Source organism: Erythrobacter sp. (genome assembly GCF_024305245.1).
Taxonomy (GTDB): Bacteria; Pseudomonadota; Alphaproteobacteria; order Sphingomonadales; family Sphingomonadaceae; genus Erythrobacter.
Map to the genome: position 1 here is coordinate 55,882 of NZ_JAMWYX010000012.1, position 57,167 is coordinate 113,048.

Consider the following 57,167-nt stretch of genomic DNA (forward strand, 5'->3'; position numbering starts at 1 on the left):
GACGCCGAGCCGTTGACCGAGCCGCATGACCACCCTCGCGGCCTGCCCGATCTGCCGCCGCCGGTGACGCCCGCAGAGCTTGGCGCGCCATACGCGCTGCTGCTGCATGACGAGGCGGCGCATCATGCACCGCTCGCCGCACCGCTCGTTCAGGCCGCTGCACCTGCACTGGTGATCGGCGCAAGCCGCCCGCAGGCACGCTCGCCCGGAGCGGTGGGCTTGCCCGCCCGGCGCTTTACCGAAGCGGCAATGACCGGCGGAATGGCGGAGGCAGCGGCGGCGTTCGGTTGTCCCGCCGCCGTGTGGCAGCCGGGCGAACCGATCGAGCCGCTGCTGGCGCAGGCCGGGATCGCGCTTCTGGCGGTGCCTTACCTGCCCGCCGGCTGGACCCGCGACGCGCTCGCGCCCGGTCTAGCCGCGCTGGCAGAGCAGGGCCGCGTCGTCTTTCTGCTCGGCGACCTCGACCGCGCTACCTGGCCGTTAGCCAAGGCGGGTTTCTTCGGGGTCGCCAAGCAGATCGACGCGCTGCTGGGGGAATGCGGGATCGGGGGCGGTTAGGCCCCCCGAAACCCGGTTAGATCGTCTTGTCGGGTGAAGGGTCGTGGCGGTGCCGCTCGGCCTTGCCGAACACGCGCTCCAGCCGTTCGGCCATGGTATTGGCGGCGATCCGCGCCGCGCCATCGACATCGGGCGCCTTGCCGGTCACGCCGATCGGGCGACCGCCACGCGGGCGCGCTTCGATGGTGCAATGCTTGTCGTCGGCGCCGTGCTTGCGCCCGTTGACATCGGTGACATGCACTTCAAGCCGGGTGAGCCGATCCTCGAACCGCGCCAGCTTTTGCCGGACCTGCTGTTCGATCCGCTCAGCGACGTTTTCCGTTCCCATTACCGAACTATCGGTGTTGAACTGGAATTGCATTGTCATGCGCTATCCTCCTGTCCTTGTTTTGGTTTTGTATCGACACAACCAATATGGGACGCGAGGTAGCCGGTTTCCAGAGGAAACCGCGTCGGATGTCAGATGCTTTCGCTTTCGGTCTCGGATTCGTCTTCGGCCTCAAGCTCGGCCTCGGCTTCAGCCGCTTCGGCTTCGGCAGCGCGCTTTTCTGCGCGCACATTATCCGCCTTGGCCCGCTGCACGGCAGTCTTGCGTGCCTGTTCGGCCAGCCCGCGCCAGGTCTTTTCCGAACGCAGCTCACGCTCGCGCACGTTGTCCAGCGTCGCGGCATCGGCGAGAGCGGCTGCCTCGTCTGCGCGTTCGCAGTAGAATTCGTAGGTCTGGGCCATGGGGTGGGTATCCTGCCGGGTTGGAGGGAGAGGCGGGAAAGCGGTGGAGCGGGAGAGCGCCAATGCACCCTCCCGCTCCGGTATTCGGTCAGTCAGCTGCCGAAAGGTTCACAGCGCTTTCCTTGCCATTACGGCCGCGCTCGAGTTCGAAGTTCAGACGCTGGTCCTTTTCGAGGCTGTGCATGCCGGCTGCCTGAACGGCAGTGATATGCACGAAGCTGTCGGACGAGCCATCGTCGGGCTGGATGAAACCATAGCCCTTGTCGGCGTTGAAGAACTTTACGGTTCCGGTCTTGCTCATGCGATGTTCCTTTCAAGAACATTTCGTGACCCGCCACACCATGCAGCGGGGAAGTGCGTCAGTTCGTCCGATGAAAGGAAGTCGTCGTCTGGTTAACGCCGGGGGCCATACGGCCAAGCGGCGGAGCGCAAATTTCGAAGTCCGTCGCAAATTTCGACGTCAGCGAGGGAGCATTTAGCATGGATTGTGTGAAACGCCTAATTTGAGTGGTGAGCACGAAGGTGTCGCCTGTACTCCGCGCGTTTTTTGCTTTGCGTCCGGCCCTCCGGCCGGACGTCCTCGGTGCTGTTTCCTCCGCTTCGCTCCGGAGCACCTGCGGGCGGGCGGTCGCCCTTGCGGTGCCTTTGGCACCGTTTGGCTTGCGTGGTTTGCGAGGTTGGTTGCGGGTCGGGTTGTGCGGGGCGCGACCGTCTGTTCGCCTCCGTGTAGGAGACACATGAGACACTGTCCAGGAACCGAAAACCTGCGCCCGCTATGCGCCTGCGCGATGGGCGTGGGCGCGTGCGATTCGGTGCGGGGTGCGGACTTGGGGTGCATCGGCGCAGGATGGCGCGGATCGGGGGGTGTAGGAAAGAGTCTCGCGCCATTTACCGCGCCCGCCGCGCTGGGTGATCGTGATTGGTCGCGTTTTCCGAGTCGCCGGGTGTTTCCACCCGGCCCCAAAACGCTCTAGGCTGGCACGATGTCACCCGCCCCCATCACCATCCTGATCGACGCCGATGCCTGCCCGGTGAAGGACGAGATCTACCGCGTTGCCGAACGCTTCCGCGCCGAGGTGCGCGTGGTCAGCAACGCGGCCTTCCGCATCCCCGTGTCCCCGCGCATCAAGCGGGTGGTGGTATCGGACAGCTTCGACGCAGCGGATGACTGGATCGCCGAGGCCGCCGAGGCGCTGCCCGCACACACCTGCGTGGTCATCACCGGCGACATCCTGCTGGCCGAACGGTGCCTGAAGGCCGGCGCGCGGGTGCTGAAACACAACGGCGAAGAATTCAGCCCCGCCAGCATCGGCGGCGCCATCGCCACCCGCGCGATCATGGCCGACCTGCGCGCAGGCATGGACGGGGTCGGCGGCGGCCCTGCGCCGTTCAGCAAGGCGGACCGCTCGCGGTTCTTGCAGGCGCTCGACCGGGTGCTGGTGGGGTTGGGGCGTTAGGAGAACAGTGTACGGAACGTGAGGTTCACGCGCGGGCCGCATGGCTTTGTCTGCTTGTTAATGCCATGCTTCCAGAAATGCTGAGTGGCTCCCTTCATCAGCAAAACGGTGCCAGATTCCAGCGGAATTTTGACCGGTGGCAATTCCTTGTTGAACTTGTGCTTGAGAATGAACGTCCGCGTAGCACCGAAGGTGAGGGAGGCAATAACGGGATTTTTTCCAAGCTCCTTCTCGTCGTCGCTATGGAAGCCCATGCTATCGTTATGGTCGCGATAGAGATTCAAAAACACAGCATTGAAGGTGGCGTCCGTGCAATCTTCGATGCGCCGCTTTATTTCGCGAAGCAGGTCAGTCCAAGGGAGCGGATGCATTGTGAGGCATGAGTAGTCGTACCTCTTGCCCTCGTCCGCGTAGAGCGCAACGAGACGTGGTTGCTGATAGACCTTGCCATAAATCTTCACATCTTCCTGCCGCCAGATAGTTTGCTTGCATAGTTTCCCGAGCATCTGATCATAGGGCAGAGGCATCTCAATCTCATGCAAAATTGAGACATCAGCATCGGGCACATCAAGCGCCTCAAACTGACGATCAAGAGAGAAAAGATCTTTCATCTTCAGGTAATAACTGCCTTTTCAAAGTTTTTGGCATTCTTTTTTGGCCGATGATCCAGCTCGGCTTCAAGATCAAGAATGCACCCTTTCGAGTCAGGGCAAGACATACCAACTTCCGAATGCGAGAGCACCTCGGATGCGTCCGGGGGTATCATCCCTTCGATATACTGCCATCCTTGGCCGGCATTGTCAGCAAAATCGAGCACAAGGAATATCTTTCCAGCTCCCATGGAGCGGAACATATGCACCCAAAAACCTTTGGAGGCCTGGACTATGCCAGCCTTCCGAATCTCAGAGGCAAAAAAGTTTGCCATCACCAAGTGAAAACCGGAAAAATCGATGCTTTTGTAAGATGCTCTATCGGTCGCGTCGAACTGCACAAATTTCAAGGTCACATTCAGCCCTAAAGAGACACAAGCCAGCACTCGCTCGCAAGCGTCCTTCCAACTTGGCTCCTTATCGAAAATTGTGATCTCGACGGGGTTTTTAACGTTCTCTGCCTCCATCTCTCGCAGATAGCGACACAGTTCAACAATTTCGGTACCCGGCCCACCGCCAATACACGCTATTCGAGTTGGATTTCGAGAAAATATTGATGGCTTTATTTTTGGTCTTAACTTTTTAGCGAAGAATAAATATAGTATCCATGTGCAACAGTGTACTTATATAAATAGCAAAATTTTCGAATGTCCGATATGTAGTCTGGATTATCAGTAGCTGAAAAATATTTACCCTGCATGTCGGCAAAATTTGCCGTTGCAACATTGACGAAATTAGCACCAAGTGAATTTCGTGCCATTTGTTCGTAATGACGAATTACGGGTTCGATCCTGTTGAAATCACTCATGACACCTCCGATGAGAATGCGGACAGCAATCTCGCTTTTACCCTAATGTCAACAGCTTATCTGTGATGCGGCATCTGGGACGGCTCACAATTCCCCGTCCCTCCTGCGCTCGGACAGAGCCCAACCCCCACATTGACACCACCCCCCATCAGGCCCACGCCTCGCTCCGGGCATCTCGCCCGTTAGGAACCTCCGATGGCCAAGGGCCAACAGAAGAAGAGCAAGGAAGCGCGCAAGCCCAAGAAGGACACCGGGCCCAAGCTCAACGCCAGCCAGCCCAGCCTCAAGGCAGGCGGGATCAAGGGGCTGGAGAACATGAAGAACTCCTGACGCGGCTTCGCCCGCGTTCGTCGCGGGGCGCGCGTTAAGGGAATGGCGAGAGGTTCGCGCTATCGCCGCTGCGCGATGCCGCATCCGCCCGCCCCTCCCGCCCTCCCGGCGCACAAGCCCTCAGCGCACAGGCCCCCGGCGCCCCGGCCCCGTACATCGCGGGGCGTCCGCGGGCGCCTGATCCGCAACGGCGTGTTCGTGGTCGGCGGCTCGATCCTCGCCTCGACCGGGTTCACCCATCTTGCCTTCACTTTGTCGGGCGACGCGAAATACGGCCTGACCATGGTGTTCGCCGTGCTGATCCCGCTGGTGGTGGCGAGCATCGCCTATGGCTGGATCGCCATCCTGACGCTGGGGCTGGAACAATCGCGCACCAGGCTCAGGCACCTCGCCCATTCCGACGCGCTGACCGGGCTTGCCAACCGCCGTGCGGCGCTGATGGAGCTGGAGCGGTGGGCGGCAGAGGCGGAGGGCGCTCCGGTGGCGCTGGCGATCGCCGATATCGACCGTTTCAAGAGCATCAACGACCGGCTCGGCCATGAGGGCGGTGATGCCAGCCTCGTCCACTTTGCCGCGATGCTGCGGCGGCTCGCGCCCGAAGGCTGGCTGGTCGCCCGGTTCGGCGGCGAGGAATTCCTGATCGCGGCGCGCGGGGCGTTGTTGCTGGGCTTTGCGGGCGTGATCGAGCAGATGCGCCAGACAATCGCGGAAACCCCGCTGATCGTGCCGGCCGGCCCCTATTGCATGACCGCCAGCTTCGGCGTCGCGGCACGGGTCGATGGCGAGCCGGTGGGCAGCCTCATCGCGCGGGCCGACACGGCGCTCTATGCCGCCAAGCAAGCGGGCCGCAACCGGACCGAGCGGGCGGCCTGAGCGCGGGCCTGTGCGGGGGCCTGAGCGGGTGGGCCGCGTTGCCTTTTGCACCGGACTGCGCCACCGCTTGCGAATGAACCACCGATCCTTCGCTCGCCGCGCGGTCCTGCGCACCCTCATGATTGCCGCTCCGGTGCTGGCGCTGTCCGGCTGCGTCACCCCGCAAGCTGCGGACAGCGATCCGCAGGCCGGCTTCATGGCGGCTCTGGCAAGCCACTGCGGCAAGGCCTATGCTGGCCGCCTCGTCTCCTCCGATGCCGCCGATGCCGACATGGTGGGCGCGGACATGGTGGTGCATTTCCGCGAATGTTCGGCGGACCGCATGGCAATCCCGTTCCATGTGCGCAGCGCGGACGGTAGCTGGGACCGCTCGCGCACATGGCTGATCACCCGCACAGATGCGGGGCTGCGGCTGAAACACGACCACCGCCATGAGGACGGCACGGCCGATGCGGTGACGATGTATGGCGGGGACACCGCGGATGCCGGCAGCGCAGGCGCGCAAGCCTTCCCGGTCGACGCTGAGAGCATCGCGATGTTCCGCGCCAATGGCCTGACGGCGTCGGTCACCAATGTGTGGCGGGTCGAGGTGGACGCAGGCACCTATGCATACGAGCTGCGGCGCGAGGGTCGGCTGTTCCGGGTGGAGTTCGATCTGACTGCGCCGGTCACTCCGCCGCCCGCGCCGTGGGGCTGGTGAACCGGATTATTCCCGCACGATATTTTCGACCAGCACCGCCGCCGTCACGCCGAGCTGCTTCACCGTCATCAGATTATCCGCCCGCGTGCCGTCAGCCGACAGGGTGAGTTCCTGCCGCACCGGAAGGCTGCCTTTCATGGTGTATTCGAGCACCAGCAGGTTGCCTGTCGCTCGCCCGCGCACCGGGCTGATCGCGTCGGACAGCGTCCCGGCATAGCGGCCGGGCGCAATTTCCTCAATCCGCCACTGGCGGGTGCGTGCGGGCTTGCCGCCTTCGTGAATGGTCTGGTCGATCACCAGCACACGGCGCGGCGGCGCATCCCAGCTGGCTTCGCGCAGGCGCTCCACCACGATCCGCCCGCGGCTTTCGACCCGGAAAGGGACGGGATCGGAGAGCGTTTTCTTCATCGTCCCCTCCCCGTGACTGCTTCCGGCGAAGAAGGCGAAAGGATCGAACACCGGCGCTTCCGCGCGGGGCGCAGGGGTGTAGCCTTCGGGCACGGACACACAGGCGGCGAGCCCCGACATTGCAAGCGCAAGCGGGACAAGCGCAGTGGTGCGGTGCCAGCGCCGGTTCATTTCGGCGGCTTGTGGGCCAGGCACTCCATCTCCACTCGTGCACCAAGGGCAAGGCCGTTCACCCCCATCGCCGAGCGCGCGGGATAGCGGCCCGCTTCGAAATAGCCGGCATAAATTGTGTTGAACGCGGGTCAGTCGGCCATATCGGCCAGCATGATGGTGCATTTGAATACATCGGAAAACCCGAGCCCATGGCGTGCGAGACGGGCTTCGAGCAGTTGGAAGATACGGCGGGTCTCGGGTTCGATCCCGCCCGGCACCACCGAACGCCCGCCGTCCGCGGCACCAATATCGCCCGACAGGTAGAGCACATCGCCCACCTGCACCGCATCGGAGAAGGGATAGGGCAGACTTGAAGGATAGAAGGCGATGCCGGTGGCGGCATCAGCCCCGTTCGGCTGCGTTTCATCTTCGGCGCTGGCCGGAACCGGCATGATCGCCAATCCCGCCAATGCCAGTCCGGCAAGAATGCGTGTTCTCATATCATCTGCCCTGTTGCCCATCGGCTCAATCGTGTTCACGATCCCCCGCGCCGACATAGAGCTGGTTGCCGGTCTCGCGGTACTTCGCGCTCATCTCGGCCATGCCTTTGATCGCAGCCTGACGGCTCGCCTCGGCGGTGTCGGCGCCCAGCTTTTCGGACGCGAGGAAGCTTTCGGGGCTGCTGTTCTGCTTGGCGGCGAAATCGCGCACCTCCTGGCTGATCTGCATCGAGCAGAACTTCGGCCCGCACATCGAACAGAAATGCGCCGACTTCGCGCCTTCGGCTGGGAGCGTCTGGTCGTGGTATTGCTCGGCGGTTTCGGGGTCGAGGCTGAGGTTGAACTGGTCGCGCCAGCGGAATTCGAACCGGGCCTTGCTCAATGCATCGTCGCGCACCTGCGAGGCCGGGTGGCCCTTCGCCAAATCCGCCGCGTGTGCGGCGAGCTTGTAGGTGATCACGCCGACCTTCACATCGTCGCGGTCGGGCAGGCCCAGATGCTCCTTGGGCGTGACGTAGCAGAGCATGGCGGTGCCATACCACCCGATCTGTGCAGCCCCGATGCCGCTGGTGATGTGGTCGTACCCCGGCGCGATATCGGTGACGAGCGGGCCCAAGGTGTAGAACGGGGCTTCGCCGCAGACCTGCAACTGCTTTTCCATGTTCTCCTTGATCTTGTGCATCGGCACGTGGCCCGGCCCTTCGATCATCACCTGCACATCCTGCGCCCAGGCGCGGTGGGTGAGTTCGCCCAAGGTGTAGAGTTCGGAGAATTGCGCTTCGTCATTCGCATCCGCGATGCTGCCGGGGCGAAGGCCATCGCCGAGGCTGTAGGCGATGTCATACGCCTTCATGATCTCGGTGATCTCGTCGAAGTGTTCGTAGAGGAAGCTTTCCTTGTGGTGGGCAAGGCACCACTTGGCCATGATCGAGCCGCCGCGTGACACGATCCCGGTGACCCGCTTGGCCGCCATCGGGACATAGGCGAGGCGCACGCCGGCGTGGATGGTGAAGTAATCGACGCCTTGCTCCGCCTGCTCGATCAGCGTGTCGCGGAAGATTTCCCACGTGAGTTCCTCGGCCACGCCGCCGACCTTTTCGAGCGCCTGATAGATCGGCACGGTGCCGACCGGCACGGCGGAGTTGCGGATGATCCATTCGCGGGTGTCGTGAATGTTGCGCCCGGTGGAGAGGTCCATGATCGTGTCCGCGCCCCAGCGGGTCGCCCACACCATCTTGTCCACTTCGTTGGCGACATTCGATGCCACGGCAGAGTTGCCGATATTGGCGTTGATCTTGACGAGGAAATTGCGACCGATCGCCATCGGTTCGCTTTCGGGGTGGTTGATGTTGTTGGGGATGATCGCGCGGCCGCGTGCAATTTCATCGCGCACGAATTCCGGCGTGATGATCGTGGGGATTTGCGCGCCCCAGCTTTGCCCGTCGCGCACCATGTCAGCAGCGATTTCGCGGCCCAGATTCTCGCGTTCCGCCACATATTCCATCTCGGGGGTGATGATGCCTTGGCGGGCATAGTGCATCTGGCTGACGTTCATGCCCGCTTTGGCGCGCAAGGGGCGCTTGATAGTGTTCGGGAACTGCGGAACGCCGCCCGAACGGTCGGGGCCGAGTTGGCCGTTATCCTCCGGCTTGATCTCGCGCCCATCATATTCCTCGACATCGCCGCGCGCCATGATCCAGTCGCGGCGCAGCGGGGCGAGCCCGGCATTGATGTCGATCAGCGCACCGGGATCGGTATAGGGGCCGGAGGTGTCGTAGACCCGCACGCTCGGCTCGCCGCCCTCAAGATCAATCTCGCGCATGGCGACGCGGATGCCGGAGCCGGTGCGCGCGCCGACATGGATTTTGCGGCTGCCACGGATCGGTCCGGTGGTGACGCCAATTTCGACGGGTGAGTTGATGTCGGCCATGTCTGCTCTCTCTCCAAGGCGGAGGGCAAGCGGACCTTTGGTGCGATGACCAGCCCACTCCCTCCGCCGATGCTAATCGGTTCAGGTTCGACGGGTCGGACGGTGCTAACCGCCCCTCTCAGCCAAGCGGCTCCCCGGGGATGGGCCATCATTAGCGCGTCACCGCAGACAAATCCAGCGGTTCGGAACAGGCGCGGCGCTTTGGCCGCGCTCAGCGCGTGCGCCCTATTGAGGGTCCGCGCGCTGCGAATGGAAGAAATCGAGCTTCCAGCGCGTGCCGTCATGAACCAGCACGGCGGATTCGAGCCACTGCACGGGCCGCACATCGGGCGGGGTGCCCGCACTGCCGGTATTCTCCCACTGCGACCACGCGACATCGCAGCGCACAGTCGTGTCCATCGGGCCGAGGTTCCAGTTGATCTCGACCCCATTACCGAGCGCTTCGACGACCACGTCGACAAGCGCCGCGCCGGGAAAGCGCTGGCCCACATCGAAAGCGTAGAAGGACGCGGTCGTCACCTGCTCGAACGGGTCTTTGTCCTCCGTGCGCAGGGCAGCGAAGAAATCGTGAATGGTCTGCTCGATCTCTCCGGGCGCGGTAACGGGATCAGGACATTGGGCGGTGCCAGCATGGGCTGGCACGCCGAGCGACAAGGCCGCAGCAAAGGCGGCAAGAAGGGCTGCTGAGTTCATATCCGGGACAATGCGCCGCCTGCCTGCCAAGTCAATCTGCGGCTCGACCATTCTTGCCTTGCGCGCGCGGGATTTCATCGCTCGACTGGCCGGATCGCCCGCGCCCCTATTCGATCACCCGCCCGCGCACCATCACGAAACCGACATCCTCCAGTACGGTGACGTCGGCGAGCGGATTGCCATCCACCGCGATGATGTCTGCCGAATAGCCGGGCGCGAGGCGTCCGATCTGGTTTTCCATGCCCAGCACCTTGGCCGCTTCGGTGGTGGCGCTGGCGAGCGCTTCGCGGTTCGACATGCCCTGCGCTGTCATCAGCGCCAGTTCCTCGGCATTGCGGCCATGCTGGAACACGCCCGCATCGGTGCCGAACGCCACTGTCACGCCATACTCGCGCGCGCGGCTGACCAGCGAAGCCATCAGCGGCTGCACGGCGCGGATTTTCCCTTCGACGACGGGGGTGTAGATGCCCTTGCCCAGCGCTTCGCTGACGCCTTCGAGCGCCATCAGCGTCGGCACCAGCACGGTGCCATTGGCTTTCATCGCGCGTGCCGCAGCTTCATCGAGATAGGTGCCGTGTTCGATCGAATCGATCCCGGCTTCCGCCGCCTGCTGGATACCGCGTGCACCGTGGGCGTGGGCCATGACCTTCAGCCCGAGCGAGTGCGCGGTGTCGGCAATCGCCTTCATTTCTTCAGGCGTGAAGTGCGCCTCGAGCCCGCGGTTCTGCTGGCTCAGCACGCCGCCTGTGGCAGTGATCTTGATGACGTCCGAGCCGCGCTGGCTGGCGAGCCGCACCTTGGCCGCGCATTCAACAACGCCGGTGCAGGTGAAACCGCTGGTCAGCACATCGTTGACCTGGGACCGGAAGCTGTTGATGTCGGCGTGGCCGCCAATGATCGACAAAGCTGGCCCGGCTGCGACGATGCGGGGCCCGGGCACCACGCCCTCGGCTGTGCCGCGCCGCAGGGCGAAGGCGGTGTCGCGCCCGCTGCCCGCTTCGCGAACGGTGGTGAAGCCCGCGCGCGCGGTGACCAGCGCATTCTTCGCGCCCACGACCACGCCCCATTCGTCGGGCTCGGTCGCTTCCTTCCAGAAATCGCCGCCGGGATCGCCGGTCAGGTGGGTGTGCAGATCGATCAGGCCGGGCAGCACGGTCATGGTCGAAAGGTCGATCTCGCGGTCGGCAGTAACCGGTCCGGCGCCCGGCGTGATCGATACGATCTTGCCATCGGTGACGAGAATGGTCGCCGGGCCGGACGGCTCGCTTGCGGCATCGGTCAGCACGGAACCGGCGCGGATCGCCACGGTTTCGGCTGCCAGCGGGGCGGCCAGCACCGCACCCAAAGCGCCCACAAATCCCGCCACACGGCGCACACGTCGCGTCATCAATTCTCTCCCGTCAGGTATCCCAATCCCGCGCCGGTGATGCGCCGGGCGGGGGCGTATTGCAAGACCTGCGGGGCAGGATCACCGGCAGTCCGGCGCGCTGCCGGTGATCAGAACGTGTAGCCCAGACCTAGGCCCAGCAGGAACTGGTTCGGATCGCCGCGCAGCGCGGTGTAGGGGGTGTCCGCCCCGTCGCCGATCATCCGCGAATAGCCCACAAGACCATAGACATTGAGCCCGCCGTTGAGCGCATTGCCGTCCAGATCGACGGAAATAATCGCCAGCGTGCCGAGGCGGTTCAATCCGCCGTCGGCGGTGAACACCGGCAGCCCGCTCGCCGCGCTTTGCGCGGGGCTGACGGAGAAATAGTAATCAGCAAAATTATCGTCGACGATCTCGGCGCTCGCGCCGACCTGCACCAGCATTCCGCGCCCGATCGGGGTGGCATAGGTCACGCCCGGCTCGATCACGCGGCCTTCATGCGCGCCCAGCACATCCCAGCGGGCGTTGGCCGACACGGTGAGCGAATCGAAGCGGTTCAGCACGCCCGGAAAACTCAGACCGGCGTTGATCCCCAGCTCCAGCGCGTTGTCGAGCTGCCCTGCAGCATCCACCACGTCATCCCCGCTGTCGACCGCGCGGTCGTTGCGGAACCGGAATGTCGGGCCGAGCGAGAGAGTCGGCTTCTTGTCGCGCGATACCACCGACGGCTGGGGCGAAAGGAAATCGAGCGAAAGCCCCGCTGCAGCCGGACGGAAGCCGATCCCGCCGACCCGGCCAACGATCAACGGCAGCGGAAACAGCTGGAAATTGTTCGATCCGGCATAGGTCGGCACCAGGCCTGCGCCCAGGCCGACGGTGGCCCAGTTCCCGTCGAACACCGATTTGAACGCGGGCGCGCCTGCGGGCGGAACTGCGGCGACTTCCTGTGCCTCTTCCGGCTGGACAGCCCCGACCTCGTCCCTGACCTCTGTTGTTGCGACAGCCTCGTCAGCCAGCGCGGGCACTGCACCCAATAGCAGCGAAGCCGCACACAGGGCGATCGTAGATACGGCAGCAGCGGGCTTCATGGGGCGATCCTTGGTCGAGTGATGCGGGCTTGATGCGAACCTGTCTCAAAAAAGAGAGCGCGGCGTTTATGTTCCCGAAGCGCATGTTGCAACACGCTTTCGTGCCGCAGGCGGCGGCGCGACATTGCCGTTCGGTTCAGGCTGGCCTAGGGCTGGCAGGGCATGAGCGATTCACCGCACATTGATGTTTCCGATGGCGCAGCCGCGCAGGACATCGTCATCGTCGGCGGCGGGCTGGCGGGCGGGCTGATCGCGCTCGCGCTGCATCGCCATGCGCCGGATTGCCGGTTCCTGCTGATCGAGGCCGGGCGCACGCTGGGCGGACACCACCGCTGGAGCTGGTTCGAAACCGATCTCGCCCCGCAGGCCAAGGAATTGATGGCCGGCTTCGCGCTCAACGGCTGGGACGAAGGCTATGACATCACCTTCCCCGGGCTTGGCCGCACCCTGCCGACATCCTACCGGTCGCTCGCCAGCGCCGAATTCCATGCCAAGCTGATCGCCGAATTACCGGCTGACCGGGTGATGCTGGGCACGAAGGCAGACAGCCTCGATGCAGGCGGCGTCACGCTGGCCGATGGCACCCGGGTTGCTGCCAGCCGCGTGATCGATTGCCGCCCGTTCCGCGCCTCGCCGCACCTTGCGGGCGGATGGCAGGTGTTCCTCGGCCAGCATTTCCGGTGCGAGACGCCCCACGGCCTCATCCGTCCGGTCATCATGGATGCCAGCGTCGACCAGCTGGCGCCGCACGGCAACGGCGCGGCCTACCGCTTCGTCTATGTCCTGCCGCTGTCCCCGACCGAGGTGTTCGTAGAGGACACCTATTACGCCGACCAGCCCAAGATGGACGCCGAGGTGCTGAAAGGCCGGGTCGCTGAATATGCCCACCGCCACGGTTGGAAGGGCGAAGTGATCGATTCCGAAGCGGGCATCCTGCCGGTGATTTCCGGCGGGGACTTTGCCGCTGCCCAGGCGGAAATCGCCATTCCCGGCGTCGCCCGGGCCGGCGCGCGCGGCGGCTTTTCGCACCCGCTCACCAGCTACACCCTGCCGTTTGCAGCCGACAACGCGCTCGCCATCGCGCGGCTGATCGCCGCGCGCCCTGCGCTCACCGGCGCGGAGCTCGCCGCCTTCTGCACCCGCCGGGCCAAACGCCACTGGCGCGCGACCGGCTACTACCGGATGCTCAGCCGGATGCTGTTCGAAGCGGCCGAGCCGGACAAGCGCGTGGTGGTGTTCGAACATTTCTACGCCCTGCGCGGCAATCTGGTCGAACGCTTCTACGCCGGGCGCTCGACATTGCCGGACCGGCTGCGCATCCTGACCGGCAAGCCCCCCGTATCTATCGGGCGTGCCATCCGCGCGCTGTTTTCCCCAGGGAAGCCCTTGGACACCAAGCCACTCAAGATGGAGACCCCGGCATGAACGCCGATGTGAAGCTGAACCTTGGCACCCCGACCGGCGTGAAGGGGGTCAATCCCGCCATGGCCGAACGCTATGCCGGGCGCACCGCCTGCGTGATCGGCGCGGGCTTCGGCGGCATGGCGCTGGCTGTGCGGCTGCAATCGGCAGGCATCGCCACCACCGTGATCGAAGGCCGCGACAAGCCGGGCGGGCGCGCCTATTTCTGGGAGCGTGACGGCTTCACCTTCGATGGCGGGCCGACCGTTATCACCGATCCGCCCTGCCTTGAAGAATTGTGGAAGCTGACCGGCCACGACATCGCCGAAGATGTCGAGCTGATGAAGGTCATGCCGTTTTACCGCCTCAACTGGCCCGACGGCACCAACTTCGAATATTCGAACGACGAGGAACAGCTCAACGCGGAAATCGCCAAGCTGAATCCGGCGGATGTGGCAGGCTATGCCCGGTTCCTCGAATATTCGGCGCGGGTGTACGAGGAAGGCTATCTCAAGCTTGGCACCAAGCCGTTCCTCGATTTCAAGTCGATGCTCAAAGCCGCCCCGGCCCTGATCAAGGAACAGGCGTGGCGCAGCGTCTATTCGATGGTGTCGAGTTACATCGAGCACCCCAAGCTGCGCGAAGCCTTCAGCTTCCATTCGCTGCTGGTGGGCGGCAACCCGATGAACACCTCGTCGATCTACGCCCTGATCCACAAGCTGGAGAAAGACGGCGGCGTATGGTGGGCGCGCGGCGGCACCAACCGGCTGATCGCAGGCATGGTGCGCCATTTCGAACGATTGGGCGGCACGATGCGCGTCGGCGATCCCGTGGTGCAGGTGCACACATTAGGCACCAAGGCGACCGAGGTCGAAACCAAGAGCGGCTTCCGTCAGCGCTTCGATGCGGTCGCCAGCAATGCCGACATCATGCACTCTTACAAAGACCTTCTGTCGGGCAGCGAGCGCGGCAAGAAGGTCGCCAAGAGCCTCAACCGCAAGAGCTTTTCGCCGTCGCTGTTCGTGGTGCATTTCGGGCTGGAGGGCACTTGGCCCGGCATCCCGCATCACATGATTTTGTTCGCCAAGCGTTACAAAGGCCTGCTCGACGACATCTACAAGAACGGCGTGGTGCCCGAAGATTTCGCGATCTACCTCCACCACCCGACTGTGACCGATCCGAGCATGGCGCCCGAAGGCAAGAGCACCTTCTACGCGCTCGTCCCCGTCAGCCACATGGGCAAGATGCCATTGGATTGGGACGAAGTCGGCCCCAAGCTGGAAAAGATGATCCTGGATGAATTGGGCCGCCGCCTGATCCCCGACATTCACAGCCGGATCATCACCAAGTTCAGCTACGCACCCAAGGACTTCAAGCAGGACCTGAACGCCCACATGGGCAGCGCCTTCAGCCTCGAACCGGTGCTGTGGCAGAGCGCCTATCTGCGCGGCCATAACCGCGACGATGTGATCGACAATTACTATCTCGTCGGCGCAGGCACCCATCCCGGCGCGGGCATTCCCGGCGTTGTCGGGAGCGCCAAGGCGACCGCCGGGCTGATGCTGGAGGATCTGGCCAAGGTGGGTGTGTGAGCCTCGTCGAGGCGGTCAATGAAGGCTGGGGCTGGACTGGCCTGACCGCCACACGGGTTGTCGCCCAAAGCCCGATGGGTCACCTGATTGTCGCCAATGCCGACGAAACATTGTTCTACCTCGATCCCGACGGCATGGCGATTATCCCCTTGGGGACAGAGGCCGAAGCGCAAGCACATCTCGCGAGCGACGAAGCAAAGCAGCTGTGGAGCGGCGGCGCACTGGTCGAAGAAGGAAAAAAGCTTTTTGGCGAGCCGCCCGTAGGTTCTGTCTTTACAATCAAGCCCCATGCCATGATCGAGGGCCGATACGAACCGGAGAACCTTTGCGTGATGCCGCTCGATGAACTGATAAGGTTCACCGGCGATGTCGCGCAGCAGATCAAGGAACTTCCGGACGGCTCGCAAATCCAATTTGAAGTGACCGACTGATATGAAACGTCTCGCCGTCTATTGCGGTTCGGCCTCGCCCGAAGATCCGCGTTATATCCAGCTTGCCTATGATGTCGGCGCAGAATTGGCGCAGCGCGGCATTGGCCTTGTCTATGGCGGGGGCAAGCTTGGCCTGATGGGCGCGGTTGCGCGCGGGGCAAAAGACGCGGGCGGCGAGGTCATCGGCATCATTCCCGAAAGCCTCGTCCGCGCAGAAGTCGCCAACCACGATTGCGACGAGCTCATCACCGTCAGCGGGATGCACGAACGCAAGCAGAAATTCACCGACCTCAGCGACGGCTTCGTGACGCTGCCCGGCGGGGTCGGCACGATGGACGAATTGTGGGAAGCGATGAGCTGGTCGCAATTGGGCTATCACTCCGATCCGGTGGGCGTGCTCAATGCCTTCGGGTTCTATGACGATCTGCTCGCTTTCAACGCGAAAATGGCGGCGGTCGGCTTTGTCCGGCCTGCGCATCAGAACATCCTGATCGCGGCCGACACCATCGGCGAACTGCTCGCCAAGATGGAAGCCTACCAGCCGCACACGCCGATCTTCCGCATGAAGGCCGAGGAACTGTAGGCTCGCACGATGGGGGTCGATCCTGCCACCCGCGCCGCGCTTGTCGAACATGCGCGGCTTTCGATCAAGAAGGGCTCGCAGAGCTTTTCCGCCGCTGCGCGCTTGTTCGACCGCGAGACCCGCGAACGGGCATGGCTGCTATACGCCTGGTGCCGCCGGGCAGACGACATCGCCGATAATCAGGACATGGGCGGCGAATTGGGCGACCAGTCCGATCTGGCCGGTCGGCTCGGCCTGATCCGCCGCCTGACCGCGCTAGCGTTCGCAGGCGAGCCGACCGGCGATCCGGCGTTCGACGCTTTGGGCGTGGTCGCGGCCGAAGTGGGCCTGACCCCGGCGATGGCCGAAGACGTGATCGCCGGCTTCCAACTTGACGCCGAAGACTGGCGCCCGCGCACCGAGGCCGACATGCTGCGCTATTGCTACCACGTGGCAGGCGCGGTCGGCGTGATGATGGCGGTGGTAATGGGCGTCGACCCGAAGGATCAGGAAACGCTCGACCGGGCGAATGATCTCGGCCTCGCCTTTCAGCTATCGAACATCGCCCGCGATATCGTGGAAGATGACGCGGTGGGCCGCTGCTATCTGCCCGAAATCTGGCTGGTCGAGCAGGATATCGAGCCCGGCCAGCACACCAAACCGCACCACCGCAAGGAACTGGCCGCGATGGCCGCGCGGCTGGTGGCGCTGGTGGAAAAGCACGAGGCGGCAGCGCGCGTGGGCGCGGCGAAACTCCCCTTCCGCAGGCGCTGGGCGGTATTGTCCGCTGCGCGCATTTACGGCGCAATCGGCCGGAAAGTGCGCAAGCGCGGGCCGGACGCTTGGGCCACCCGCACCTATGTTCCGCGCGGCGAAAAGGCACTGTATGGCGTGCGCGCGTTCCTGTCTGCGGTGCTCAACCGCGAAAAGGTGCCGGAAGGCGGCATCCACTGGGGGATTGCGGATTATAGGCCCAAGCCCCCCAACCCGTCGTCCACCCCGCCCTCGGCCTGACCCGGAGTCCAGCTTCCTTCAGGTGCCAAAAGTAGCGGGGTTCAGGATCAAGCCCGGGACTGGGTGGTTTCTTTTCTGGCAGACTGCGATTAATCCCACCCCCATGATCACCAAACTCCTCATCGCCAATCGCGGCGAGATTGCCTGTCGCATCATCCGTACCGCCCGCGCGATGGGCGTTGCCACAGTCGCGGTCTATTCCGATGCCGATGCCAAGGCGCTGCATGTGCGCTCCGCTGACGAGGCGGTGCACATCGGCCCCTCGCCCGCCGCCGAAAGCTATCTGGTGGGCGCGAAAATCATCGCGGCGGCCAAGCAGACCGGGGCGGATGCGATCCATCCCGGATATGGCTTTCTTTCCGAGAACGCCGATTTCGCGCAAGCCGTGCTGGACGCTGGCCTGATCTGGGTCGGCCCCAAGCCCGCCAGCATCCGCGCGATGGGCCTGAAGGACGCGGCCAAGGCGCGGATGATCGAAGCTGGCGTGCCCGTCACCCCCGGTTACCTCGGCGCGGACCAGTCGCTCGAACGCCTCACCGCTGAGGCCGAGGCCATCGGCTACCCTGTCCTCATCAAGGCGGTCGCGGGCGGCGGCGGCAAGGGGATGCGCAAGGTCGATGACCCGGCAGACTTCGCCGCTGCGCTCGAATCCTGCCGCCGCGAGGCCAAGGCCAGCTTCGGCAATGATGAGGTGCTGCTCGAAAAGTGGATCACCTCGCCCCGCCATATCGAGGTGCAGGTGTTCGGCGACGCGCACGGCAATGTCGTCCACCTGTTCGAGCGCGATTGCTCATTGCAGCGCCGCCACCAGAAGGTGATCGAGGAAGCCCCCGCCCCCGGCATGGACGAAGCCACCCGCGAAGCAATCTGCGCCGCCGCCGTGCGCGCTGCCAAGGCGGTCGATTACGAGGGCGCGGGCACAATCGAATTCATCGCCGACGCCAGCGAAGGCCTGCGCGCCGACCGCATCTTCTTCATGGAGATGAACACCCGCCTGCAGGTGGAGCACCCCGTCACCGAGGAAATAACCGGTGTCGATCTGGTCGAATGGCAGCTGCGCGTGGCGAGCGGCGAGGCGTTGCCGAAGCGGCAGGAGGAACTGTCGATCAACGGCCATGCCATCGAGGCGCGGCTCTATGCGGAAGACCCGGCGAAGGGGTTCTTGCCAAGCATTGGACGGTTGGAAATGTTCTCGATCGACGATGGCACCAGCCGGATCGAAACGGGTGTCGAACAGGGCGACGAGATTTCGCCGCATTATGATCCGATGATCGCCAAGCTGGTTGTTCACGGCAACGACCGTGAGGCGGCGATCTGGCGGATGGAAGATTGCCTGGAAGAACTGCTGGTCTTTCCGGTCAAGACAAACGCGCCCTTTCTGCTGCGTGCGCTGACCTCGGATGAATTTGAAGGCGGTCAGCTCGACACCGGGCTGATCGCGCGGCATCCGGATTGGGCCGAGGCTGTCGCACTTTCGCAAGCCGCAATCGATCAGGCGGCCTTGCCCTTTCTCCGACGAGGCAGTGATGCGTCGGGCCTAGCGCCTACCGGCTTCCGCTTGAATGCCGCCCCGCGTACCGCTGTGGCGATGATGCATGGCAGCGAAGTCGTGACCGGCGATCCTGCGCGCTCGTTCGAGGGCGTGCTTCAATATGATGATGGCGCAACAGTCTGGGTCAACGAATCGGCTGAGACATTCGCCTTGCGGCCCTTCGCGGCACGCGGCACCGGACAAGCCTCCGCCGCCGATGGCGCGATTATCGCGCCGATGCCGGGCAAGGTCATCGCGGTCGACGTCAGCGAAGGCCAGACCGTCACCGCCGGGCAGCGGCTCTTGGTGCTCGAGGCGATGAAGATGGAACACGCCCTCACCGCGCCCTTCGACGGGGTGATCGAGGGGCTGACCGTGAGCACAGGCGCGCAAGTGCAGGTCGAGGCGGTGTTGGTGACGGTGGTGCCGGCAGAGGACTGATCCCTCTTTTCGTCATTGCGAGCGTCAGCGAAGCAATCCATCACCTGACCTCGCCAATCGGCGCAACGCCGGTTCATGGATTGCCGCGTCGCCTGCGGCTCCTCGCAATGACGAGGGAGAGGGAGAGCCGATGACCTGGGCCAAAGAACTCGAAGAACTGCACGCGCGCGAGGCGCTGGCCGAGCAGATGGGCGGCGCGGACAAGGTTGCGCGTCAGCATGGGCGCGGCAAGATGGATGCCCGCGCGCGGCTGGCGGCACTCTGCGACGAAGGCTCCTTGCGCGAAATCGGCAAGATCGCGGGCAGCGCGAAATATGACGCCAATGGCGACCTCGCTTCAGTCACCCCCGCCCCCTTCCTGTTCGGCAAGGCGCTGATCAATGGTCGCCCGGTGGTCGCGACCGCGGACGACTTCACCATTCGCGGCGGCGCGGCGGACGCGGGGATTGCGCGCAAGATGGTGCAGGCCGAGATGATGGCGCACCAGATGAAGCTCCCGATCATTCGCATGATCGACGGCACGGGCGGCGGCGGCAGCGTCAAGACGCTCGAACAGATCGGCGCGACCTATATCCCGGCGGTGCCCGGCTGGGGCGATGTGGTGACGAACCTCGACACCGTGCCGGTGGTAGCGCTGGCGCTCGGGCCGACGGCGGGCCTCGGCGCGGCGCGGACGGTGGCGAGCCATTACTCGATCATGGTCAAGGGCCTCAGCCAAATTTTCGCCGCTGGCCCCGCCGTGGTCGATGGCCTTGGCGAGGCTTACAAAGGCGGCGCGGCCAACCACGAGGAAGCCAAGGAAGCCCTCGGCGGCAGCGCGATCCACACCCGCAACGGGGTGGTGGATGATGAAGTCGCTAGCGAGGCCGAAGCCTTCGCCCGCGCGCGGCATTTCCTCAGCTTCATGCCCGAATATGTCGGCCAGCCTGCGCGGCGCTCGGCCTGCGATGATCCGACAGACCGGCGCGAGGAGGCGCTGCTCAGCCTCGTGCCGCGTGACGCGAAGCAGGTCTATTCGATGCGCCGCTGTATGGAGATGCTGTTCGATACCGGCACCGTGTTCGAAATCGGCAGGCACTGGGGCCGCGCCGCGATCACTGCGTTCGCGCGGCTGGATGGCTGGCCAGTCTGCGTGGTGGCGAGCGATCCGAGCTATCTCGGCGGGTCATGGGAGGCGAAGACCTCCGACAAGGTCGAGCGTTTCGTGCGCCTTGCCGACCAGTTCCGGCTCCCCATCGTCCACTTGGTCGACAATCCCGGCTTCATGATCGGGCGCGAGGCGGAAATGGCGGGGACGATCCGTTACGGCGTCAATGCGATGAACGCGATCTACCGCGCCACCGTGCCGCTCGCCAGCATCGTCATGCGCCGTGCCTACGGGATTGCAGGCAGCGCGATGAGCAATGCCGACCGCTACCAGTACCGCTATTGCTGGCCGAGCGGCGACTGGGGCAGCCTGCCCATCGCGGGCGGGCTGGAAGTCGCCTACAAGGCGGAACTGGAAGCGGCGGATGATCCTGCCGCCCTGCTCGATGAAATCCGCGAACGCCTCGGCAAAGTCACCTCGCCGTTCCGGTCAGCCGAACGCTTCAATGTCGAGGACATCATCGACCCGCGCGATACGCGGCCCTTGCTGTGCGAATTTGCCGGGCTGGCGTGGAGAAAGCTGGAAAGCGAGCGCTGATCCGGTCCGGAGGGCCGCAAGGGCGACCGCCTGCCCGCAGCGGGGGCGGCTATCCTGCCCGTCTAGCGAGGACCGCGCGCCCGGAGGGGCGTGCGGAAATCAAGAAGCGCCCAGCCCAGCCTCGGCATCGGACGGCCCGAACAGCTTGCCCTTCTCGCTCAGCAGCACCAGCACCAGACACGTGAGCCCGCTCGCCAGCAGTGCCAGCGCCAACGGCCTCGCCGTGCCATCGAACGCATAACCGATCGCCCCGCCCAGCAGCGCTGCCGTGGTCATGCGGACAAATCCGTGCGCCGAACTCGCTGCACCGGCGATGTTGAAAAACGGGTTCATCGCAATCGCGCCGAAATTGCTGCCGATGAAGCCGAGCAGCGCCATGTTGATCGCCATCAACGGCACGAACACCCACAGGCTTTCGTCCGGCTGAAAGGCGAAGAACACCTGCACCCCGGCCACCGCGATGAACACAAACAGCGCGGTGTGGCTTACCCGGCGCGCGCCGAAGCGTTCGACGATGCGCGAATTCGACCAGCTCGCAACCGCCATCGATCCCGCGCAGATACCGAAGATATAGGGAAAGATGTCGCCCGCGCCGAAGGTTTCGCTAATCAACTGCTGCGAGGAATTGATGAAGCCGAACAGCGCACCGAACACCAGCGCGCTGCCAATCACGTATCCGGCGACGCTCGGCAAGGCGAGCGCGCGGGTCATGTTGACCGCGATGGAGCGCGGGCGGATCGGCTGGCGGTTTTCTTCGGTCAGGCTTTCGGGCAGGCGGATGTAGACCCACGCTGCCATGCCTGCACCCAGCACCGCCATCGCGCCGAAGATTGCGCGCCAGCTGCCGAATTGCAGAATGATCTCGCCGATGGTCGGGGCGATTGCGGGCACCATCAGGAAGATCACGAAGATCAGGCTCATCATGCGTGCCATCTTGTCCCCGCCCACCCTGTCGCGAATGATCGCAGGGGGCAGAGCGATGACTCCGGCGGCGAAGAAGCCCTGCACCGCTCGTACCGCGATCAGCGCGTCATAGGTGGGGGCCAGCGCGCACAGCATCGACAGCACGATATAGACCGCAATTGCGCCCAGCAGGATCGGCCGCCGCCCGAACCGGTCGGCCAACGCGCCGGGCACCAGCGAACCAATCCCGCCGGCTAGCAGGAACACGCCGATCACGAATTGCCGGTCGTTGCCCTGAACCGAAAGGTCCGCCGCCAGCGCATCCAGCGCAGGCAGAATCGCGTCGATCCCGAAAGCGTTGAGCGCCATCAACAGCGCCATCATCCACAACAGCTCGCGTTCACCGAGAGCCTTGCGTAGCGGCACAGCAGGGGCGGACGAGGTGGCCATGCCTGGGCCTTTGCCCACTGGTTCGCCGGAAGACCACTGTTCTTTTCGCATCTGCACAAAATCGTGGGCGACGCGGAAAGTTCCAGCAATGGTTCCTTCGCAGGCCCGAAGGTTCTATTTGCGGCGCATGGCTGCCCATCCGCCTGAATCCGACGACGACGAGGCGCGCCAGGATCAACTGGGCCTGCGCAAGATCATCCATGTCGACATGGATGCCTTCTTCGCCAGCGTCGAACAGCGCGACAATCCGGAGCTGAAGGGTAAGCCGGTGGCGGTCGGCGGCGCGGGCGGGCGCGGTGTGGTGGCGGCGGCGAGTTACGAAGCGCGGGTGTTCGGGGTGCGCAGCGCCATGCCATCGGTCACCGCCAGCCGGCTATGCCCCGATCTGGTGTTCGTGCGCCCGCGCTTCGATGCCTACAAGGAAGCAAGCCGACAGATCCGCCGGGTGTTTGAACATTATACCGATCTGATCGAACCGCTGAGCCTCGACGAGGCCTATCTCGATGTCACCGATGACAGGCTCGGGATCGGCAGCGCGACCCGCATCGCCACGCTGATCCGGCAGGAAATCCGCGCCAAGACCCGGCTGACTGCAAGCGCGGGGGTGAGTTACAACAAGTTCCTCGCCAAGCTCGCGAGCGATCAGAACAAGCCCGACGGGTTGTGCGTGATCCGTCCCGGTCAGGGCGCGGCTTTCGTCGCCGGGCTGCCGATCCGGCGGTTCCACGGAGTCGGGCCTAAAGCGGAGGAGCGGATGCAGCGCCTCGGCATAGCGACCGGCGCCGATCTGACGGCGAAGAACATCGCCTTTCTGCGCCAGCACTTCGGCAGCATGGCCGATTACCTCTACCGCGCGGCGCGGGGGATCGACCTGAGGCCGGTGCGCGCCCACCGCATCCGCAAATCGGTCGGCGGAGAACGCACTTTCTCAGAGGATATCGGCAGCGGGGCAGCACTGCGCGACACGCTGGAAAATATCATCGCCATCGTGTGGGACCGGATCGAAGCCGCGGGCAGCGATGGCCAGCCGGTACGCGGACGCACGGTGACGCTGAAGCTCAAATTCACCGATTTCCGGATCATGACCCGCGCCACCTCGCTGCCGCACTGGGTTGCAGGCCGCGACGAGTTCGCGACGGTGGCGCGCGCATTGCTGGAAGCGGAATTGCCACTGCGCGGGCCGATCCGGTTGATGGGACTGACGCTCGGCAATCTCGAAGGCGCCGAAGAACCCTGGCAACGGCCCGATACGGCGCAACTCTCGCTGCTATAGCGTCCTGCTATGTCCCCCGCGCCTTCCATGCCGTGATCCGCGCGCGGGTCGAGCGGCCCAGCGGCTCGGGCAGCGAATGCGACGGGAAGAACCGCGCTTCCACCACTTCGCGCCGGTCGGGCCGGGGGCGTTGGTCACAAGTGGCGGTGAACAGGTGCGCGGTGTGCGGTGAGCCCGACAGCACCTCCTCCAGCGTGGCGAATTGTTCGATCCGCGCCAGTGCGATGCCCAGTTCTTCGTGCACCTCGCGCCGCGCCGCCTCCAGCGGGTCTTCGCCCGATTTCAGCCCCCCGCCCGGCAAAGCCCAGACATCGGGACCGTAGGAATGCCGCAGCAAAAGCACATCGCCGCCGAGGTTGGTGATGATGACGCTGACCCCGGCAATCGGCGCCTTGCGCCAGCGCCGCCAGTAATGGCGCGCGATATGTGCGATCGGCAGCAAAGTGCGGTGGAGCCGGGCAGGAAGCAAGGCAGGCATCAGGTGAACACGGTGACTGGAATGCTGTTGGCCGCTGCGAGCCGCAGCAAACGTGCAACAGGCAAATCGTGCTCCCCGCGCAGCGCCGCCTCGAAAACCGCGCGCTTGTCCGCCGCGCCGCCCAGCGTGAACAGGATCACGTCAGTATTCGCCAGCGCCGGCAATGTCAGCGTGATGCGGTCGAACGGCGCGTGGGCGGGCAGCGGATCGGGCGTCAGGCGGCGGATTTTCTGCGGATCGCCGGATTGCGGGTCGGTGTTGGGGAACAGCGAAGCGATATGACCGTCAGGCCCCATGCCGAGCCAGGTCAGCGCGAAATGCGGCGGGTTTGCGCCCTCCGCCAGCGCCATGATCTGCGCGCCTGCCGGTTCCAGCAACGCGCGGATCTTGCCGGTGTTGGAGGCTTCGTGATCTTCGGGCACGATGCGGTCATCATTGGGCCACACGTCGATCCCTGCCCAATCGAGCCCTGCGGCGCGGCGATCGATCAACGCAGCAAGGATCGGAAACGGGGTCGAGCCGCCGGGAATGGTGATCGCACCCGCGCCCGCCAGTTGCTGTGCCAACCAGTCGGCAATCGCTTCCGGCCCCGTATTCTCGATGGTGGTGACGTCCTTCATGGACGCACCCTAGCAAAAGGGCTGCTCCCGCATACCGGAAACAGCCCCTTTTTTGATCTTGCGTAAAATTATCAGCCCAGAAACGAGGACAGGAACCACACGCGCTCTTCGGCCATGTCGGTCCAGTCGTCCAGCAGCCCGTCAGTGGCATTGTCGCCCGCCTGCTCGGCAAGGCCCTTCATCTTCTTCAACCGGTCGACCACCTTCTGGTTGTCGTCGCGCAATTCGGCGATCATGTCCTCGGCGCCGAGCGAGGTGCTGTCCTGATCCTTGATCTGGGTGTGTTGCGCAACCGACCCGATCGAAGTCAGGGTGTCACCGCCCTGCTTGCGCACACGCTCGCCAATGACGTCGATCTGGTCGCGGATTTCGATGGCCTGCTCGTCGAACAGCAGGTGCAGGTCGCGGAAGCGCGGGCCCTTCACGTGCCAGTGGAAGTTCTTGGTCTTGGTGAACAGCGCGAAGTGATCGGCCAGAAGACCGTTGAGTTCGGCAATCAGGGCGCCTTTGGAATTGGTGTTGGCATCAGCCATGGACTTCTCCTTTATTGTGCAGAATGCGGCAAAATCGTGCCGCTGAGATGGTTATTGTTACAACGGACGAACAGGGATCTGGTTTCACCATTATTCAATTCGCAATAATCGAACAAAGCGATCAGAATGCGTCGTAGCGGGCGTTCAATCCGATGAAGAGTGCCGCAAGAATAAGGCATAAGGCCAGTCCGCGCCGGAGTACCGGCAGCGGCAGCCGCTCCAGCCCGGCTGAACCCAGCGACCAGCCCATCGCGACCGCCGCTGCGCCCCCCAGCGCGCCCCCCAGCGCGGCGGTTGCGGGCAGACTCGCTTGCGCAGCAAAGGCGAACACCGCGAACCGCGCCCCGTCACCGATCTGCCGCGCGGCAAGCACGATGGCGACTGCGCCGAGCGAGCGGGTCGGCTCGCGCGGTGGCTTGAACTTGACCTGCCAGCCGAGTTCGAACCCGGCGAGGGCCAGCGCGAAGGCGACCAGCATCTGCGCCGCACGCGGCGGCAGCATGGCGGCAAATTCGCTCCCCAACCATGCCATCACGCCAGCGCTGGCGCAGGCCGAGACAATGCCGATCAGCAACAGCGGCACACTGCGCCCGAGCGCATCGGCCCAGCGCGCAACCAGCCACTGATCGCGCCCGCCCAGCGCCAGCGCAAACACCAGCAGCAGCGAAAAGATAAAGCTGTCCACGTCCCTGCCCTAAAGCCCTGGCGGACCTGCGCAAATCAAGCGGCTCAGGCCGCCCACGGTCCGGTAATCGCCAGCGTCGCGGTAGGGGAATAGGCGTTGACGAACATCACCTTGCCATCGGGCGAGAAACACCCGCCGGCCAGCTCCGTCTGCGCATTCAGCCGCGCAAAGGTATAGGCGCGGCCTTCCGGCGTGATCCCGCGAATGTGGTTGTCGACCACGTCGGTATATTGATCCTCGCACACGATCAGGTGGCCGTTCGGCGCGACGGCGAGGTTGTCGCCGTAGTTGAACTGCGCTTCGCTTTCGCTTTCGAAAAACAGCTCGACCATGTCGGGCGCGCCTGCGAGGCCGGGGGTCAGCTTCATGATCTGGCCAAGCTGCTTTGCCCCGCCATTGGTGCAGCAGGCGAAGACTTCGCTCTTGCCGCGGTTCACACCCATGTGCAGCCCCTCGCCGCGCGCGATCAGCGTTGCGCCCTGCGCAGCGGCGCGGATGCGCAGGTCATCTTGGGGAGCCTCGGGGTTGTCGAGATTGATCCAGCTGACGCGATACGGCTTGCACAGCGCCATTGTGCCGTTTGTCCAGTTACGCGAATCCGGCAGACCCTCGATCACGATCGCCTGCAACCGCCCGCCTTCGGCCAGCTTGCCCGGCACCTTTGGGACGAAGCGGTACAGCACCCCGTCATTGCGGTCTTCGGTCATGTAGACGATGCCGGTTGCCGGATCCACGGCGGCAGCCTCGTGATTGAAGCGGCCCATCGCGGTCAACGGCACGGCATCCACCAGCCCGCGCGCCGAGGCGGGGACTTCAAACACCCAGCCATGATTGCGCTCCAGCCCGTCGCCGTAACGCTGGCCCGGCCCGGTCGGCGCTTCCTCGCAGGTCAGCCAGGTGCCCCACGGCGTCACCCCGCCCGAACAATTGCGGATGGTGCCGCCAAGACTGCGGAACTGGCGTTTGACCGCCAGTGTCGCGGCGTCGAGCACGATATTGGTCGTCCCGCCCGGCACGAACACGCCGTCGCGCTTGCCGAAGCCCCTGGCGATGCTCCCGCCCGCATCATGCTGCGGCTGCAATTCGTGGTTGCGCACCAGCGCGATTTCCCCGCCTCCGATGTCGAAACAGCCCATCCCGTCGGCGCGGTCCGGCACGGTGCCGCCGTCGCCCATCGCATCGCCGAGGCTTGAGATGACACGGTACGAAAAGCCCTGCGGCAGATCGAGCAAGCCCGCCGGATCGGGCACCAGCGCGCCATATCCGGCGAAACCGCCGCCCGCCGCCGCAGCGCGGGTCGTGGCAGGCGCGCCGCGGGTCATGCAGCCGCTGGCGGCAAGCGCGGCAAAGGCAGTGGCGGTCGCGCCGAGGAAAAGGCGGCGGTCAGGTGCTATGATGGGTGCGGTCATACCGCTCACTTAGGGCCGAGCCTCCAGCGCGGCAAGGATCGCGTCCCAGCGAGCATATTTGAAGTTCTGCGCAAAGGGCGGGTTGATCCCGTCCTGCGCGATGAAGATGCCGCCGGGAAAATCGGGGCCGAAATCGCGGTTATCGACTTCGATCCCGTCGGTTTCCTCGGTGCTGCCGAATGTATCCGCCGCGATCCGGAACCGGCCCAGCGGGGTCATGTCGGGCAGACGCCACACCGCATAGGCATTGTCGCCCTGTGACGATCCGATCAGATAGCCGCCATCCTCGCCTTCGGGCGCGATGGCGAGCCCTTCGAGATCGGCGACCAGCAGCTTGTTGTCGATCGGGGCGACCATCCGCTTGGCACCGGTGGCGGTGTCGATCGCCCAAAGCCCCGCGACTTCCTCACCAATATACAGCGTGCCGGTGCGCGGGTCTGCGATGCAGCCTTCAGGCTGGCTCGGCACGGCGGCAATCGTGGTGGTGGTTCCTGCGAAATCAGCGTCCCGGCGGCTGATCACGGTGCTGTAAATCACCCCGTTCTTGGGAGCGCTGAAGACGCGAAAGCTGTCACCCGGCACCGTTCCCGCATTCGGCTTGTCGATGCAGATGCCGTATCCTTCGCCCGGCCCAACCGCGACCTTGCCTGCCGGGATCAGTTTGCCGGTCGCCGTATCGAGCAGCGCCAGTGTGATCTGCGCCGTGGCCAGATCGCTGCGATCGCTCGCCGCGACCACCACCGTGCCATCGCCCAGTTCAACCACATCGACATTGTTCAGCCCCGGCGCGGCAAGGAAGCCCTTTTCCGTGCCCTTCAGGTCGTAAACGTACAGCCCGCCCTTCTTGTCGGTGCCGACGATCAGGCTGGCCGCCGGGCTCGCCGGATTGCGCCAGATCGCCGGATCATCGGCCGCGTCTTCGTTGGTGGTGCCGACCGGCGGAGTCTGCGCCGTCGCGGTGACGGTGACGGCCGGATCGCCGGTGATCGCAGGGATTGTGGCGCAAGCACCGGTGATCCCCAGCGATAGCAGCGCGAAAGCGTGAAAGGGTCGGATCATCATCGCATCCTATCAGAAGGTGAGGCGCAAGCCGCCCTTCATCGTCCAGTTGTACTTTTCGAACTGCAGCACGTTCTGCCGTCCGCCCTGCCGGTTGAAGGCGAAGTATTCGGCGTCGTTGATGTTGATCCATTCGAAATAGACCTGCAGGTTCTTGCTCACCGAATAGCGACCGGTGAAATCGAGCTGGAACAGGCTGTCGACGATGCGGTCCTCGTCTGCGCTCGAGTCCGTTTCATCGAGGTAGCCATCACGATAGGTGCCGGCGAGCCGCAGCGAGAGCGGGCCCTTTTCGTATCCGAGCACGCCGTTGAAAGTGTGCTTGCTGGCGCTGGGCAGCGTGATCTCGCGGAAGGTCGGCGTATCGGTCACCGCCCCGAGATCGCTGTCGGGAATCAGGCCCTTGGCATCGGTGAAGGTGTAATTGGCCTGCACCAGAAAGCCCGACAGCGCACCGGGCAGGAAGTCGAGCTGCTGCGAAAATCCAAGTTCGATCCCGAAGATTTCGGCGGTCGAACCGTTGATGTTGGTTTCCGCTTCCTCGAAATCGATACCCTGGAAGCTGCCCGGCTCTTCGACCACGACGCCGACGATGAAATTGTCGATTTCCTTGTAGAACAATCCGGCGGTCAGCGCGCCGTTGCTCGACATGTAATATTCGACGGTCGCGTCGAAATTCCATGCTTCGTAGGGGACCAGATCGGGGTTGCCGATGGCCGCCTCGTTGTCCTCGTTGATTTCGAACCGCGGTGCGAGCTGCGCGATGTTGGGGCGCACCAGGCTGCGATAGCCTGCCAGCCGCATGATGAGGTTTGGCTGGGCTGCGTAACGAATGTTGAGGCTGGGCAGCCAGTGATCGTAACTGCGGTCAATCTCGCGCTGCGTGACGATTACGGTGTCATCAGCTGCCACGCCGCCACCCGGCAAATCCTGCCCTTCGTCGATCAGCCGAACCACGTTGCCGCGCATCCGGTTGTCGGTGCGTTCGTAACGCACCCCGCCGATCACCAACAGCTGATCGCTTTCCCAACGGCCAAGCAAGTAACTGGCGAAGATGTCCTCTTCGACCGTGTAGGTTTCGTTGTTGCTGGCGATCGTGGAATCAATTGCGTTCAGTTCGAAATCGCTGCGGTTGGCATTGAAGAAGTCGGTTGCCTCGGTGAAGCCCGGCAGAGGAGAGATATCGGTGAGGCGGTAGGTCTGCCCCGCTCCCAGCGCATCGGCGAGGGTGTAATTGTCGTTTTCGTAGAATTCGACCCGTCCAGCGAAGCCCTTCTCGCGCCAGCGCGCCTTGGCGCCGCCCTGAATGGTCAGCGTTCCGGCATCGCTGTAGATTTCGTAGCCGAGATCGAGCCGGACGGCGAATTCCTCGTCCTCGCCAAGCGAGGCTGCGGTGAATTCGACTTCATCGAGGCCGTAATTCAGCGGATCGAGGAAGCCTGCACTGTTACCCGTCACCGAATACAGCGGAATGCGCGGGTTGCTGTAATCGAACCCGATTTCCAGCCCGGAATCCTCGAAATTGGCGTCGAACCGGGTCGGATCGACCGAACCGTCCTTGGTTTCGGAGGATTTCGCCCAGCTCACCGCGTAATCCGCCTTGAACGCGCCGAACCGGCTTTCGCCGCCAAACACCACAGTGCGGATGCGGCTGATCTCCAGACGATCCTTCACACGGCGACGGATTTCGATTTCGGCGTCTGTATCATCGAACACCGCATTGGTGCCGCTGCCAGAAACATTGGCATCTTCAAGAATGAAGATCACGTCGCGGCGGAATTCCTGGTCGCTGAACTCGCTGTAGACGCCCTTGAGGTAAAGCTCGGTATGCTCGCCCACTCGGGCATCGAAGCCCAGCGTGGCGCTGATGCGTTCGCGTTCGACATCGTAATCGCGGTACTGGATTTCCTCGGCATAGACGAGCCCGCCGTCCTCCTGCCAATCCGCACCTTCGACGTTGTCGCTTTCGAATTCACGCTTGTAATAGGAAAGACCGCCGGTGACGCCGAAATTGTCGCTCAGCCTGTTGGCGAAATCGAACCCGACGTCGGGCGTCAGCTGGCCCGAATAGTCGTTGTAACTGCCCCCCAGTTTGACCACGTAGAGATCGTTCTTGCGGTCGAATGCGCTGGTGGTCTTGATCTCGATCGACGCGCCGATGGTATCGCCGTCCATATCAGGCGTGAGCGACTTCTTCACTTCGATCGATTCGATGATCTCGGACGAAATCACGTCCAGCGCAACGCCGCGTTCGTCGATCCCGGGTGCGGGAACGCGCACACCGTTGAGCGAGGTCGCGTTGAGGTTCGGGTCGAGCCCGCGCACCGTCACAAACCGGCCTTCGCCCTGATCGTTGAGCACGTTGATGCCGGGCAGACGGCGCAGCGATTCGGCGACGTTCTGATCCGGGAACTGACCGATGGAATCGCGGGTCAGCACATCGGACACGCCATCCGCTGTGCGCTTGCGCGACAGCGCCGAGGCGAGGTTGGCGCTCTGCCCCAGCACCAGAATATCCGATCCGGTGTCACCGAGCACGAAGTTCTGGCGCACCAGCCCTTCCGCCGGGACGTTGATCGTGAACCTGACCGCTTCCGCACCGACATAACGGGCGGTGATGGTGTAGGTGCCTTCCGGGACGTCGTTGAACACGTAGGTGCCGTCCCTGCCGGTGACGGTGCGGCGCCCCAGATCCTCGATCACCACTTCGGCGGCCCCGAGGCCGGCTGTGTCACTGGCATCTGCGACCGTGCCGATCACTTCCCCGGCATATGCGGGCGCAGCCAGACTGACGGCGAGCGCAAGCGCGGCGCTGCCGGTGGCAAGACGAATGCGAATCATCGATTTTCCCCTGTTGGTGCCCCCGTTGCGGGCCAACTTGTGGTCGCCTCTAGTCGCCGTTGGTGACGCAAGGGTGACCTCCCGGTTACGCTTGCATGACACCCGAAATAAACGCCCGATTGCCGCAATCGCAGAGATGGCGCACGCGCTCCGAAGCGGTTAGCGAAAGGGAAAACACTCACAGGAGAGCGAGACAATGAAGATCGAAGCGGGCATGGCCGCCGTGGTCACCGGCGGGGCGAGCGGACTTGGCAAGGCGAGCGCAAAGGCCTTTGCCGATGCGGGCATGAAGGTCGCCATTTTCGACATCAACGACGAAGCTGGCGAGGCCCATGCAGCCGAGATCGGCGGCACGTTCCACCATGTCGACATCATGGACGAAGCATCGGTCGAAGCGGGCTTCGCCGCCGCGCGCGCCGCGCATGGGCAGGAACGCGTGACGCTGCACTGCGCAATGGCGAGCAAACGCGGCAAGACGCTAGGCTGGGACAAGGAAGCCGGCGCCTACAAACGGCTTTCGACCGAGGATTATGCCTTCGGGGTGCAAGGAATCCTTGTCGCCAGTTACCGCATCGCCAGCATTTCGGCGCTGGGCATGGCCAATGCCGATCCCGTCAATGACGACGGCGAGCGCGGCTGCGTGATCCTGACCGCCAGCGTCGCCGCGCAGGACGGGCAGATCGGGCAGGTCATCTATGGCAGTTGCAAGGCCGGGGTGAACGGGCTCGTCCTGCCGATGGCGCGCGATTTGATGGACATGGGGATCCGGGTCAATTCGGTGATGCCCGGCATTTTCGCCACGCCATTGATGCTCGGCATGAAGGATCGCAACCCGCCGATGTGGGCGCAATTGAACGCATCCGTGCCCTTCCCCAAGCGCCTCGGCGAACCGGAGGAATTCGCGTCACTGGTGCTGGAGATCGCGCGCAACAGCTACATCAACGGCCACCAGTTCCGGCTCGACGGCGCGATCCGGATGCCGCCGCGATAGACTGTTAGCCCCGGCAACGAGGCCCTGGCGAGACCTTGGCGAGACCCCCGTGCAGCGCGCGCGGAATGCGAAGCTGTGCGGGCTGCCGCGTTTCTCGCTGAGACGCAGCGAACCGTCCCATTTCTGCAAATCTTTGCGAATTCATAGGTTCATACAATAACAGCTATAGTAATTCTAATTTGTTTCTTCACTGCAACACAAGAGTGACAATTCAATCTCCGATAAGCGAGAATAATTGCACACCGATGTGGCGATGATATTTGCTTTGCTTGCCGATAACGAAGCCCGTTCATAAGAAAAGAAGGCTCAGACTCGGCACGCAGGCGGAACGATCCCCTCTCTCAACAGGAGCGTTCCTCATGATTACCCGTTTTGCTTCCGCTGCATCGGCGCTGGCCGTGGCCGGTGCCTTGGCCGCCCCCGTTCAGGCGCAAGCGCCGTCCGCCCCGTTCGAAGCCGCCGCGCCGGTGCTGCTGACCGAAGCGGCTGCGGCCAAGCTTGCCGCTGCTGCCGCAACACCGATCGCGGATAGCGCTACCGTCGAAGGCCTGTCGGGCGTGACGATCGCCGAATCGGGTGAAGCCACACCGGTGATCCTGACCGCAACCAGCGCGGCTCCGGGCCTTGCCACTGGCAATGGCGAAGTCGTCATCACCAGCGCCGCGATCGCTGCTGCGGCTGCGCAAACCGGCACCACCGGCGGACGCGAGGAGACCTTCAGCGTCACCCTCAATCAGGATTCCTTCTTCGGCTTCTATCCGGCGTTCAACGGCCTGATCCCGGTCAGCGAGAATGTCGATTTCAGCTTTTACGGTATCATCTGGACCACCGACGCCTTCGGCACCAGCCTCGGTTCCGACCTGTGGACCGAATTCGGCGTCGGCGCGGCGATCTACTCCGGCAATCTCGTCATCAAGCCGCAGATCGGCCTCACCAACGGCGCGCTGCTGTCGGGCGGGGCGCGCGATCCCAACGGCGTGCCGGCCGGAACCGGGGGCAATTTCGCCGACGGTATCGTGCCCAGCCTGACCATGAACTATTCGGACGAGACGTTGGAAGCCGAATTCTACGGCGGCTATTACGCCGCGCTGCGCAACCGCAACGACGATGCCGCACTCGACTTCCTGCACACCTGGATCAATGCGGGCTACAAGTTCAGCGACAACGTCTCGGCCGGCGCGCATTACGAACTGCTCAGCAACACCCGCAACACCTTCCCCGGCGGGTCGACGGCGGTCGTTTACCAGTGGCTTGGCCCCTATGTGCAGTTCAGGACCAGCAATGGCTTCTTCGCCCGCTTCACCGCTGGCGCCGATATCGAGGGCGGCAATGACGGCGATTTCTACAAGCTGACTGCCGGCTTCTCGTTCTGACACTTTCGCGACGTGAGGCGACACCGGGGCGTCCGGCACCATGCCGGGCGCCCCTCCTTTTTGTCGCGCCAATCGGCACTGCCCGCTTTGCTTTGCACCGCGCTTTCCCATAGCTTCGCCCGACAATAAGGGATTCGGGTTCGGGAGAGGTTTGGATGATGCGGATTTCACTTCTGGCGGGCAGTCTGGCCGCGCTGATTCTGGCACCGCAGGCGCAGGCGCAGGCGCGCAGCGGGCTGGAGGCGACGATCACCCGCACCACCTTCGGCATCCCGCATATCACCGCCGATACGTGGCGAGGCGTCGGCTACGGGGTCGCCTATGCCTATGCCCAGGACAACCTGTGCCTGCTGGCCGAGGAATTCGCCACGGTGGCGGGCGAACGCTCGCGCCATTTCGGGCCGGAAGCCAAGGCGGTGCTGGGATTTCAGGAGGTCGACAATCTTTCTTCCGACGTGTTCTTTCGCGGTGTGATCGACTTGCCGATGCTGCGGGCCGGGTTTGCCGATCAAGGACGCGAGGCGCGCGGTCTGGCTGAAGGCTATGTCGCGGGGTACAACCGCTTCTTGAAGGATGCCGGTGCCGACGGCATTCCCGCAGAGTGCCGGGGCAAGGCATGGGTGCGCCCGATCAGTCTGGATGATGTGCTGCGCCTGACCGAAAAGCAGATGCTGCTGGCCAGTTCGCTGGTGCTGGCACCCGGCATCGCCAATGCGACCCCGCCCGGCACGCCGCTGGCGGCGGCCAGTGTGCCCGTCAATCAGGCGCTGCCCCGCCCCGGCGAAGTCGGACTCGGCAGCAATGGCTGGGCATTCGGCGGCGAAGCGACTGCGAACGGGCGCGGGCTTGTGATCGGCAATCCGCACTTCCCGTGGAACGGGCCGAGCCGGTTCTGGCAACTCCACGTCACCGGGCCCGAAGGGTATGACGTGATGGGCGTGGGCATTGCCGGAACGCCGATCCCGACACTGGGTTTCAACCGCGATGTCGCCTGGACGCACACCGTCACCGCCGCGCGCCACTTCACGTTGCACGCGCTGACGCTCGATCCCGCCGATCCGACCCGCTACATGCTCGACGGGGAAAGCGTGGCGATGGAGCCGCGCACCGTCAGCGTGCCGATGCCCGACGGCACGCCTGAAGTCACCCGCACGCTCTACACCACCCGTTTCGGCCCGGTGTTCGTCGCGCCGCAATCGGGCGTGAACTGGAGCGCCGGGATGGCATTCGCGCTCAATGATGCCAATCGCGGCAACCAGCGCGCCATCGACACCTGGCTGCGCATCGGCCAGGCGCGCAATGTCGGCGAGATCGAGGCTGCGGTGAGCGAGACGCTCGGCATTCCGTGGGTCAATACCATCGCCGCCGACCGGAACGGCGACGCGCTGCACGCCGACGTGACGGCGGTGCCGAATGTCTCGGCGCAGCTGATCGCGGCATGTTCCACCCCGCTGTCGCCGCTGTTCGCATCATTGGCGACGCTGCTCGATGGATCGCGTTCGGAATGCGATTGGGAAGCGGCGCCCGGCACGTCCGAGCCCGGCCTGATGCCTGCCAGCGATCAGGCGGCGACGGTGGTGCGCAGCTACCTGACCAACAGCAATGACAGCTACTGGCTCAGTAACCCGCGCCTGCCCCACCCTGCGCTCTCGCCGATCCTCGGCAAGCATGAAAGCGCGTTGTCGCTGCGCACGCGGTCAAACTTCACCGAGACCGAGGCGCTACTTGCGGCGGGCACAATCGATCATGAACGCGCCAAGGCGATGGCCTTCGCCAACAAGAGCCTTGCCGCCGACATGGTCATGGAGCCGCTGCTGGCGCTGTGCGCGGACGCGGCAGAGCCTGCCGAAACCACGGCGCGTGGCTGCGCGGCGCTGGCCGGTTGGGATCGCCGTTACGAAGCCGACAGCCGGGGCGCGGCGCTGTTCCGGGCGTTCTGGTCCAAGGTCGGCCAGCGCAATGACCTGTGGGCCGTGCCGTTCGATCCGGCCGATCCGGTCAGCACACCGCGCGATCTGGCGACCGCAAAGGTCGGCGACAAACTGCTCGCAGCGCTCGGCGAAGCGGCGGCGGAACTGGACGCCGCCGGTATCGCGCTCGACGCGCCATGGGGCGAGGTGCAGCGCTGGACCGCTAACGGAGAGGCGATCCCGATCCACGGCGGCCCCGGCACTGCGGGCGTGCTGAACTACCAGGATGCGCGCCCCGCGCCCGGCGGCGGATTGGTTCCGGTGCATGGAACCAGCTACATCCAGATCGTCGGCTTCGACGCGGATGGCCCGGTGGCCGACGCAATTCTCAGCTATTCGCAATCGACCGATCCGGCCTCGCCCCACTACGCCGATCAGACCCGCGCCTACGCGGCCAAGCAGTGGCACCGCCTGCCGTTCGACGCGGAGGAAATCGCCGCCCAGACGATCGGCGAGACCCGGCGCATCACTGAATAGGCAGCCAACCGGGCTGAAATCCTGCAAATGTCGCGCATCGCCGCCAAGCAATCGCTTGGCGATACGACCGAAACCGATGTAACATCGCCCCATGGTGGAAATGAGCGGAGCGATGGCGACAGGTAGCGGTGATGCTCCGAAAGCGGGCGGTGCTTCAGTCTTTTTCAGCTATGCACGCAGCGACCTCGATCGCGCCCGCCCCGTCATCGCCTTGCTCGAAAGCGCGGGCTTCGATGTGTGGTGGGACGGGCGGCTGGAAGGCGGCGAAAACTACCTCGCCACCACCGAAACCGCGCTTGAATCCGCCGATTGCGTGGTTGTGCTGTGGTCGCAGACTTCGGTCGCCTCTTCGTGGGTGCGCGACGAGGCGCAGCGCGGGCGCGAACGCGGGTGTCTGGTGCCGCTCTCGCTCGACGGGACCATTGCCCCGCTCGGCTTCCGCCAGTTCCAGCTGCTCGACATTTCGGGCTGGCAGGGTGCACCGGGCACGCCGGTGGCAGAACGCATCATTGCCGCAGTCAGGACAAAGGCCGGCGCGCCAGCCGCAGCGCCGATTGCGTCCGCGTCTGCGCCGCCCACTCCTGCCCAAGCCGCCGCTTTTGCGGTCGGACGCTCCGGGCTTACCCTGTCACGCCGCACGCTGATGATCGGCGGCGCGAGCCTCGCCGGTGGAGCGGCGGTGCTGGGCGTGTGGCAATCGGGCCTGCTGGGCAGCGCGCGGGCGGGCGATGCCATTTCGATGGTGGTGCTGCCCTTCGCCAACCTGACCGGCGACGTCGCCAAGGCGTGGTTTTCCAACGGCCTGTCCAATGAACTGCGTTCGGTGCTGGTCCGCAATCCGCGGTTGAGGGTCGCCGCGCCCACATCTTCGGGCGCAATCGGAGGGGAGGACGACTTCGCCATCGGCCGCACGCTCGGGGTCGATCACATCCTGCGCGGCAGCGTGATGCGCGACGAGGCGCGGCTGCGGGTTTCGGCCGAACTGATCGAGATCGAAGGCGGTCTGGTGCGCTGGGCCGAAAGCTATGACCGCGCGCTGGAAGACGTGTTCGCGCTGCAGTCCGAAATTGCGGAAACCGTCGCCCTGTCGCTGGTTGCGCAGACCGTGGGCGAGACTGAGGCCCGCAGCAGCGTCGCTGCCCAGCAGGACATCGGCGGAACAAAGAACATCGCCGCTTACGAAGCCTTCCTGCGCGGTCATGCGCTTTATGATCTGTCCTCCGGGACAGATTCCGACCGGGCGGCATTGGCGCAGTTCGAGGCGGCGATTGCCGAAGATCCGGGCTATGCAGCGGCTCACGCCATGCGATCGACCATGCTGGCGGCGATTGCCAATAATGCAGCCAGCGATGCCATCGAATCGCGCAAGCTGTTTGCCGAAGCCATTGCCGCCGCCGAGCGGTCGCTCGCACTCGAACAGCGCCTTGCGCGGGGCCACCTTGCGCTGGGCTTTGCGCTCAATAACGGTCAGCTCAAACGCGGCGCGGCGATGCCCCATTACGAGGCTGCGGAACGTCTGGCGCCCGGCGACGCGGACGTGCTGCGCGCTGCCGCCAGCTTCTATGCCTATGGTGAGGAACAGGCGCTTGCCGCACAGATGATGGCGCGGGTGCTCGAACTCGATCCGCTCAATGCGCGAGCCTATCGTTCGGCGGCCTATAACGCGCTGTTCGCGCGCGATTATGCCGCTGTGCTCAAGCACATGGAGCGCGCGCTCGAACTCAATCCCAGCCTTGCCAGTGCGCAGTTCGGCATTGCGATAGCTCGCCTGATGCAAAACGATGCGGCAGGCGCGCTGTCGGCTGCCAAGGCAGAACAGGGGCGCGCCTATTCGCTCACAGCGTCGGCCATTGCTGCGCACCGGCTTGGCGATACGGCAGCCGCCGACACGGCGCTTGCAGCGCTTGAGGCAGAATACGGCGATAGCCGCTATCAGCGGGCGCAGGTTCACGCCCAGCGCGGTGAAGTGGATGAAGCGATGGCGCTGCTCGGCACGGCCTTGAACGCGCTCGATCCGGGCGTTCTGTGGGCACCCAACGACCCCCTGCTCGATCCGCTGCGCGGCGAACCCGCGTTCACCGATTTGCTTTTGCGCCTTTCCTCGTGATAGCTCCTCGGTCGCCCACTTCCGGGCGATAAACGGGGGTACCCACATGAAGAAGATTGCATCTGTCGTACTGTGCACCGGCGCAGCGCTGGCGCTGGCCGCTTGTGGAGGCGAGGCTCCGGCTGAAGAAGCCACGCCTGAAACCACCGAAATGGCACCCGCCGAACCCGAGACCATGTCCGAAGAAGACGCTGCGGCGCTCGAAGCGGCAGCCGCCGCTGCGGAAGGCACCGACACCAACAGCAATCCGATCGGCCCCGCCGCCTCGGCTGATGCAGCCGTTGCCGAGTAAATGAATTTCGCAGACCGGCCCGGCTATGCTGCCGGGCCGGTCTTGCAACCGCGCCGGATTTGTCAGCGCGGGCGTATGGGAGTGACGCTTCCGGCGAGAACCCTGTCGATCCAGTCCCGCACGCGTGAAACCGACACCCGGGTAAAGCGGGTCGGCACGCCGGTTTGCCCACAATCTGTGCCTGCGCTCACCACCCCGATCAAGGTCGGCCCTCTGCCTGCATAGCTGATCAGCGGACCGCCGCTGTCGCCGTCGCAAACCTGCGACTTGTCCTCTGCGCTGGCGCATAGCAGCGAGCCGAGCAGGAACGCCCGATCGGTCGCTGTCTTCCGCTGGCACTCCGGAATATCCTGAAGCTGCAACAGAGCGCCTTTCAGCACCTGACTGTTTTGCCCCCGAAACGCGGTATTGCCCCAGCCGAAGGCGTAAACCGGCATCCCGCCGCTGAGCGACAGCGGAATATTGCGGCGCCCGTCGAGTTTGATCGTCTTCGCGTCTTTCGGCGGCCACCTGCCCCCGCTGCGATGATCGAACTGGATCAGGGCGATATCGAACAGGCTGCCCTTTACGATGTAGGATTCGTGCGGAAACACGTTCAGGATCGGGTAGCTGACGCCTTGCGTGCTATAGGCGTCGGTGACCCCGAGCCGGATGGTATAATCGCGGGTGATGATCGGCTTCTTGTTCTCGTCGAGCACGCAGTGCGCAGCGGTGACGATCCAGCCGCTGCCGATCAGCGCGCCGCCGCATTCGAGACGTTCCGAAGGAGCCAGAGGCTGTCTGCGCCCGGGAACCCGTTCGGGACGCCACAACAGCGCCTGCCACGGAGCCGCTCCGGGCGGCACCAGAAAGCCGCGGATGACCTTGCGCGCGGTGGCAGTGCAGACCCGGTCTTCGTACGTGACGCCGCGAAAAACGACGGTCGAACTGAAGCAAACCACATTCGCCTTGGCGGAGGCAGCGCGCTCCTGTTCGATTTGGCGATCGATTTCGGCCCTTTCCTCTTCGCTCAGCGGCGGAATGAAACGGCTGTCCGCCGCTAACAGCGGGCCGTCCGGATCCTTTTGCGCGATCTCATCGAGGTCGTCGCAAGCATACATGTCACCGGTCTCGCAGACCCGGGTGAGCAGTGCATAGCCGTGGTCACGGTTTTCGCGGTCGGAATAGCTGGCGAGCAGGTGCTTGCCGAGGCTAACGCAATCGCGCTCCGAGCCGGCATAGCAAGCCGTGTCGTGCCACAAAGCGATCCGGGCATTGCCTTCCGGGCCCTGAGGAATATCGCCGCCGCGCAGCACGCCGACAGCTTCGGCGCAGACATCGATCATGCCCGCCTCGCACGCAGAGCCCAGCAGCGTCGCGGCCTCTGCGGGGGAATGCAACAGCGAGTCCGGTGTCTGGCTGTAGATCCGCGCGAGCGCGACGCAATCGGCCTGGTCCCCCCTCCCGCAGCTCTCGGCCAGAACCGGCCGGATGCGGATCTGCTCGGGCAGGAGGCAGCGGGCTTCATCAAGCATGCAGGCGCGGTCGAACTGCGCCAGCGCCGCCTCGCGGCGTTCGGGCGGGCCGCTGTCAGCCGCGAACAGGATTTCTCCGTAGGCGAAGCACGATGCGGCACTGTCTGCGCGGCAGCCGAGATCGGCCATATTCTGCGCCAACGCGGCGTTCTGCGCGATCAGCGGCATGATCTGCTCGCAGCCGCGCGCATCGCCCTTGCGGCACTGGCGTTCGAGCAGGTCGATCGCCTCTTTGCCCGCGGCTTCTTCCCCGCTCCTTGCGAGGCTGGCGGCCAGTTCGCGGCAGGCGCGATCACTGCCGCTGGCGCAGGCCTGCCGGCGCAGCGCCACCGCCGCCGCAAGATCGCCCATCGCCGCTTTGAACCCGAATTCGACTGCATTGGCCTGTTCGGAGCAGGCGCCCAAGTCGCCGAGCCCGCAGGCACGCCCGAGCATCGCGATGCCGTAAGCATATGCCTCTGCCTGCCAGCTCTCAACGATCACGCGATCTGGCTCGACCAGCCACTTGCCCAGCACGAGGCACCCCTCGACATCGGCACCGTCGCAGGCCTGACGCAGCAGCAATTCAGCGACCGGGCGGTTCAACGGACGGCCGACGCCTTCCAGAAACGCGCGCCCGAGCGCGGTGCAACCCTGAAGATCGCCCGCATCGCAAGACGCCTCCGCAGTGTCGGCAATCCGCTGTTCGGCCTCGCGCTGCTCTGCCGGGACGTTGCTTTCGGGATTCTCGACAAGATTGTGGGGGCCCCGGATCTCGATCCCCTGGATGTACGGAAACGGGATCGGCTGCTGCGCCGACGCCGGAACGGCCAGCGCAAGCCCCAACCCCGCCAACAGTGCTGCCAACCTGCCCATCGCGCTTGTCCTCCCCGGCAATGCGCCCACGCACGGATAATGCTCCTTCGCTTCATCCCCGTCAAACCGGCACTGCTCCCCCTTGTAAGCAGCCGCACCAAGGGGTTAGAGACAAGGCCAAGCGCGCCGCACCGGCAAGGAGACGATCTGCCAATGCCCTCCCTGCCAATCCCAGCCCGCTGGCAAGCGCATCTTGCGCTGGGCGTTACCGGTCATCGCGCCACCAATCCCGCGTTCTCCGCCCATGCAGGCGCGATCTCCTCCGCGCTGGAGAGCCTGCTGGCACAGATCGAACAGATCGCCGCAGCAAGCCTTCCGGACGCGCAGAGTGCATTGCGGCTGCACAGCCTGCTGGTCGATGGCACCGATCAGATCGCCGCCGAACTGGCGCTGGCGCGCGGGTGGGAACTGGTGGTGCCACTTCCGTTCGGCGCGGATCTCAATCTGGCGATCAACGCCCATCCGGTTAACCCAGAGGATGCCGCCGCCTTGTGCCGCGGCAACTCCGCCGCCGATCATGCGGTCGAAACCCGCGCCGCCGCGATCCGCGCGATCACCGCCAGAGCGCACCTGTTCGAGCTGGCCGACCGCGACACCGAGGTCGAAGCGCTGTGGCTGGCAAGCCTGACCGATCCGGAAAACCGCGTCGCGGCGCGCGCCTTCGAAGCGCTCGTTTCCGATAATGTCGCGCTCGCCGGGCGGGTCATGATCGAGCGTACCGATCTCGTCGTCGCGGTGTGGGACGGCAGAATCGCGAACCTGCCGGGGGGAACCGGGCACACCGTCACGACCGCATTGACGCTGGGCACGCCGGTGCTGCTGATCGATCCGGCCACACCGCAGGACTGGTCGATCCTCACCCGCCCGGAGGAGTTGGGGCAGCCGCGCGCCGCATCGCCCGGCACCGGGCCGGATGTTGCGCGTCTCGAAGCGATCATCCGCGCCGCTGTCGTGGCCGAAGGCTGGGCGCCTGCGCTGCTCGAACGCGAAGCATGGCGCGGGCGCAGTTCGCGCGCCTTCGGCCTCTATCGCCGGATCGAACGCGTGTTCGGCGGCGGTCCGGGCGCGTGGGGCGCGCTCAGGGTCGATTACGAGGCACCGGCGGAGATTGCAGCCGGTAGCGGGGCCGGGTTGGCAGCGGCGGCCAGCACGCTGCCGGGCGGCGATGAAGCCGTGGCGGGGCGCCTGCGCAACGAAGTGCTGCCGATGTTCGCCTGGTCCGATGGCATCGCCAGCCGCCTTGCCGATGCCTATCGCAGCGGCATGTGCGTCAATTTCGTGCTCGCGGCGCTGGCGGTGATTATCGGCATTGCCTATCTTCCCGCAGGGCTGACCGAGATCAAATGGATCTTCGCGACGATCGAATTGCTGTTGCTGACAGGCATTCTGGTGCTGACCGCCGCCGGTTCGCGGCTCGGCTGGCACCGGCGCTGGTTCGAACTGCGCCGCGTGGCGGAATATCTGCGCCATGCGCCGGGCTTGCTGCTGCTCGGCGTATCGCGTCCCACCGGACGCTGGCCCCGCAAGGGAGGGGGCGCGACGGGCGCGGAGTGGCCCGAGCATTTCGTCCGCCACACACTGCGCGCCGTCGGCCTTCCGCGCGCCCGACTGACCCGCGATTATCTGCGCGCCGGGCTTGCACAGGTGGTGCTGCCGCACGTGGTCGCCCAGCGCGCCTATCACGAAGCCAAATCGCACCGGCTTGAACGGGTTCATCACCGGCTCGACCGGGCGGCGGGCATCTGCTTCCGGCTCGCGGTGGTATCGGTGCTGGCCTATCTCCTGTTCAAACTGGGCGGCGCGGCAGGCGTCATTCCCAAGTCATGGGCGGCTGAAACCTCGCTTGTCTTCACGTTCCTGGGCGTCGCGTTCCCGACGCTCGGCGCGAACCTTGCCGGGATACGCTATTTTGGCGATTTCGAGCGGTTCGGCGCAATTTCGCAGGTCGCCGCGGAAAAGCTGGGCGAGATCGAAACCCGGATCGGCCTGCTGCTGTCGGGCGCAGAGGCCAGCATCACCTATGCCGCCGCCGCCGACCTGATGCATGCCCTGGACGAAGCGGTGGTGGATGAGATCGAAAGCTGGCAATCAGTGTTCGGTGCCAAGCACCTCGCCCTGCCCGCCTGACGCAGGTGAGCGAGGGAAGCCGCACGCCGGATCAGGCGGCGACCGGCTCGAACACGGCGGTGGCCGGATTGGCGGTGAAATGGCGGGCAAGGCTGTCGCTCTCCCCGGCGACCTGTTCGACGCAGGCGATCAGGGTCTCAAGCTCGGCATCATCCATCAGCGGCGAGAAGTTGACCCGCACGAAGCCCGGCTTGTCGAGCTCCGCGCCCAGCCGGATCGCCTGATGGATCGCCTGCGATTCCGCCTCGTCGATCCCCAGCAGGCGGTGCACGTAAGGCCCGGCACAAGCACAGCCGCCGCGCGCCTGAATGCCGAAGCAATCGCTTAATATACGGGTGACAAGCTGGTGGTGGACCAGTTCGCCGCGTGCACCGCGCATCCGGAACGACACGATCGGCAGGTGCGTGTCCATGGCCCGCCCTAGCACTTCGATCCGGGGGTTCGCACGCCACCGCGCCAATGCCGCGCGGCACATCGCTGCGGCGCGGCTGTCCAGACCGGCTTCGGTCATCGCGGTGCGCACGATGCCTGCAAGCGCGGTGCGGATATCGCCGATGACATTGGGCGTGCCCGATTCCTCGCGCGCGGCGAGATCGGCGAGGTAATCCTGCCCGCCCGGCGATACGAAGCTGACCGTGCCGCCGCCCGGTGCCGAGGGCTTGTTGAGCGCCACCGCATCGCGCCGCACGACCAGCACGCCCGATGACGCCGGGCCGCCGACGAACTTGTGCGGCGAGAACACCAGCGCATCGATCTGCACGTCGGGCGCCGGACGCATCTGCATCGCGATATAGGGGGCTGCCCCGGCAAAATCCCAGATCACCTTGCCGCCCGCCGCCTGCACCATGCGCGAGACTGCGGCGATATCGGTCAGCGCGCCGGTGACGTTCGATCCGGCGGAAAAGGCAGCAACAATCCGTCGCCCTGCTGCGCGATCGAGCTGCGCGCTCAAAGCCGCGCGATCCGGCCCGCCCGCCGCATCCTCGGGCAGTTCGATCACTTCGGCCCCGCTTTCGCGCCACGGCAGCAGGTTCGAATGATGCTCGTAGGGGCCGAGCAGCACCAGCGCGCGTTCCCCCGCAGCATCGCGCTGATCGACCCCGAACAGCCGCACCAGCTTCTGCAGGCCCGCCGTCGCGCCAGACCCGGCGAAGATCACCGCATTGCCCGCCCCTGCCCCGCAGAACCGCGCCACCTCGGACCGCGCTACCCGGCGCAGTGCGTTGATCGACCGACCGCACCATGACGCCTGCGTGTGCGGATTGGCATAGACGGGCAGCACGTGCTCGAGCACGAAGTCCTCGATTTCGCGCAAGCCCCGGCCCGATGCGGCGTAATCGGCATAGAGCAGCGGCTGCGGCCCCAGCGGACCATCGATCAGCCTGCCCTTGCCGATGACCGACTGCGCCAGCGTGCCTTGTATTACCTTGGTGCGGATATCGGCGCGGAAGGTATCGAACAGGGCTTGGGCCTCGTCGGCATCGGAGCAGGGGTGCGCATTGGTCATGCGCACTGTTTCGCCTAGTCTGCGCGAGATTTCATTACCGATTTCGCGGCAATTAGGCTAATGTATCGTTCATATGACCACTGAAGCGTTCGAAATCGACAGAATTGATCGCAAGATCCTGATGGCGCTACAGACCGAAGCGTCCCTCAGCCAGCGCGCACTGGCCGAGGAGGTCGGCCTGTCGCAGAACGCCTGCTGGCGCAGGCTCCAGCGGCTCCAGTCCGAAGGCGTGCTGCGCGGGCAGCGGGCGCAGGTCGATCTGGCGCGGCTCGGGCTCGATCTGGTGGTGATCGTGATGATCAAGACCCCGCACCATTCCAAGGACTGGGCCGTGGCCTTCAAGGACCATCTCAATCGCATCCCCGGCGTGGTCGATCTCTACCGCATCGGCGGCGAATGGGATTACCTCGTCAAGGTCGTGACGCAAGGGATCAGGGGCTATGACCGGTTCTACCAGCAGCTGGTCGACGGGTTCGATCTGTCGGTGGTGACCGGACATTTCGTGATGGAGGAAATGATCGCCGGGCGGCCAGTGCAATTGGTGTAGACAGCTGGCTCGCCCTACCGGCTCTGCGGGATCTGCTCCAACCCGCCGGCGCGCAGCCAATGATAGCCATAGGGTTCCAAGACAATCGGATATCGACCGTCTTCTCCGACATCGAAACTCGTGTCGCTTAGGACGCCCCGTAAACGGGTGCATTCGGGAGCGACGCCAATATCGAGCGCGATTTCGCAACACCGATCCTCGAAATTGTGCACGAATACTGATAGGTGATCCTTCCAGTCGAAGCGAAGCGCCAGAATGTGCGCCGGCGTTTCGAGCACACAGAATTCGCCTTCGCCGATTTCCGGCATCTCCTTTCGGCTGCGAATGATCCGCTCCATCCAGTTGAGCAGCGAATCTTCTGCGGCGCGTTGGCGGGCGACATTGACGATCTCGAAGCTGTAAGGGCCGCTGTCGATCGGCGGGCGGACGGGATCCTTGCTGGGGCTGAACCCGCCATTGGGCCCGTCCGACCACTGCATGGGCGTGCGCACCGGTTCGCGTTCGGGCAGTGACAGGTCGTCGCCCATGCCGATCTCGTCACCATAGCGGATGACCGGTGTGCCGGGCAGGGTCATCATCACGCTGTTGGCCAGTTCGACCCGGCGGCGGTCACCCCCGAGCATCGGTGACAGGCGCCGCCGGATTCCGCGCCCGTAAATCTGCATGTTGTCGTCAGGTCCGAAGGCCGCGAACACCGCTTCGCGCTGATCCTCGGGCAAGCGACCGATGTCGAGTTCGTCGTGGTTGCGCAGGAAATTGGCCCATTGCGCCGATCCCGGAATGCATTGCGATGCTTCGAGTGCCTTGCGCAGCGGGACGGTGTCGGCCGAAGCCAGAGCGTAGAACAGCGCCTGATTGACCGGGAAGTTGAGGATCATGTGCAGCCGTTCGCCATCGTCCCCGAAATATTGCAGAGCCTTTTCCGCCGGAATATTCGCCTCCGCCAGCAGCACCGCGTCACCCTTGCGCCACTGTGCGAGCGCACGGATATCGCGCAGCAATCCATAGGCGGGCTGCGGATCCTTGAGGTTGATCCCTTCTTCGGCGATCAGGAACGGAACGGCATCGATGCGAAAGCCCGACACGCCCAGCTCGAGCCAGAAGCCCACGATCTTCAGCATTTCACGCTGGACCTCGGGGTTCGCCATGTTGAGATCCGGCTGAAATTCGTAGAACCTGTGGAAGTAATACTTCCCGACCGTCTCGTTATAGGTCCAGGTGGTTTCCTGAACCCCCGGAAAAATCACGCCCTCTTCGTCATCCTCCGGCCTTTCATCCGCCCAGATGAAATAGTCGAAATACTTGCTGCCGGGATCCGCGATCGCTTTCTGGAACCATGCGTTCTGGTCGGAACAGTGATTGACGACCAGATCCATGATCAGGCGCAGACCGCGCTGCTTGCACGCGCGCGAGAACTCGACGAAATCCCCCAATGACCCGTAACACGGATCGATCCCGTAATAATCGCTGATATCGTAGCCGTGGTCCCGCATCGGAGACGGCTGGAACGGTGCCAGCCAGATCGCCGTTACGCCGAGACCCTGAAGATAGTCGAGCCGTCGATGCGCGCCCTCCAGATCTCCGATTCCATCACCATTCGCGTCGAGAAATCCGCTGAGCGAGAAGTTGTAGATCAGGCCGTGCTTGTACCACAGGTCGGTTATCATTCGCCTGCTCCGCGAAACGCGATGATGAGGCCTTCGTCGCCTTCGATGCTGCCCGGCACCGGTCCTCCGCCCTCCCCCGTGGAAGCCTTCAGGAGAACCTCTCCACCTTGCCATTCCTCCGGCAGGTCAAGCTTTGCCCGATCAGACGAGAGGTTGAGGACAACAGCAGTCGTGTCACCGCGCAGGTAGGCCACGAGCGGCCCGCCGAGGTCGAGCGCCCGGTAATCTCCGCGGCGCAGGTCTTCCCGCTGCTTTCGCAAGGACAGTAGCGTCCGGTGAAGCGCAAGCATGGAGCCGGCATCGCCCTGCTGATGGGCGACATTGCGGGTTTGATGATCGTCGGTGACAGGCAACCACGGTTCGGTTTCGCTGAAGCCGGCGTGAGCGTCTGCCGACCACTGCATCGGGGTGCGGGCCTTGTCGCGGTTGAACGAGGCATCCGGCTCGTTCTTGGCCCAGGGGTCCTGAATGCGATCGGGCGGAATGTGAACGTCACCGATGCCGATTTCGTCGCCGTAATAAAGCGTCGGCGTGCCGCGCAGCGTCAACAGCATCATCGCAGCGACCCGCGCCTGCGCAAGGCCCACGCGCTTGGCGATGCGAGGCTGGTCGTGGTTTGACAGCACCCAGTTCGGCCAGCCGCCTTGCGGAATCGCGGCTTCGTATTCGGCAATCAGTTCGCGGATCGCATCGGCCCGCCAGGGCGAGGTAATCAGCTGGAAATTGAACGGGAGATGCAGCCCCTCGTTGCCCCTGCCGTAATAGTCCACCAGCCGGTTGATCGGCAGATAGATCTCTCCGATCAGCAGCCGGTCGGGATATTCGTCGATCACATCGCGCAGCTCTTCGATGATCTCATGCACGAACGGCTGGTCGGCGGAATATTTCTGCAGGTTTCGATCGATTTCGGGCTGGGTCGGCTTCCACGCGGGGTCGGGCGGATTGTCACGAAACGCGGTGTCCTTCGCGAGATGCCAGACGACATCGATGCGAAACCCGTCCACGCCCTTGTCCATCCAGAAGCGCAGCACGTCGTGCATGGCTTCGCGCACCTCGGGGTTGCGCCAGTTCAGATCCGGCTGCGAGGTCAGGAAGGCGTGGTAGTAATATTGCCCGGTCGCCTCGTCCCATTCCCAGGCAGAGCCACCGAAATTGCTGATCCAGTTGTTGGGCGGGCCGCCACCGGGCGCCGGATCCTTCCAGATGTACCAGTCGCGTTTCGGATTGTCGCGCGATGACCGGCTTTCGGCAAACCACGCGTGCTGGTCGGAGCTGTGATTGGGAACGAAGTCGAGCAGGAACTTAAGTCCGGCGTCATGTGCCTGCGCCAGCAGCGCATCGAACTGCGCCATGTCGCCGAACAGCGGATCGATCGCACGGTAATCGGAGATGTCGTAGCCGAAATCCTTCATTGGGGATTGGAAGATCGGCGATAGCCAGACCGCATCGGCCCCGAGCTCTCGCAGATAGGTCAGCCGCTGGCGTATCCCTTCGAGATCGCCAATTCCGTCGCCGTTCGTGTCCTGAAAGGATCGCGGGTAAATCTGGTAAATCGCCGCGTCGCGCCACCACTGCGTCAATGCCGCCTCCTCTTGCTCTCGCCGTCAGCGTCCGGCGTGGGCCGGCAGCAGCGCCCAAGGTGTTGCTCTATCGCAGCCACCTGCTTCGCGATCGGCAGGTTGCCATCAATGCGGATGAAGGGTTCAGGAGGCGTCGGGGGATCGAACGTGCCGATCTGGTCGGCCAGCAGCGACGGGGGCATGAAGTGGTCACGCCTGCGCTCCATCCGGCGCTTCAACTCGTCGCCTTCGACATCGACCCACACGAACAGGATGCCGTCGGCGAAAGCCTGCAAAAGTTCGCGGTGGGCGCGGCGCAGCGCCGAGCAGGCGACCACCACCGGACCTGTCGCCGCTGCGATTGTCCGACCGATGCTTTCGAGAAACGGCCTGCGATCGGCCTCGGTCAGTGGCTCGCCCGCGTTCATCTTGGCGCGATTGCTGGCCGGGTGGTGATCGTCACCCTCGATCATGCCCCATCCGAGCCGCGCTGAAAGTGCGCGTGCCAGGGTGCTCTTCCCCGACCCGCTCGGCCCCATGATCACAAGCGCCGAAACGGGCAGCGTATCGTCGCGGGTAGGAGCCTCTTGCATGCGTCCCCTCAGCTGCGGCTGCGCCAGCGTGTCAGGACCAGTCCTGCCGCGATTGCCAGACCGGCCGCTCCCACCACGCCGTTGCGATTGCGGTTGAGCGCCATCTGCCAGCTGCTGTCCACCGCCTTGTCATCGAACCGTCCATGGGCGCCCGGATCGCCCGGAGGTGCCGTAAACAGATTGTCCGCGCGATCCTGTTTCATCGGCTCGCTGCCCGATTGCCCCTCCACACCCGTTTCCGCGAGGTAGTGGTCGAGCAGCGAGGATGCGACCTTGTCTCCGAGAATCGCCTGCGCGGTGGTGTTGCCCACCCACACTTCCTTGCGTCTGACCTCGGTCGCGAACTTGATGGCACGCGCCGCAACCTCGGGTTGGTAGATCTTGCCGACCGGGCGCGGCTTATTGGCCCCATGCGAACGCGCCCAGTCGAATTGCGGCGTATTGACCGCCGGCAGCTGAACCATCGTCACATGGACCTTGCTGTCGCGGTGCTGGAGTTCGGGGCGAAGCGAATCCAGAAAGCCCTGAAGCGCATGCTTGGCCCCGCAATAGGCCGATTGCAGCGGTATTCCGCGATAGGCCAAAGCCGATCCGACCAGCACGATCGTGCCCCGGTCTCGCGCCAGCATGCGCTTCAGTGCCGCCCGCGTGCCGTTGACCTGCCCGAAATAGGTTACCGCAGTGACCCGCTCGAATTCCTCCTGGCTCATGTCCATGAAGGTGGAGAAGATGCCAGCGAAGGCATTGTTGATCCAGATGTCGATCGGACCCAGTTCCTGCTCGATCCGTTCGGCTGCCGCCTCCACCGCGTCCGCGTCCGCGACATCGACCGGGATGGCGAGCGCTCTTCCGCCTTCCGCCTCGACTTCGCGGACGGCATTGTCGAGCCGCTCCTGCCCTCGCGCCAGAATGGCGACATCGGCGCCCGCGCGCGCGAATTCGCGGACCGCCGCGCGGCCGATGCCTGCGCTGCCGCCGGTCACGACCACGACCTGTCTCATTGCGAATATCCTGTCGTACTGAGCAGCGCCACGCCGCCACGGCGCGAATCCAGCCGGGTGTGCTGCACCACGATGGGCTGGTCCGAGCGGATGACCGATGCATAGTCGGTGTCGCGCGGCACCGGTTCGGGGTCTTCAAGGTCATTGAAACGAAGGTGCAGCGTGCGCCGGGCTGCGACCGTAACTCGGTAGGGGCCGGCGGGTTCGCGATCCTTGAAGAAGACCGTGATCTCGATCCGGGCGTCCTCATCACCCGGATTGAGGATGCATGCGGTCTCGTGCGAGACCAGCGGATGGTCGTCCTCGCCTGCTCCGCCGCTGGGGATATATCCCTCGGCGATGGCCCATTCCTTCTTGCCGATCATGGCGGGGGTAACATCGCGCGCGCGGTGATGTTCCAATTGCAATTACGCTTCGCTCGCCGCCCCGTACGACGCAGAGCCCTGATGGAGCAAGGGACGCATCCGCGAAACGCAACCCCGGTTGTTCCGGCGATGCTGGAGCGGGTGAAGGGAATCGAACCCTCGTCGTCAGCTTGGGAAGCTGCTGCTCTACCATTGAGCTACACCCGCATCGCATTGGAAAGGGCGATCTCGTTGCCGCCCTCGCCCCTGTTCACGGTCCTGCTTTTGCCGCCGTGTGACGCGCGCTGGCCGATTGCCACGATTCCCGGCTATTGGTCAACATGAGTTCGCCGGATGATGGCGACCTTTTCATCCGGCCAGCCCGCCAGCGGCCCACATCAGAATGCGATGGATGCGGACGCCCGCACGGTGCGCGGCGTCCCTTGCAGTAGCGCAGGCGTGAAGGCGTCGAAGGATGACGCCCAGAACGCATCGTCGAACACGTTGTCCACCGTCAGACGCAATGTCACCGGCGCGTCGCCTGCCGCAAAGACATAGCGCGCGCCGAGATCGACCGTGGTCCAGTCGTCGAGTGTCAGCGTGTTGGCGGCGTCGGCGAATTGTTCGCCGGTGTGGGTGACGCGGCCCGTCAGCGTGAAGCCGGGGGCGAAGGGCAGATCCCATTCGACATTGCCGTTGAAGGTGAGTTCGGGAACGCCGACCACCTCCAGCCCGCTGTCAAGCTCGGCATTGTTGAGCGCAAGGCCGGTGATCAGCCGCAGGCCCGGCACGATCTCGCCATTGAGCGTTGCTTCGACCCCCTGATGGCGCTGGTCGCCGACATAGCCGAAGACCGGTGCGCCGGTCCCGGCCAGAACGCCTTCGCCCGGCTGCTCGATCCGGTAGAGCGCGAGGCTCGCGAACATCCGGCCGATGGCGTATTTCGCGCCCAGTTCGATCTGTTCGGAGACGCGCGGGGGCAGCGCCTGCCCGAAATTGGCGAACGCCGGGTCCACCACGACCGGGCCTTGCTGCAGCGCCTCGATGTAATTGGCATAGAGCGACAGCCCTTCTGCCGGTTTGACCACAAGGCCCGCCACCGGGGTCAGCCGGTTTTCGTCATAGAACGTCTCGCGCGAGCCGTCCGCGTAGGCGAAGTTTTCGACCTGGATCTCCTGATAGCGAACGCCGCCGGTCAGCAGCACCTTGTCCGCGAACAGGCCGATAGTGTCGGAGACGAACAGGCTGGACAGGCGGTTCTTCACGATCGGGAACGGATCATTCAGGTCGCCGCCGACGAAGGTCGAAGACGGGATCGGCAGCTGCGGAGTATCGTAAAGGTTGGTGGCAAAGCCCGCGAAGCCCGGCCCATAGAGGAAATCGAAGGCGTTGCGGTTGACCTGCCAGTTGATGTTGCCGCCGACATTCACTTCATGCGTGGTGCCGCCGAGCGCAAAGCGGCCGCGGAAGCCCGCTTCGATCGCCTCGTTATTGTCGGTGCGCGGCACGAACAGCGCGTTTCCGTTGGCATCGCCGGTCGCCTGGTCGAGCGCGGTGATCCCGCCATAGATGCCGTCCTCGCTGCCATCGCGTGCGCCGGCGCGGGCATAGAGCATCGCGTCTTCGGACAGATCGTACTCGAGGTTCAGCGTGCCGAAGATATCGCGCAGTTCGGTGAAGGTGTAATCTTGGGCATAATTGGCATCGCTGTCGGGCAGGCGCGGGATGAAGCCTGCAATGGTGACCTTGGGCCGCAAGCCATCGACCCGCACTTCCTGATAGGCGAAATCGAGCGCGGCACGGAAGGCGCCGCCATCATAATCGAGCGCCGCGCCCAGCACCTGCGTGCGGCGGTCTTCGCGATCAATCGCGACTTCGCCATCGCGGTATGCGCCGTTTACGCGCAGACCCCATTCCCGGTTGGCCCCGAAGCGGCGCGAAACGTCGAAGCTGGCCCCGACATGCGCATCGCCGACAAAGCCGACCGTTGCGCGGGTGACATCGCGGCCCCCAGCACGCTTGAGAGCCAGATTGACGCTGCCGCCCAGTGCCGATCCGCCGGGCGCCGCGCCATTGATGAAGGCGTTGGCACCGTTCAGCACCTCGACCCGCTCGAACAGTTCGGGGGCGATCAGCTGGCGCGGGGCGATCCCATAGAGGCCGTTCACGCCGATATCGTCACCGAACAGCGCAAAGCCGCGGATCACAAACTGCTCGGCAGCATTGCCGAAGCCATAGGTGGTGCGGATGGTCGGGTCATTATCCAGCACTTCGCCAAGCGTCAGCGGCTGCTGGTTGTAGATCAGTGTCTCGTCGAAGCTGCGGATCGAGAAGGGCAAATCCTCGGCCGGCATCGGGCCGAACACGCCTGCCTCGCCGCCGTTGATCACCTGCGTCGCATTGTTGCGCTGGGCGGTCACGACGATGGTGGCGCTGTCCTCCTGCTCCTGAGCGGCGGCGGGGGCTGCAAATGCGGCGGCGAGGAGCGAGGCGGAAATCAGGTAACGGGTCTTGGTCATGTCACGTCCGAAAATATCGAGGGAGAGAGAGGTCAGCCGCGCCGCTGCCACGCGAACGCGATGGCAAACAGCGGGAGGAACAGGAGTGCGGCGGCAGCCCAATCGGTCGGGCCTTCGCCCGTCAGGCCGATAAGCAGGCCGGCAAGGCTTGCGGCCAGCAGCAGCAGCGGCAATGCGAATACGCGGGCAAGGCTGCGCGGCGCGGTGCGGGGGGAAGGTGCATGTTTCACGCCCTCGCGCTCCGCCCCAAACCGGACGCCGCGCCGCTTGCGATTTCGTCGATGCGCCGCTCGATCCGGCCCGGCTCGCGCCGGAGCCAGAGCATCAGGCCGGTCCACAGCACCCAGATGGTGGCGAGGTCGAACAGTGCCCACAGCAGCTTCAGCGCAAGGCCGCCGTAATCGCCGAAATGCAGCGGCTTCGACAGCATCAGCGCCTGATTGATCGCAGGCATGGCGCGCGCATCGGTAAGCGTCGCATCGCGTGCATCGACCAGGGCAGGAGTGAGCAGGAACTGGGTCGCCGATTGGTCGCCCTGAAAGAACACCGCGTAGTGATGCGCTGTGCTGAAGGCCCCGCCCGGGAAGCCGATGAACTGCGGCGCCCGGTCCGGCAGCGCGTCCTGCGCCGCCGCCATTGCGGTGTCGAGCGAGGCATAGTCTGCCGGATCGAGCGGGGCGGAGCCTGAATATTGCGCGGTCATTTGCGCCAGTTCGCCGTTCTGCCACTGCGATGTGAGCGGATCGGCAAGCGTGTTGATCACGCCCGTCAGCCCGACCACCAGCGCCCAGCCCAGCGTCACGATCCCGAGCAGATTGTGCTGATCCAGCCGCCGCACCCGTACACTGCGGGCGGTGCGCAAGGTTCCGAATTCGAGCCGCCGCATGAACGGCGCATAGAGTACCACGCCCGATACCAGCGCGATCACGAACAAGAGGCCCATCGCACCCAGAAACAGCATCCCGGGCAGGCCGAGGAACAGATCGACATGCAGCGAGAGGATGAAGTCCATCACGCCCCCGCTCGGCGCCGGGCCGATCACCTGTCCGGTCGCCCGGTCGAGGAACAGCAGCGTCATCTCGCTTTCGGCAGCGGCGGGGCTCGGGCCGGTGGTGACGGTCAGCAGCGGGCTGTCATTGCTGAAGGCCATGAACAGCGGGACTTCGCCGGGACGCTGGGCGAGAGCCTCCGTCAGCATCGCATCGAGCGACAACCCGGCCTGCGCAGAGGGCGCTCCCGGCAGCTGCGCCTCGTAATCCTCGCCTAGCATCGCGTCGATCTCGTCATGGAAGATCAGCGGCAGGCCGGTAACACACAGCATCAGCAGAAAAAGGGTCGAGACCAGGCTCGTCCACTTGTGAACGATGAACCAGATCCTGATGGTGGAACGCTTCACGTCGTCTCCGGCAGATCACGGCCAAGGGGCAGCCCTTGTGACGCGCCGCTGCTAGGAGCGTTCCGACCTCCCGTCAATGATAATCAGTCGCATTATTAGCTCGCGCCGTGCCGGGATCAGTCTTCGTCGAGTGTCACGCGCTCGACTGCAATTCCCGCGGTAAGGCCGTGGACAGACGTCGACAGCACGATGGTGAAAGCCACCACCGCCCATAAGGCGCCTTCGTTGACCAGTTCGACGTGGTGCCCTGCGTAGGCGAGATAGTAGATCGATCCGATCCCGCGCACACCGTAGAACGAAATGACTGCGCGCGGGCGCCAGCGCAGGCTCATACCAGATAATGCGAGCCACGCAGCGACAGGGCGTATGATGAATACCAGCGACAGGCCGATGATGGCCTCGGGCCAACCGAGATAGGGCCACAGGCTCGGCAATGCGGCACCCAGCGCAACGAGTATGATCGCCGTCAAGGTGTGTTCCAGAGACTCGGAGAAATCATGCAGCCGCGCATGGAATTCGTGCTCGGTTTCCTGTCGGCGCAAGACGAGACCCGCGACAAAGGCCGCGATAAATCCGTAACCTTCGATCAATTCGGTCAGGCCGTATGCGAAGATGACCCCGGCAAAGGCGACAACACCCGCTTGCGTTGTGGCGAGGGCATTTTCCCGGGGCCAATCGAACAGCAGTTTGCCGAGCAGCCAGCCCACACCCGCTCCGCCAGTCGCGCCGACCACCAGGCGATAAGCGACGTCGCGCGCTGCCCATTCGGCGAAAAGCCCGGTAGTGAGCACACCCGCAGTGGCAATCGCAACCCCGAGATGCACGAATGGGAATGCCAGCCCGTCGTTCAGCCCCGCTTCGGTTGTCAGGGCAAAGCGCACGGGATGCTCCCCACCTTCCGATGGTCGGCCCACCTGCACGTCTCCGGCAAGGACGGGATCGGTCGGGGACAATACCGCGCCGAGCAGAAGGGCTCCGGCCAATGTCATGCCTGCCGCCTGCCATCCGATAACTGCCAGCGCTAGGATCGTGAGCGGCATAGCGATAACAAGCAGGCGGAGCGTGGGCTTCCACAAGTTGCGCCCGACCAACCGGTCTATTCTCAGGCCCGTTCCGAACAGCCCGATGATCACGCAAAGTTCGGCTGCCACTTCCCAGACGCGCGGCGAATTGATCGGATTGATGGCCCCCGGCATGCCCGGAATCCACGAAAAAGCCGCAAATCCCGTCAATACAAGCAGAGCGGATGCCGCCGGTTCGCGTCCGGATATGAAGCGCGGCGACCAGTAGGAAACGATTATCGCCATGCCCGCGACGGCCAGCAGGACGTGGTAGGACTGGAATTCGAACATGAAGCCTCACCGTCCCGAAAGCTGGAGCAAAAAGCGCCCCTGCATCCGGAGGCATCGCTTTGGCTCTAGTAGTTTACGTAATTGCAGCCCTAACGCAGGTTCTTCAATGCTATCGCGGCTCGCGAAAGACCGAAACCGTGTACTTGCCCGTCAACCACCTGACATCATTTCAAACTCCGCCCAAACCGGAAGGTGGTCGGAAGCGGTCGCGGCAAGTGCGCTGTGGTGCACGCCGCAAGCTTTGGGCGACAGGCGCTGGCAATGCATGATCCGGTCGAGCCGTCCGATCGGACGGCGGCTGTGGAAGCTCGGCCCGCAATCGAGGATGCCGAAGTGCCGCCCGAATTCGCGGAAGCACCCGGCGTTCGCGCGCCATTCGTTCAGATCGCCCATCATCACGGTCGGCCGTTCTGCCTGCGCGGTTTCGGCGAGTTCGGCGATCACCCGCGCCTGCCGGACGCGCCACAGACCCGACAGGTCGAGATGCATTCCGAACACCGTCAGCGGGCCGCCCGCAGTTTCCAGCGTCGCGGTCACCACACCGCGCGGTTCGAGGCAGGGGATGTGGATGATGTCGTGATGCGTGATTCCAATGCCCTTGCGCACCAGAATGGCATTGCCGTGCCAGCCCATCGAATCGTGCTGCACGTCGAGCGGAACGGGGACGTAGTCGGTGTGGTTTTCGATCAACAACGCCGGCAAGGCGCTGCTGCGTACACCGAAGCGGCGGTCCGCTTCCTGCAGGGCGATGATGTCGGCATCCACCTCCTGCAGCACCTTCAGGATACGCAGCGGATTGCGCACCCGGTCGGTGCCGATGGCCTTGCGGATATTATAGCTGGCGAGCTTGATGGTGTAAGGTGCCGGGTCGGATGGGTGATCGGGCATGGCGGCAAAGATACTCGGCACGGGCGAAAGGGGCGTGGTGAGAGGCTGGCAGGTTGGGCCAGACGCCCGCAATCCGCAAGTGCGCGGGTCAGGCCGGGTCGGCGGTTCGTCCCGGCTCCCGCTCCACTTCGCCGCCGACTGCCGTGAACAGGTCGACATAGGCCTGCGCCAGATCGGCATTGCCATCGATCAGCGATTCGCGGCTGGAGATCAGCTGGCGCTGCACGTCGAGCACATCGAACAGCGAGGCGAGCCCTTCGCGGTACAGCGCGTTGGACTGTTCGAACGCAGCCTCGCTCTCGGTCACGGCATTCTGGAATTCGCCGGTCCTGTCCTTGGCCGCACTGATCGCGGTGAGCGCGGTTTCGACCTCCGCCAGAACCGACAGCAGTGTCTGTCGGTAATCGGCCAGTTCGGCGGCAAGAAAGCTTTCCGCCGCCCGCACTTCCGCCCGGCGGCGGCCTCCATCGATCAGCGGCACGCCCAACACGGCGGAAAGGCTGGCAATGGCCTGCGAAAACAGCCCGTCAACGCTGCCATCGCCCAGCGTCACCAGACCGGGGAGCGCAAGCGCGGGCAGAAGATCGGCGCGCTCCACCCCGACATTCGCGGCTGCTTCGGCAATCGATGCCTCGGCCAGCAGCAAGTCGGGGCGGCGGCGCAGCACGTCTGCGGGCACGCCAATCGCCGGGCCTCTGGCAAAGTTCGGTATCTGGGTATCGGCCTCTGCTTCAGGCACGCCGGACGGGGTCTCGCCCACCAGCACCGCCAGCGCATTGGCAGCCCGCGCGCGCGCCAACAGCAGCAGGCCGCGCTGGGCTTCGGTGCGAGCGACATCGGCGCGGGCGCGGCGCACGTCGAGATTGGACGAAAGGCCCGCTTCGAACCGCAAGGTCACGATCCTGAGCGTTTGCCGCTGAAGATCGCTCGATTCC

Annotated in this window: 51 protein-coding genes, 1 tRNA gene, 1 pseudogene and 1 riboswitch (2 of these 54 only partly in view); of the genes and pseudogenes, 20 read left to right on the forward strand and 33 right to left on the reverse strand. The window is 64.5% G+C overall.

Features of this window, described 5'->3' with window-relative positions:
• On the forward strand, positions 1-558 hold the end of the coding sequence (locus tag Q0L48_RS14685) for an FAD-binding domain-containing protein (RefSeq protein WP_296722187.1). 687 nt of this gene lie to the left of the window's left edge; 558 of the gene's 1,245 nt are visible here — the last part of the coding sequence; its start codon lies off the left edge, out of view; it ends in the stop codon at positions 556-558.
• Positions 559-574: 16 nt separating this feature from the next.
• On the opposite strand, the gene Q0L48_RS14690 is transcribed toward Q0L48_RS14685, so the two are convergent.
• The 3 genes from Q0L48_RS14690 to Q0L48_RS14700 all read right to left on the reverse strand — a co-directional run bounded on the left by Q0L48_RS14690 (position 575) and on the right by Q0L48_RS14700 (position 1,588).
• The gene (locus tag Q0L48_RS14690; RefSeq protein WP_296722188.1) at positions 575-925 is read right to left on the reverse strand and encodes an HPF/RaiA family ribosome-associated protein; all 351 of its coding nucleotides are present in this window, start codon (positions 923-925) and stop codon (positions 575-577) included.
• A 92-nt stretch (positions 926-1,017) separates the two neighbouring features.
• The gene (locus Q0L48_RS14695; protein ID WP_296722190.1) at positions 1,018-1,287 is read right to left on the reverse strand and encodes a hypothetical protein; all 270 of its coding nucleotides are present in this window, start codon (positions 1,285-1,287) and stop codon (positions 1,018-1,020) included.
• An 88-nt stretch (positions 1,288-1,375) separates the two neighbouring features.
• Positions 1,376-1,588, reverse strand: coding sequence for a cold-shock protein (locus tag Q0L48_RS14700; protein WP_296722192.1), 213 nt, complete (start codon positions 1,586-1,588; stop codon positions 1,376-1,378).
• Between the two features lie 682 nt (positions 1,589-2,270).
• Between Q0L48_RS14700 and Q0L48_RS14705 the strand changes: the two genes are divergently transcribed.
• The gene (locus Q0L48_RS14705) at positions 2,271-2,744 is read left to right on the forward strand and encodes a YaiI/YqxD family protein (protein WP_296722194.1); all 474 of its coding nucleotides are present in this window, start codon (positions 2,271-2,273) and stop codon (positions 2,742-2,744) included.
• On the opposite strand, the gene Q0L48_RS14710 is transcribed toward Q0L48_RS14705, so the two are convergent.
• On the reverse strand, positions 2,741-3,355 hold the full coding sequence (locus tag Q0L48_RS14710; RefSeq protein ID WP_296722195.1) for an alpha-ketoglutarate-dependent dioxygenase AlkB: 615 nt from the start codon (positions 3,353-3,355) through the stop codon (positions 2,741-2,743). The two genes, Q0L48_RS14705 and Q0L48_RS14710, sit on opposite strands and share 4 nt — an antisense overlap.
• Before the next feature lie 2 nt (positions 3,356-3,357).
• The gene (locus Q0L48_RS14715; RefSeq protein WP_296722196.1) at positions 3,358-3,861 is read right to left on the reverse strand and encodes a hypothetical protein; all 504 of its coding nucleotides are present in this window, start codon (positions 3,859-3,861) and stop codon (positions 3,358-3,360) included.
• A gap of 536 nt (positions 3,862-4,397) precedes the next feature.
• On the opposite strand from Q0L48_RS14715, the gene Q0L48_RS14720 reads away from it, so the two are divergent.
• The 3 genes from Q0L48_RS14720 to Q0L48_RS14730 all read left to right on the forward strand — a co-directional run bounded on the left by Q0L48_RS14720 (position 4,398) and on the right by Q0L48_RS14730 (position 6,105).
• On the forward strand, positions 4,398-4,532 hold the full coding sequence (locus Q0L48_RS14720) for a hypothetical protein (RefSeq protein WP_296722200.1): 135 nt from the start codon (positions 4,398-4,400) through the stop codon (positions 4,530-4,532).
• A 198-nt stretch (positions 4,533-4,730) separates the two neighbouring features.
• Positions 4,731-5,405 (forward strand): GGDEF domain-containing protein, encoded by a 675-nt coding sequence (locus Q0L48_RS14725; RefSeq protein ID WP_296722202.1) that lies wholly within the window; start codon positions 4,731-4,733, stop codon positions 5,403-5,405.
• Positions 5,406-5,478: 73 nt separating this feature from the next.
• Entirely contained in the window at positions 5,479-6,105 is a 627-nt protein-coding gene (locus Q0L48_RS14730; protein ID WP_296722204.1) for a hypothetical protein, read from the forward strand.
• A 6-nt stretch (positions 6,106-6,111) separates the two neighbouring features.
• Here the strand turns inward: Q0L48_RS14730 and Q0L48_RS14735 are convergent, their stop codons facing one another.
• From Q0L48_RS14735 to Q0L48_RS14760, 6 genes and pseudogenes are all read right to left on the reverse strand, one after another.
• On the reverse strand, positions 6,112-6,708 hold the full coding sequence (locus Q0L48_RS14735) for a DUF3833 family protein (protein WP_296722206.1): 597 nt from the start codon (positions 6,706-6,708) through the stop codon (positions 6,112-6,114).
• Positions 6,681-7,223 (reverse strand): annotated as a pseudogene (locus Q0L48_RS14740) (RidA family protein). Before Q0L48_RS14740 ends, Q0L48_RS14735 begins: the two are co-directional and overlap by 28 nt.
• Entirely contained in the window at positions 7,192-9,096 is a 1,905-nt protein-coding gene (gene thiC, locus Q0L48_RS14745; protein ID WP_296722207.1) for a phosphomethylpyrimidine synthase ThiC, read from the reverse strand. The pseudogene Q0L48_RS14740 and the gene thiC overlap by 32 nt, the downstream one beginning before the upstream one ends.
• Positions 9,097-9,136: 40 nt before the next feature.
• Positions 9,137-9,243: riboswitch (TPP riboswitch) on the reverse strand.
• A gap of 78 nt (positions 9,244-9,321) precedes the next feature.
• Positions 9,322-9,789 carry a hypothetical protein gene (locus tag Q0L48_RS14750; RefSeq protein WP_296722209.1) on the reverse strand — a complete coding sequence of 156 codons (468 nt, stop codon included), beginning with the start codon at positions 9,787-9,789 and terminating at the stop codon, positions 9,322-9,324.
• 106 nt (positions 9,790-9,895) lie between these two features.
• Positions 9,896-11,176 (reverse strand): amidohydrolase family protein, encoded by a 1,281-nt coding sequence (locus Q0L48_RS14755; protein WP_296722211.1) that lies wholly within the window; start codon positions 11,174-11,176, stop codon positions 9,896-9,898.
• Between the two features lie 110 nt (positions 11,177-11,286).
• Positions 11,287-12,246, reverse strand: a complete 960-nt coding sequence (locus Q0L48_RS14760) for a MipA/OmpV family protein (RefSeq protein WP_296722212.1) — start codon at positions 12,244-12,246, stop codon at positions 11,287-11,289.
• Between the two features lie 162 nt (positions 12,247-12,408).
• Between Q0L48_RS14760 and crtY the strand changes: the two genes are divergently transcribed.
• The 7 genes from crtY (at position 12,409) to Q0L48_RS14795 (ending at position 20,902) form a co-directional block, all read left to right on the forward strand.
• Positions 12,409-13,671, forward strand: a complete 1,263-nt coding sequence (gene crtY, locus Q0L48_RS14765) for a lycopene beta-cyclase CrtY (RefSeq protein ID WP_296722214.1) — start codon at positions 12,409-12,411, stop codon at positions 13,669-13,671.
• A gap of 59 nt (positions 13,672-13,730) precedes the next feature.
• Entirely contained in the window at positions 13,731-15,239 is a 1,509-nt protein-coding gene (locus Q0L48_RS14770; protein WP_296722268.1) for a phytoene desaturase, read from the forward strand.
• Positions 15,236-15,670, forward strand: a complete 435-nt coding sequence (locus Q0L48_RS14775) for a hypothetical protein (RefSeq protein ID WP_296722215.1) — start codon at positions 15,236-15,238, stop codon at positions 15,668-15,670. The genes Q0L48_RS14770 and Q0L48_RS14775 overlap by 4 nt, the downstream gene beginning before the upstream one ends.
• A gap of 1 nt (position 15,671) precedes the next feature.
• Complete coding sequence (locus Q0L48_RS14780) at positions 15,672-16,253, forward strand: TIGR00730 family Rossman fold protein (RefSeq protein WP_296722217.1); 582 nt, start codon at positions 15,672-15,674, stop codon at positions 16,251-16,253.
• Positions 16,254-16,262: 9 nt separating this feature from the next.
• Positions 16,263-17,246 (forward strand): phytoene/squalene synthase family protein, encoded by a 984-nt coding sequence (locus Q0L48_RS14785; protein ID WP_296722218.1) that lies wholly within the window; start codon positions 16,263-16,265, stop codon positions 17,244-17,246.
• A 103-nt stretch (positions 17,247-17,349) separates the two neighbouring features.
• Positions 17,350-19,218, forward strand: a complete 1,869-nt coding sequence (locus Q0L48_RS14790; protein ID WP_296722220.1) for an acetyl/propionyl/methylcrotonyl-CoA carboxylase subunit alpha — start codon at positions 17,350-17,352, stop codon at positions 19,216-19,218.
• A 130-nt stretch (positions 19,219-19,348) separates the two neighbouring features.
• Positions 19,349-20,902 (forward strand): acyl-CoA carboxylase subunit beta, encoded by a 1,554-nt coding sequence (locus tag Q0L48_RS14795; RefSeq protein WP_296722223.1) that lies wholly within the window; start codon positions 19,349-19,351, stop codon positions 20,900-20,902.
• A gap of 99 nt (positions 20,903-21,001) precedes the next feature.
• Here the strand turns inward: Q0L48_RS14795 and Q0L48_RS14800 are convergent, their stop codons facing one another.
• Positions 21,002-22,255: a multidrug effflux MFS transporter gene (locus tag Q0L48_RS14800; RefSeq protein ID WP_296722224.1), complete on the reverse strand. Its 1,254-nt coding sequence runs from the start codon at positions 22,253-22,255 to the stop codon at positions 21,002-21,004.
• A 127-nt stretch (positions 22,256-22,382) separates the two neighbouring features.
• Between Q0L48_RS14800 and dinB the strand changes: the two genes are divergently transcribed.
• Positions 22,383-23,528 (forward strand): DNA polymerase IV, encoded by a 1,146-nt coding sequence (gene dinB / locus Q0L48_RS14805; RefSeq protein ID WP_296722225.1) that lies wholly within the window; start codon positions 22,383-22,385, stop codon positions 23,526-23,528.
• 7 nt (positions 23,529-23,535) lie between these two features.
• Here the strand turns inward: dinB and Q0L48_RS14810 are convergent, their stop codons facing one another.
• From Q0L48_RS14810 to Q0L48_RS14840, 7 genes are all read right to left on the reverse strand, one after another.
• Positions 23,536-24,006: an NUDIX hydrolase gene (locus tag Q0L48_RS14810; RefSeq protein ID WP_296722226.1), complete on the reverse strand. Its 471-nt coding sequence runs from the start codon at positions 24,004-24,006 to the stop codon at positions 23,536-23,538.
• Positions 24,006-24,626, reverse strand: coding sequence for a 6-phosphogluconolactonase (locus Q0L48_RS14815; protein WP_296722228.1), 621 nt, complete (start codon positions 24,624-24,626; stop codon positions 24,006-24,008). Before Q0L48_RS14815 ends, Q0L48_RS14810 begins: the two co-directional genes overlap by 1 nt.
• A gap of 71 nt (positions 24,627-24,697) precedes the next feature.
• The gene (locus Q0L48_RS14820; protein ID WP_296722229.1) at positions 24,698-25,159 is read right to left on the reverse strand and encodes a DNA starvation/stationary phase protection protein; all 462 of its coding nucleotides are present in this window, start codon (positions 25,157-25,159) and stop codon (positions 24,698-24,700) included.
• A gap of 121 nt (positions 25,160-25,280) precedes the next feature.
• Positions 25,281-25,844, reverse strand: a complete 564-nt coding sequence (locus tag Q0L48_RS14825) for a hypothetical protein (protein ID WP_296722231.1) — start codon at positions 25,842-25,844, stop codon at positions 25,281-25,283.
• 44 nt (positions 25,845-25,888) lie between these two features.
• Complete coding sequence (locus tag Q0L48_RS14830) at positions 25,889-27,253, reverse strand: alkaline phosphatase PhoX (RefSeq protein ID WP_296722232.1); 1,365 nt, start codon at positions 27,251-27,253, stop codon at positions 25,889-25,891.
• A gap of 9 nt (positions 27,254-27,262) precedes the next feature.
• Complete coding sequence (locus tag Q0L48_RS14835; RefSeq protein ID WP_296722234.1) at positions 27,263-28,312, reverse strand: phytase; 1,050 nt, start codon at positions 28,310-28,312, stop codon at positions 27,263-27,265.
• A 12-nt stretch (positions 28,313-28,324) separates the two neighbouring features.
• Positions 28,325-31,153, reverse strand: a complete 2,829-nt coding sequence (locus Q0L48_RS14840; protein WP_296722235.1) for a TonB-dependent receptor — start codon at positions 31,151-31,153, stop codon at positions 28,325-28,327.
• A gap of 196 nt (positions 31,154-31,349) precedes the next feature.
• Between Q0L48_RS14840 and Q0L48_RS14845 the strand changes: the two genes are divergently transcribed.
• The 5 genes from Q0L48_RS14845 to Q0L48_RS14865 all read left to right on the forward strand — a co-directional run bounded on the left by Q0L48_RS14845 (position 31,350) and on the right by Q0L48_RS14865 (position 38,363).
• Positions 31,350-32,144: an SDR family oxidoreductase gene (locus tag Q0L48_RS14845; protein ID WP_296722237.1), complete on the forward strand. Its 795-nt coding sequence runs from the start codon at positions 31,350-31,352 to the stop codon at positions 32,142-32,144.
• Between the two features lie 359 nt (positions 32,145-32,503).
• Positions 32,504-33,517, forward strand: coding sequence for a DUF6733 family protein (locus Q0L48_RS14850; protein WP_296722238.1), 1,014 nt, complete (start codon positions 32,504-32,506; stop codon positions 33,515-33,517).
• A gap of 155 nt (positions 33,518-33,672) precedes the next feature.
• A complete protein-coding gene (locus Q0L48_RS14855; RefSeq protein WP_296722239.1) occupies positions 33,673-35,964 on the forward strand; it encodes a penicillin acylase family protein in 2,292 nt (763 codons plus the stop codon).
• A 112-nt stretch (positions 35,965-36,076) separates the two neighbouring features.
• A complete protein-coding gene (locus Q0L48_RS14860; RefSeq protein ID WP_296722241.1) occupies positions 36,077-38,071 on the forward strand; it encodes a TIR domain-containing protein in 1,995 nt (664 codons plus the stop codon).
• Between the two features lie 46 nt (positions 38,072-38,117).
• The gene (locus tag Q0L48_RS14865; RefSeq protein WP_296722243.1) at positions 38,118-38,363 is read left to right on the forward strand and encodes a hypothetical protein; all 246 of its coding nucleotides are present in this window, start codon (positions 38,118-38,120) and stop codon (positions 38,361-38,363) included.
• Positions 38,364-38,425: 62 nt separating this feature from the next.
• On the opposite strand, the gene Q0L48_RS14870 is transcribed toward Q0L48_RS14865, so the two are convergent.
• Entirely contained in the window at positions 38,426-40,732 is a 2,307-nt protein-coding gene (locus Q0L48_RS14870; RefSeq protein WP_296722244.1) for a trypsin-like serine protease, read from the reverse strand.
• 153 nt (positions 40,733-40,885) lie between these two features.
• Here Q0L48_RS14870 and Q0L48_RS14875 point away from each other — a divergent pair, with 153 nt between their 5' ends.
• Entirely contained in the window at positions 40,886-42,859 is a 1,974-nt protein-coding gene (locus Q0L48_RS14875; protein ID WP_296722245.1) for a hypothetical protein, read from the forward strand.
• A 31-nt stretch (positions 42,860-42,890) separates the two neighbouring features.
• Here Q0L48_RS14875 and Q0L48_RS14880 read toward each other — a convergent pair whose 3' ends face one another.
• Positions 42,891-44,366: an aminotransferase class V-fold PLP-dependent enzyme gene (locus Q0L48_RS14880; RefSeq protein ID WP_296722246.1), complete on the reverse strand. Its 1,476-nt coding sequence runs from the start codon at positions 44,364-44,366 to the stop codon at positions 42,891-42,893.
• A gap of 73 nt (positions 44,367-44,439) precedes the next feature.
• Here Q0L48_RS14880 and Q0L48_RS14885 point away from each other — a divergent pair, with 73 nt between their 5' ends.
• Complete coding sequence (locus Q0L48_RS14885) at positions 44,440-44,913, forward strand: Lrp/AsnC family transcriptional regulator (protein ID WP_296722247.1); 474 nt, start codon at positions 44,440-44,442, stop codon at positions 44,911-44,913.
• Between the two features lie 14 nt (positions 44,914-44,927).
• Here the strand turns inward: Q0L48_RS14885 and Q0L48_RS14890 are convergent, their stop codons facing one another.
• From Q0L48_RS14890 to Q0L48_RS14945, 12 genes are all read right to left on the reverse strand, one after another.
• Entirely contained in the window at positions 44,928-46,580 is a 1,653-nt protein-coding gene (locus Q0L48_RS14890; protein ID WP_296722248.1) for an alpha-amylase family protein, read from the reverse strand.
• Entirely contained in the window at positions 46,577-48,160 is a 1,584-nt protein-coding gene (locus tag Q0L48_RS14895) for an alpha-amylase family glycosyl hydrolase (RefSeq protein ID WP_296722250.1), read from the reverse strand. Before Q0L48_RS14895 ends, Q0L48_RS14890 begins: the two co-directional genes overlap by 4 nt.
• A complete protein-coding gene (locus tag Q0L48_RS14900; protein ID WP_296722251.1) occupies positions 48,157-48,732 on the reverse strand; it encodes a gluconokinase, GntK/IdnK-type in 576 nt (191 codons plus the stop codon). The genes Q0L48_RS14895 and Q0L48_RS14900 overlap by 4 nt, the downstream gene beginning before the upstream one ends.
• An 8-nt stretch (positions 48,733-48,740) precedes the next feature.
• On the reverse strand, positions 48,741-49,733 hold the full coding sequence (locus Q0L48_RS14905; RefSeq protein WP_296722253.1) for an SDR family oxidoreductase: 993 nt from the start codon (positions 49,731-49,733) through the stop codon (positions 48,741-48,743).
• On the reverse strand, positions 49,730-50,098 hold the full coding sequence (locus Q0L48_RS14910; RefSeq protein WP_296722254.1) for a sensory rhodopsin transducer: 369 nt from the start codon (positions 50,096-50,098) through the stop codon (positions 49,730-49,732). Before Q0L48_RS14910 ends, Q0L48_RS14905 begins: the two co-directional genes overlap by 4 nt.
• Before the next feature lie 133 nt (positions 50,099-50,231).
• Positions 50,232-50,305: transfer RNA gene (locus Q0L48_RS14915), tRNA-Gly, on the reverse strand.
• 170 nt (positions 50,306-50,475) lie between these two features.
• Positions 50,476-52,596, reverse strand: coding sequence for a TonB-dependent siderophore receptor (locus tag Q0L48_RS14920; RefSeq protein ID WP_296722256.1), 2,121 nt, complete (start codon positions 52,594-52,596; stop codon positions 50,476-50,478).
• 32 nt (positions 52,597-52,628) lie between these two features.
• The gene (locus tag Q0L48_RS14925; protein WP_296722258.1) at positions 52,629-52,826 is read right to left on the reverse strand and encodes a hypothetical protein; all 198 of its coding nucleotides are present in this window, start codon (positions 52,824-52,826) and stop codon (positions 52,629-52,631) included.
• Positions 52,823-53,992, reverse strand: a complete 1,170-nt coding sequence (locus tag Q0L48_RS14930) for a PepSY domain-containing protein (RefSeq protein ID WP_296722259.1) — start codon at positions 53,990-53,992, stop codon at positions 52,823-52,825. The genes Q0L48_RS14925 and Q0L48_RS14930 overlap by 4 nt, the downstream gene beginning before the upstream one ends.
• A 116-nt stretch (positions 53,993-54,108) precedes the next feature.
• On the reverse strand, positions 54,109-55,344 hold the full coding sequence (locus Q0L48_RS14935; RefSeq protein WP_296722261.1) for a cation:proton antiporter: 1,236 nt from the start codon (positions 55,342-55,344) through the stop codon (positions 54,109-54,111).
• A 150-nt stretch (positions 55,345-55,494) separates the two neighbouring features.
• Positions 55,495-56,232, reverse strand: coding sequence for an endonuclease/exonuclease/phosphatase family protein (locus Q0L48_RS14940; protein WP_296722263.1), 738 nt, complete (start codon positions 56,230-56,232; stop codon positions 55,495-55,497).
• Between the two features lie 88 nt (positions 56,233-56,320).
• Positions 56,321-57,167, reverse strand: partial view of a TolC family protein gene (locus Q0L48_RS14945; RefSeq protein WP_296722264.1) — the 3' portion only. The gene runs 548 nt beyond the window's last position; the window shows 847 of its 1,395 coding nt (coding positions 549-1,395); its start codon lies off the right edge, out of view — the gene reads right to left on this strand; the stop codon is at positions 56,321-56,323.

Bases quoted from the DNA above. Each gene is read 5' to 3' on its own strand.
- Q0L48_RS14690 (WP_296722188.1), bottom strand. From the start codon at position 925: ATGACAATGCAATTCCAGTTCAACACCGATAGTTCGGTAATGGGAACG.
- Q0L48_RS14695 (WP_296722190.1), bottom strand. From the start codon at position 1,287: ATGGCCCAGACCTACGAATTCTACTGCGAACGCGCAGACGAGGCAGCC.
- Q0L48_RS14700 (WP_296722192.1), bottom strand. From the start codon at position 1,588: ATGAGCAAGACCGGAACCGTAAAGTTCTTCAACGCCGACAAGGGCTAT.
- Q0L48_RS14705 (WP_296722194.1), top strand. From the start codon at position 2,271: ATGTCACCCGCCCCCATCACCATCCTGATCGACGCCGATGCCTGCCCG.
- Q0L48_RS14710 (WP_296722195.1), bottom strand. From the start codon at position 3,355: ATGAAAGATCTTTTCTCTCTTGATCGTCAGTTTGAGGCGCTTGATGTG.
- Q0L48_RS14715 (WP_296722196.1), bottom strand. From the start codon at position 3,861: ATGGAGGCAGAGAACGTTAAAAACCCCGTCGAGATCACAATTTTCGAT.
- Q0L48_RS14720 (WP_296722200.1), top strand. From the start codon at position 4,398: ATGGCCAAGGGCCAACAGAAGAAGAGCAAGGAAGCGCGCAAGCCCAAG.
- Q0L48_RS14730 (WP_296722204.1), top strand. From the start codon at position 5,479: ATGAACCACCGATCCTTCGCTCGCCGCGCGGTCCTGCGCACCCTCATG.
- thiC (WP_296722207.1), bottom strand. From the start codon at position 9,096: ATGGCCGACATCAACTCACCCGTCGAAATTGGCGTCACCACCGGACCG.
- Q0L48_RS14750 (WP_296722209.1), bottom strand. From the start codon at position 9,789: ATGAACTCAGCAGCCCTTCTTGCCGCCTTTGCTGCGGCCTTGTCGCTC.
- Q0L48_RS14755 (WP_296722211.1), bottom strand. From the start codon at position 11,176: ATGACGCGACGTGTGCGCCGTGTGGCGGGATTTGTGGGCGCTTTGGGT.
- Q0L48_RS14760 (WP_296722212.1), bottom strand. From the start codon at position 12,246: ATGAAGCCCGCTGCTGCCGTATCTACGATCGCCCTGTGTGCGGCTTCG.
- crtY (WP_296722214.1), top strand. From the start codon at position 12,409: ATGAGCGATTCACCGCACATTGATGTTTCCGATGGCGCAGCCGCGCAG.
- Q0L48_RS14770 (WP_296722268.1), top strand. From the start codon at position 13,731: ATGGCCGAACGCTATGCCGGGCGCACCGCCTGCGTGATCGGCGCGGGC.
- Q0L48_RS14780 (WP_296722217.1), top strand. From the start codon at position 15,672: ATGAAACGTCTCGCCGTCTATTGCGGTTCGGCCTCGCCCGAAGATCCG.
- Q0L48_RS14785 (WP_296722218.1), top strand. From the start codon at position 16,263: ATGGGGGTCGATCCTGCCACCCGCGCCGCGCTTGTCGAACATGCGCGG.
- Q0L48_RS14790 (WP_296722220.1), top strand. From the start codon at position 17,350: ATGATCACCAAACTCCTCATCGCCAATCGCGGCGAGATTGCCTGTCGC.
- Q0L48_RS14795 (WP_296722223.1), top strand. From the start codon at position 19,349: ATGACCTGGGCCAAAGAACTCGAAGAACTGCACGCGCGCGAGGCGCTG.
- Q0L48_RS14800 (WP_296722224.1), bottom strand. From the start codon at position 22,255: ATGGCCACCTCGTCCGCCCCTGCTGTGCCGCTACGCAAGGCTCTCGGT.
- dinB (WP_296722225.1), top strand. From the start codon at position 22,383: ATGGCTGCCCATCCGCCTGAATCCGACGACGACGAGGCGCGCCAGGAT.
- Q0L48_RS14810 (WP_296722226.1), bottom strand. From the start codon at position 24,006: ATGCCTGCCTTGCTTCCTGCCCGGCTCCACCGCACTTTGCTGCCGATC.
- Q0L48_RS14815 (WP_296722228.1), bottom strand. From the start codon at position 24,626: ATGAAGGACGTCACCACCATCGAGAATACGGGGCCGGAAGCGATTGCC.
- Q0L48_RS14820 (WP_296722229.1), bottom strand. From the start codon at position 25,159: ATGGCTGATGCCAACACCAATTCCAAAGGCGCCCTGATTGCCGAACTC.
- Q0L48_RS14830 (WP_296722232.1), bottom strand. From the start codon at position 27,253: ATGACCGCACCCATCATAGCACCTGACCGCCGCCTTTTCCTCGGCGCG.
- Q0L48_RS14835 (WP_296722234.1), bottom strand. From the start codon at position 28,312: ATGATCCGACCCTTTCACGCTTTCGCGCTGCTATCGCTGGGGATCACC.
- Q0L48_RS14840 (WP_296722235.1), bottom strand. From the start codon at position 31,153: ATGATTCGCATTCGTCTTGCCACCGGCAGCGCCGCGCTTGCGCTCGCC.
- Q0L48_RS14845 (WP_296722237.1), top strand. From the start codon at position 31,350: ATGAAGATCGAAGCGGGCATGGCCGCCGTGGTCACCGGCGGGGCGAGC.
- Q0L48_RS14850 (WP_296722238.1), top strand. From the start codon at position 32,504: ATGATTACCCGTTTTGCTTCCGCTGCATCGGCGCTGGCCGTGGCCGGT.
- Q0L48_RS14855 (WP_296722239.1), top strand. From the start codon at position 33,673: ATGATGCGGATTTCACTTCTGGCGGGCAGTCTGGCCGCGCTGATTCTG.
- Q0L48_RS14860 (WP_296722241.1), top strand. From the start codon at position 36,077: ATGGCGACAGGTAGCGGTGATGCTCCGAAAGCGGGCGGTGCTTCAGTC.
- Q0L48_RS14865 (WP_296722243.1), top strand. From the start codon at position 38,118: ATGAAGAAGATTGCATCTGTCGTACTGTGCACCGGCGCAGCGCTGGCG.
- Q0L48_RS14870 (WP_296722244.1), bottom strand. From the start codon at position 40,732: ATGGGCAGGTTGGCAGCACTGTTGGCGGGGTTGGGGCTTGCGCTGGCC.
- Q0L48_RS14875 (WP_296722245.1), top strand. From the start codon at position 40,886: ATGCCCTCCCTGCCAATCCCAGCCCGCTGGCAAGCGCATCTTGCGCTG.
- Q0L48_RS14880 (WP_296722246.1), bottom strand. From the start codon at position 44,366: ATGACCAATGCGCACCCCTGCTCCGATGCCGACGAGGCCCAAGCCCTG.
- Q0L48_RS14885 (WP_296722247.1), top strand. From the start codon at position 44,440: ATGACCACTGAAGCGTTCGAAATCGACAGAATTGATCGCAAGATCCTG.
- Q0L48_RS14890 (WP_296722248.1), bottom strand. From the start codon at position 46,580: ATGATAACCGACCTGTGGTACAAGCACGGCCTGATCTACAACTTCTCG.
- Q0L48_RS14900 (WP_296722251.1), bottom strand. From the start codon at position 48,732: ATGCAAGAGGCTCCTACCCGCGACGATACGCTGCCCGTTTCGGCGCTT.
- Q0L48_RS14905 (WP_296722253.1), bottom strand. From the start codon at position 49,733: ATGAGACAGGTCGTGGTCGTGACCGGCGGCAGCGCAGGCATCGGCCGC.
- Q0L48_RS14910 (WP_296722254.1), bottom strand. From the start codon at position 50,098: ATGATCGGCAAGAAGGAATGGGCCATCGCCGAGGGATATATCCCCAGC.
- Q0L48_RS14920 (WP_296722256.1), bottom strand. From the start codon at position 52,596: ATGACCAAGACCCGTTACCTGATTTCCGCCTCGCTCCTCGCCGCCGCA.
- Q0L48_RS14935 (WP_296722261.1), bottom strand. From the start codon at position 55,344: ATGTTCGAATTCCAGTCCTACCACGTCCTGCTGGCCGTCGCGGGCATG.
- Q0L48_RS14940 (WP_296722263.1), bottom strand. From the start codon at position 56,232: ATGCCCGATCACCCATCCGACCCGGCACCTTACACCATCAAGCTCGCC.